The 57671-nt window shown below is 38.0% G+C and carries 58 protein-coding genes (2 of these 58 cut by a window edge); 32 read left to right on the top strand and 26 right to left on the bottom strand.

The features are described 5' to 3' along the window. From PSF09_RS16960 to PSF09_RS16995, 8 genes are all read right to left on the bottom strand, one after another. Positions 1 to 201, bottom strand: the start of a protein-coding gene (locus PSF09_RS16960; protein WP_102140624.1) for a sulfate ABC transporter substrate-binding protein. It extends 813 nt beyond the left edge of the window; 201 of the gene's 1014 nt are visible here — the first part of the coding sequence; its start codon is at positions 199 to 201; its stop codon lies beyond the left edge, outside the window. A gap of 183 nt (positions 202 to 384) precedes the next feature. Beyond that, positions 385 to 1362, bottom strand: a complete 978-nt coding sequence (pfkA, locus tag PSF09_RS16965) for a 6-phosphofructokinase (RefSeq protein ID WP_004265237.1) — start codon at positions 1360 to 1362, stop codon at positions 385 to 387. Between the two features lie 405 nt (positions 1363 to 1767). Next, positions 1768 to 2712 (bottom strand): phosphatidate cytidylyltransferase, encoded by a 945-nt coding sequence (locus PSF09_RS16970; protein ID WP_210839594.1) that lies wholly within the window; start codon positions 2710 to 2712, stop codon positions 1768 to 1770. Then, positions 2709 to 3350 (bottom strand): lysophospholipid acyltransferase family protein, encoded by a 642-nt coding sequence (locus PSF09_RS16975; protein WP_210839592.1) that lies wholly within the window; start codon positions 3348 to 3350, stop codon positions 2709 to 2711. Before PSF09_RS16975 ends, PSF09_RS16970 begins: the two co-directional genes overlap by 4 nt. A 237-nt stretch (positions 3351 to 3587) precedes the next feature. Then, the gene (locus PSF09_RS16980) at positions 3588 to 4340 is read right to left on the bottom strand and encodes a M48 family metallopeptidase (protein ID WP_004907010.1); all 753 of its coding nucleotides are present in this window, start codon (positions 4338 to 4340) and stop codon (positions 3588 to 3590) included. Between the two features lie 226 nt (positions 4341 to 4566). Next, a complete protein-coding gene (locus tag PSF09_RS16985) occupies positions 4567 to 5148 on the bottom strand; it encodes a HutD/Ves family protein (RefSeq protein ID WP_102140620.1) in 582 nt (193 codons plus the stop codon). 81 nt (positions 5149 to 5229) lie between these two features. Beyond that, positions 5230 to 5514, bottom strand: coding sequence for an addiction module antidote protein (locus PSF09_RS16990; protein ID WP_272684203.1), 285 nt, complete (start codon positions 5512 to 5514; stop codon positions 5230 to 5232). 276 nt (positions 5515 to 5790) lie between these two features. Next, positions 5791 to 6375, bottom strand: a complete 585-nt coding sequence (locus PSF09_RS16995) for a Spy/CpxP family protein refolding chaperone (RefSeq protein ID WP_272666328.1) — start codon at positions 6373 to 6375, stop codon at positions 5791 to 5793. A 150-nt stretch (positions 6376 to 6525) separates the two neighbouring features. Between PSF09_RS16995 and cpxR the strand changes: the two genes are divergently transcribed. The 24 genes from cpxR to trmL all read left to right on the top strand — a co-directional run bounded on the left by cpxR (position 6526) and on the right by trmL (position 33182). Further along, entirely contained in the window at positions 6526 to 7224 is a 699-nt protein-coding gene (gene cpxR / locus PSF09_RS17000; RefSeq protein WP_004265224.1) for an envelope stress response regulator transcription factor CpxR, read from the top strand. Beyond that, the gene (gene cpxA, locus PSF09_RS17005; RefSeq protein ID WP_004906999.1) at positions 7221 to 8591 is read left to right on the top strand and encodes an envelope stress sensor histidine kinase CpxA; all 1371 of its coding nucleotides are present in this window, start codon (positions 7221 to 7223) and stop codon (positions 8589 to 8591) included. The genes cpxR and cpxA overlap by 4 nt, the downstream gene beginning before the upstream one ends. A 482-nt stretch (positions 8592 to 9073) precedes the next feature. Further along, complete coding sequence (locus tag PSF09_RS17010; protein WP_272684204.1) at positions 9074 to 10513, top strand: capsule assembly Wzi family protein; 1440 nt, start codon at positions 9074 to 9076, stop codon at positions 10511 to 10513. A gap of 660 nt (positions 10514 to 11173) precedes the next feature. After that, positions 11174 to 12232, top strand: a complete 1059-nt coding sequence (rfbB, locus tag PSF09_RS17015) for a dTDP-glucose 4,6-dehydratase (protein ID WP_272684205.1) — start codon at positions 11174 to 11176, stop codon at positions 12230 to 12232. Between the two features lie 3 nt (positions 12233 to 12235). After that, the gene (rfbA, locus tag PSF09_RS17020) at positions 12236 to 13108 is read left to right on the top strand and encodes a glucose-1-phosphate thymidylyltransferase RfbA (protein WP_272684206.1); all 873 of its coding nucleotides are present in this window, start codon (positions 12236 to 12238) and stop codon (positions 13106 to 13108) included. Continuing rightward, on the top strand, positions 13105 to 13515 hold the full coding sequence (locus PSF09_RS17025; protein WP_272684207.1) for a sugar 3,4-ketoisomerase: 411 nt from the start codon (positions 13105 to 13107) through the stop codon (positions 13513 to 13515). Before rfbA ends, PSF09_RS17025 begins: the two co-directional genes overlap by 4 nt. Next, positions 13502 to 13960, top strand: a complete 459-nt coding sequence (locus PSF09_RS17030; protein WP_272684208.1) for an acyltransferase — start codon at positions 13502 to 13504, stop codon at positions 13958 to 13960. Before PSF09_RS17025 ends, PSF09_RS17030 begins: the two co-directional genes overlap by 14 nt. 14 nt (positions 13961 to 13974) lie before the next feature. After that, the gene (locus tag PSF09_RS17035) at positions 13975 to 15093 is read left to right on the top strand and encodes a DegT/DnrJ/EryC1/StrS family aminotransferase (protein ID WP_272684209.1); all 1119 of its coding nucleotides are present in this window, start codon (positions 13975 to 13977) and stop codon (positions 15091 to 15093) included. Between the two features lie 61 nt (positions 15094 to 15154). Continuing rightward, positions 15155 to 16027, top strand: a complete 873-nt coding sequence (rfbD, locus tag PSF09_RS17040; protein WP_272684210.1) for a dTDP-4-dehydrorhamnose reductase — start codon at positions 15155 to 15157, stop codon at positions 16025 to 16027. After that, on the top strand, positions 16024 to 16572 hold the full coding sequence (rfbC, locus tag PSF09_RS17045) for a dTDP-4-dehydrorhamnose 3,5-epimerase (protein ID WP_272684211.1): 549 nt from the start codon (positions 16024 to 16026) through the stop codon (positions 16570 to 16572). Before rfbD ends, rfbC begins: the two co-directional genes overlap by 4 nt. Before the next feature lie 83 nt (positions 16573 to 16655). Then, on the top strand, positions 16656 to 17555 hold the full coding sequence (locus PSF09_RS17050; RefSeq protein ID WP_272684212.1) for a glycosyltransferase: 900 nt from the start codon (positions 16656 to 16658) through the stop codon (positions 17553 to 17555). Next, complete coding sequence (locus PSF09_RS17055) at positions 17552 to 18721, top strand: O-antigen polymerase (RefSeq protein ID WP_272684213.1); 1170 nt, start codon at positions 17552 to 17554, stop codon at positions 18719 to 18721. Before PSF09_RS17050 ends, PSF09_RS17055 begins: the two co-directional genes overlap by 4 nt. Further along, complete coding sequence (locus tag PSF09_RS17060; RefSeq protein WP_272684214.1) at positions 18711 to 19532, top strand: glycosyltransferase family 2 protein; 822 nt, start codon at positions 18711 to 18713, stop codon at positions 19530 to 19532. Before PSF09_RS17055 ends, PSF09_RS17060 begins: the two co-directional genes overlap by 11 nt. Further along, a complete protein-coding gene (locus PSF09_RS17065) occupies positions 19529 to 20584 on the top strand; it encodes a DUF1972 domain-containing protein (RefSeq protein ID WP_272684215.1) in 1056 nt (351 codons plus the stop codon). Before PSF09_RS17060 ends, PSF09_RS17065 begins: the two co-directional genes overlap by 4 nt. Positions 20585 to 20642: 58 nt before the next feature. Continuing rightward, a complete protein-coding gene (locus PSF09_RS17070; RefSeq protein WP_272684216.1) occupies positions 20643 to 21797 on the top strand; it encodes a polysaccharide export protein in 1155 nt (384 codons plus the stop codon). Positions 21798 to 21802: 5 nt separating this feature from the next. Further along, positions 21803 to 22231, top strand: coding sequence for an arsenate reductase/protein-tyrosine-phosphatase family protein (locus PSF09_RS17075; RefSeq protein WP_272684217.1), 429 nt, complete (start codon positions 21803 to 21805; stop codon positions 22229 to 22231). 35 nt (positions 22232 to 22266) lie between these two features. Continuing rightward, positions 22267 to 24345, top strand: coding sequence for a polysaccharide biosynthesis tyrosine autokinase (locus PSF09_RS17080; protein WP_272684218.1), 2079 nt, complete (start codon positions 22267 to 22269; stop codon positions 24343 to 24345). Between the two features lie 17 nt (positions 24346 to 24362). Next, positions 24363 to 25388, top strand: a complete 1026-nt coding sequence (gene galE / locus PSF09_RS17085; protein WP_272684219.1) for a UDP-glucose 4-epimerase GalE — start codon at positions 24363 to 24365, stop codon at positions 25386 to 25388. A gap of 13 nt (positions 25389 to 25401) precedes the next feature. Beyond that, the gene (locus tag PSF09_RS17090; RefSeq protein ID WP_272684220.1) at positions 25402 to 26709 is read left to right on the top strand and encodes a CDP-glycerol glycerophosphotransferase family protein; all 1308 of its coding nucleotides are present in this window, start codon (positions 25402 to 25404) and stop codon (positions 26707 to 26709) included. A gap of 17 nt (positions 26710 to 26726) precedes the next feature. Continuing rightward, positions 26727 to 29768: a PEP/pyruvate-binding domain-containing protein gene (locus tag PSF09_RS17095; protein WP_272684221.1), complete on the top strand. Its 3042-nt coding sequence runs from the start codon at positions 26727 to 26729 to the stop codon at positions 29766 to 29768. Continuing rightward, on the top strand, positions 29768 to 30373 hold the full coding sequence (locus tag PSF09_RS17100) for a gamma-glutamyl-gamma-aminobutyrate hydrolase family protein (RefSeq protein ID WP_272684222.1): 606 nt from the start codon (positions 29768 to 29770) through the stop codon (positions 30371 to 30373). The genes PSF09_RS17095 and PSF09_RS17100 overlap by 1 nt, the downstream gene beginning before the upstream one ends. A gap of 1 nt (position 30374) precedes the next feature. After that, on the top strand, positions 30375 to 31157 hold the full coding sequence (locus PSF09_RS17105; protein ID WP_272684223.1) for a phosphocholine cytidylyltransferase family protein: 783 nt from the start codon (positions 30375 to 30377) through the stop codon (positions 31155 to 31157). A 1-nt stretch (position 31158) separates the two neighbouring features. Further along, complete coding sequence (locus PSF09_RS17110; protein ID WP_272684224.1) at positions 31159 to 32595, top strand: lipopolysaccharide biosynthesis protein; 1437 nt, start codon at positions 31159 to 31161, stop codon at positions 32593 to 32595. 83 nt (positions 32596 to 32678) lie between these two features. Further along, on the top strand, positions 32679 to 33182 hold the full coding sequence (gene trmL, locus PSF09_RS17115; RefSeq protein ID WP_042846710.1) for a tRNA (uridine(34)/cytosine(34)/5-carboxymethylaminomethyluridine(34)-2'-O)-methyltransferase TrmL: 504 nt from the start codon (positions 32679 to 32681) through the stop codon (positions 33180 to 33182). Between the two features lie 29 nt (positions 33183 to 33211). Here trmL and PSF09_RS17120 read toward each other — a convergent pair whose 3' ends face one another. From PSF09_RS17120 to PSF09_RS17145, 6 genes are all read right to left on the bottom strand, one after another. Continuing rightward, a complete protein-coding gene (locus PSF09_RS17120) occupies positions 33212 to 33574 on the bottom strand; it encodes a type II toxin-antitoxin system PemK/MazF family toxin (RefSeq protein ID WP_096863621.1) in 363 nt (120 codons plus the stop codon). Next, the gene (locus PSF09_RS17125; RefSeq protein ID WP_004906951.1) at positions 33571 to 33816 is read right to left on the bottom strand and encodes an AbrB/MazE/SpoVT family DNA-binding domain-containing protein; all 246 of its coding nucleotides are present in this window, start codon (positions 33814 to 33816) and stop codon (positions 33571 to 33573) included. Before PSF09_RS17125 ends, PSF09_RS17120 begins: the two co-directional genes overlap by 4 nt. Positions 33817 to 33967: 151 nt before the next feature. Then, complete coding sequence (cysE, locus tag PSF09_RS17130; protein WP_004906950.1) at positions 33968 to 34789, bottom strand: serine O-acetyltransferase; 822 nt, start codon at positions 34787 to 34789, stop codon at positions 33968 to 33970. A gap of 23 nt (positions 34790 to 34812) precedes the next feature. Next, positions 34813 to 35841, bottom strand: coding sequence for an NAD(P)H-dependent glycerol-3-phosphate dehydrogenase (gene gpsA / locus PSF09_RS17135; protein WP_004265161.1), 1029 nt, complete (start codon positions 35839 to 35841; stop codon positions 34813 to 34815). Then, entirely contained in the window at positions 35841 to 36317 is a 477-nt protein-coding gene (secB, locus tag PSF09_RS17140) for a protein-export chaperone SecB (RefSeq protein ID WP_004906947.1), read from the bottom strand. Before secB ends, gpsA begins: the two co-directional genes overlap by 1 nt. Positions 36318 to 36436: 119 nt before the next feature. Beyond that, a complete protein-coding gene (locus PSF09_RS17145; protein ID WP_272684225.1) occupies positions 36437 to 36874 on the bottom strand; it encodes a rhodanese-like domain-containing protein in 438 nt (145 codons plus the stop codon). Positions 36875 to 37306: 432 nt separating this feature from the next. Between PSF09_RS17145 and envC the strand changes: the two genes are divergently transcribed. Both envC and PSF09_RS17155 read left to right on the top strand, forming a co-directional pair. Continuing rightward, entirely contained in the window at positions 37307 to 38596 is a 1290-nt protein-coding gene (gene envC / locus PSF09_RS17150) for a murein hydrolase activator EnvC (protein ID WP_272684226.1), read from the top strand. A 30-nt stretch (positions 38597 to 38626) separates the two neighbouring features. Further along, positions 38627 to 39685, top strand: coding sequence for a divergent polysaccharide deacetylase family protein (locus tag PSF09_RS17155; RefSeq protein ID WP_442959954.1), 1059 nt, complete (start codon positions 38627 to 38629; stop codon positions 39683 to 39685). A gap of 61 nt (positions 39686 to 39746) precedes the next feature. On the opposite strand, the gene tdh is transcribed toward PSF09_RS17155, so the two are convergent. Then, on the bottom strand, positions 39747 to 40772 hold the full coding sequence (gene tdh / locus PSF09_RS17160) for an L-threonine 3-dehydrogenase (RefSeq protein WP_272684227.1): 1026 nt from the start codon (positions 40770 to 40772) through the stop codon (positions 39747 to 39749). A gap of 10 nt (positions 40773 to 40782) precedes the next feature. Then, on the bottom strand, positions 40783 to 41979 hold the full coding sequence (locus PSF09_RS17165; protein WP_272684228.1) for a glycine C-acetyltransferase: 1197 nt from the start codon (positions 41977 to 41979) through the stop codon (positions 40783 to 40785). Positions 41980 to 42208: 229 nt separating this feature from the next. On the opposite strand from PSF09_RS17165, the gene rfaD reads away from it, so the two are divergent. Genes rfaD through rfaC form a run of 3 tightly spaced genes read left to right on the top strand, consistent with a single transcriptional unit; the run spans position 42209 to position 45179 of the window. After that, positions 42209 to 43147, top strand: a complete 939-nt coding sequence (rfaD, locus tag PSF09_RS17170) for an ADP-glyceromanno-heptose 6-epimerase (RefSeq protein WP_102140720.1) — start codon at positions 42209 to 42211, stop codon at positions 43145 to 43147. A gap of 23 nt (positions 43148 to 43170) precedes the next feature. Then, positions 43171 to 44217, top strand: coding sequence for an ADP-heptose--LPS heptosyltransferase RfaF (gene rfaF, locus PSF09_RS17175; protein ID WP_272684229.1), 1047 nt, complete (start codon positions 43171 to 43173; stop codon positions 44215 to 44217). Further along, positions 44217 to 45179 (top strand): lipopolysaccharide heptosyltransferase RfaC, encoded by a 963-nt coding sequence (gene rfaC, locus PSF09_RS17180; RefSeq protein WP_272684230.1) that lies wholly within the window; start codon positions 44217 to 44219, stop codon positions 45177 to 45179. The genes rfaF and rfaC overlap by 1 nt, the downstream gene beginning before the upstream one ends. Here the strand turns inward: rfaC and PSF09_RS17185 are convergent. The 3 genes from PSF09_RS17185 to waaA all read right to left on the bottom strand — a co-directional run bounded on the left by PSF09_RS17185 (position 45171) and on the right by waaA (position 49211). Further along, complete coding sequence (locus PSF09_RS17185) at positions 45171 to 46148, bottom strand: glycosyltransferase family 52 (RefSeq protein ID WP_272684231.1); 978 nt, start codon at positions 46146 to 46148, stop codon at positions 45171 to 45173. The genes rfaC and PSF09_RS17185 overlap by 9 nt on opposite strands. A 119-nt stretch (positions 46149 to 46267) precedes the next feature. Beyond that, the gene (locus tag PSF09_RS17190; RefSeq protein ID WP_272684232.1) at positions 46268 to 47731 is read right to left on the bottom strand and encodes a glycosyltransferase family 39 protein; all 1464 of its coding nucleotides are present in this window, start codon (positions 47729 to 47731) and stop codon (positions 46268 to 46270) included. A 199-nt stretch (positions 47732 to 47930) separates the two neighbouring features. Continuing rightward, positions 47931 to 49211 carry a lipid IV(A) 3-deoxy-D-manno-octulosonic acid transferase gene (gene waaA / locus PSF09_RS17195; protein WP_102140551.1) on the bottom strand — a complete coding sequence of 427 codons (1281 nt, stop codon included), beginning with the start codon at positions 49209 to 49211 and terminating at the stop codon, positions 47931 to 47933. Positions 49212 to 49402: 191 nt separating this feature from the next. Between waaA and coaD the strand changes: the two genes are divergently transcribed. Next, complete coding sequence (gene coaD, locus PSF09_RS17200; protein ID WP_004906920.1) at positions 49403 to 49888, top strand: pantetheine-phosphate adenylyltransferase; 486 nt, start codon at positions 49403 to 49405, stop codon at positions 49886 to 49888. Between the two features lie 10 nt (positions 49889 to 49898). On the opposite strand, the gene mutM is transcribed toward coaD, so the two are convergent. Beyond that, complete coding sequence (mutM, locus tag PSF09_RS17205; RefSeq protein WP_102140552.1) at positions 49899 to 50708, bottom strand: bifunctional DNA-formamidopyrimidine glycosylase/DNA-(apurinic or apyrimidinic site) lyase; 810 nt, start codon at positions 50706 to 50708, stop codon at positions 49899 to 49901. Between the two features lie 217 nt (positions 50709 to 50925). Between mutM and PSF09_RS17210 the strand changes: the two genes are divergently transcribed. After that, positions 50926 to 51882, top strand: a complete 957-nt coding sequence (locus PSF09_RS17210; RefSeq protein ID WP_272684233.1) for a glycosyltransferase family 2 protein — start codon at positions 50926 to 50928, stop codon at positions 51880 to 51882. A gap of 4 nt (positions 51883 to 51886) precedes the next feature. Next, a complete protein-coding gene (locus PSF09_RS17215) occupies positions 51887 to 53119 on the top strand; it encodes an O-antigen ligase family protein (protein WP_272684234.1) in 1233 nt (410 codons plus the stop codon). Positions 53120 to 53174: 55 nt separating this feature from the next. On the opposite strand, the gene PSF09_RS17220 is transcribed toward PSF09_RS17215, so the two are convergent. From PSF09_RS17220 to rpmB, 6 genes are all read right to left on the bottom strand, one after another. After that, entirely contained in the window at positions 53175 to 54149 is a 975-nt protein-coding gene (locus PSF09_RS17220; protein WP_272684235.1) for a glycosyltransferase, read from the bottom strand. A gap of 76 nt (positions 54150 to 54225) precedes the next feature. After that, a complete protein-coding gene (gene rfaP / locus PSF09_RS17225) occupies positions 54226 to 55023 on the bottom strand; it encodes a lipopolysaccharide core heptose(I) kinase RfaP (protein ID WP_272684236.1) in 798 nt (265 codons plus the stop codon). Then, positions 55016 to 56140, bottom strand: a complete 1125-nt coding sequence (locus PSF09_RS17230) for a glycosyltransferase family 4 protein (protein ID WP_272684237.1) — start codon at positions 56138 to 56140, stop codon at positions 55016 to 55018. The genes rfaP and PSF09_RS17230 overlap by 8 nt, the downstream gene beginning before the upstream one ends. Before the next feature lies 1 nt (position 56141). Beyond that, entirely contained in the window at positions 56142 to 57206 is a 1065-nt protein-coding gene (gene rfaQ / locus PSF09_RS17235) for a lipopolysaccharide core heptosyltransferase RfaQ (RefSeq protein ID WP_102140557.1), read from the bottom strand. A gap of 198 nt (positions 57207 to 57404) precedes the next feature. Further along, complete coding sequence (gene rpmG / locus PSF09_RS17240; protein ID WP_004265124.1) at positions 57405 to 57572, bottom strand: 50S ribosomal protein L33; 168 nt, start codon at positions 57570 to 57572, stop codon at positions 57405 to 57407. A gap of 11 nt (positions 57573 to 57583) precedes the next feature. Further along, positions 57584 to 57671 carry the 3' portion of a 50S ribosomal protein L28 gene (gene rpmB, locus PSF09_RS17245; protein ID WP_004265123.1) on the bottom strand. It continues 149 nt past the right edge of the window, so only the last 88 of its 237 coding nucleotides appear in the window; its start codon lies off the right edge, out of view; it ends in the stop codon at positions 57584 to 57586.

The following is a 57671-nucleotide window of genomic DNA, read 5'->3' on the forward strand; positions in this document are numbered from 1 at the left end:
AGATTGGCGAACAGTGACGGTATCCCCCGTTTTCTTTTGCCAATAATCACTAAATTCCTGATTATATTGCTGATAAAACTCACGAGTTGGATCATAAGACACATTCAACAATTGAATGTTTTTCGCCCATGTCCCTGTCGCTAACAGCAATAGCAATGCTGTCGTGAATTGTGATTTCTTTACCTGCCATGAACGTGTCATTTGCCTTCCCTCATTAAATTTGCGATAAGGAGAGGCTGACAGATAGCATCAATTACGGGAAATAATTAAAAAGAAAAACTTATAAGAATGAGGAATATATGAACAGAGTATTATCTGGAATACAGGATCAAACCTGCATAGTGGGAAATCACTATGCAGGAAAGATTTGCAATTATAGAGGGATTAGTACAGCTTCTTCGCTGTATCAAACCAATCCTTCTTAAAGACGCGCTTCATATTCATAACCGCATCAATAATATCATGATGGACTAATTTTTCATTTTGAATACCCACACAGCGCCCGCCGTAGCCTTCCAACAGAAGTTGAATGGAATAAGCCCCCATGCGTGATGCTAAAATGCGGTCATAAGCAACCGGAGAACCACCGCGTTGGATATGGCCTAGAACCGTTGCACGGGTTTCGTGGTGTGTTTCCTGCTCAATATATTTCGCTAATTCACCCACATCACAAACGTGTTCGGTAATAGCGACAATCGCATGACGTTTGCCTTTTTCAATACCACGTTTGATTTCTGATAATAGTTCTTCGCGGTCAAAAGCCATTTCCTGCTCAGGTAACACTAAGAACTCACAGCCCCCAGCAATCGCAGCAGATAGCGTTAAATCGCCACAGTAGCGACCCATTACTTCAACAATAGAAATACGTTTATGGGACGTCGAGGTATCGCGAAGGCGGTCAATAGCCTCAACAACCGTTTCAAGTGCAGTGAAATAACCGATGGTATAGTCTGTGCCAGCAACGTCATTATCAATCGTTCCCGGTAATCCAATACATGGGAACCCAGCTTCCGTCAGTGCTTTAGCCCCCAAATAAGAACCATCACCACCAATAACAACTAATGCGTCAATATGATTTTTCTTCAGATTATCGAATGCGACTGCACGCACTTTTTCATCACGGAATTGTGGAAAACGAGCTGAGCCTAAGAAGGTACCACCACGGTTAATCATATCTGACACGCTATACCGGTCTAATTGCTTCATGCGGTTTTCATATAGGCCAAGGTACCCGTCAAAAATACCCATGACTTCTAAACCTTCACCCAATGCCGCGCGAACCACACCGCGGATCGCTGCATTCATGCCTGGCGCGTCACCACCACTCGTTAAAACCCCAATTCTTTTAATCTGCTTGACCATGATGACCTCTGATTAATGAACATAAAATTGCAAATCGATAAAACCGTTACGCTGCTAATCTTTTTAACGCTAATTACGCTGGCTTACCAGTGCTGAATTGATTCACCTAGCAGCATAATACGGCAAAGAGTGAATTATGCATCTGCTTTCCATCAAGCTTTTATGTTTTATTGTGATCCAGTTTACATAATTCTAGCCGAACACCCCAATAGGTAAATCTTTCAATGCAAAAAAAGCCCTAGAGTACCAACTAAAGCGAATTACCCTAGTTGAATCTTAGTTTGAAATAAAAATTAAGTATTGATGATAACACTTAAATTCCTTCGATGCTGTACCTATAAAACAAAAGAAAAGCACCATTTGGTGCTCTTTTAATTAACGAACAAAAACGAAAATAAAATTGGCCTATGTATAGTAATAACGCGTTAAATGGAAAAAAATAGGCGCAGCAAAACACAATGAGTCAATGCGATCCAGCATGCCCCCATGTCCTTCAATAATCGCCCCAAAATCTTTAATGCCACTATCACGCTTAATGGCTGACATACATAACCCTCCCACAAACCCCATAATAGTAATCGCTAATGACATCAGCCCCGCAACCCACCAGCTAAATGGAGTTACCCAGTAAAGGCAAACACCAATAAGTACTGAAGATAATACGCCGCCAATAAAGCCTTCAATGGTCTTGTTTGGGCTCAGCTTAGGCACAATAGGCCGTTTACCCATTAACTTACCAAAAACATACTGCAAAACGTCTGAAATTTGCGTCACAATAATCAAGAAAAGTAATAATTTTACGTTTTCGCCTTCATAACCTTGAATATTCAGCATCAACAACGCGGGTACATGACTCAAACAGAAAACAGCCACCAACATTCCCCACTGAATTTTTGCTGTTCGCTCAAGAAAATGAAAGGTATCTCCCGCTAAAGCAATGCGAGTTGGCAAGAAAAGGAAGACAAAAACAGGCACAAAAATTGAAAATAACCCATACCATTCAATACCAACTAAGACATATTGCAATGGAATAAAAACAAAAAAGCACCAAAATAATGCTTCATGGTCACTGCGCCGTGTTGGCGTTAAGGTAATAAACTCTCTGAGTGCAAAAAACGATATCAGCGCAAATAAGATCACCACACCTATATTGCCAAGCACAACAGCCAGTACACAAATAATGCACATGACCCACCATGCGCGAATACGTGCATTCAAATTATCAATTGTTGGATTGCTTTTTTCACCTGAATAACGGTATGCAAGAATACCACCAACAACACTGGAAAATACCAGTATCCCAAAGACACCTGACAACAATAATACTAATTCCCTGTCCCCAATATTCATGGCATTAGCTCCTCAAGCGCTACTTTTGCTCGCTGCAAAAAAGCGATTTTATTTTCATTTTCCATAAGAGGCTCCAGAGGCTTACCAACGATAGCTGAACAAATCACCGGCACAACAAGCTTTGACCCCTTCGGTAACACACGATTTAAATTTTCCAAATAAACGGGAACCACTTCAACATCAGGGTATTTTTTCGCGAGATGGTAAAGCCCACTTTTAAATTGGCTTAAAGTTTCCCCATCACCACGCGTGCCTTCAGGAAAAAATATTAATGAATGCTTTGCCTCTAATACTGACTCTAAAGGAGCTAATGTATTGTTTTGAGCCGGCTTATCACCTTTTCTATCGACCAATACCGCCCGAAAAACCTTATTAACTAAATAACGTCGAAAGGGTGTTTTGACCCAATAATCTTTAGCAGCAACCGGGTGAACAAAATGACGCATTAACGGCGGTAACCCAGACCAAATAACCAAACCATCAAGATGGCTTGAATGATTGGCATAATAAATACGTGAAGCCATTGAAGGTTGGCACCCTACCCAACGAGTGCGAACACCCGTTAATAAACGGCAGGTTCCCGATAACAGCATGCCCATTCCCTTAGCTAAAAGAGAAATTCTCTGCACTTTTTCCATCTTTTTTCCTTGCTAACGTTTTATCAAACGAAAATTTGCAAAATTACGAAAAGACCTGAATATCGTTTAATTAACAAGATAGAGAGTCGGTTACAGGAGCACAACGGGATAAGTTCTGATTTGCAATATAAGAAAAGTAATATTGAGATAAATAGCAGGAAATACGTGATTGGTGTAGCAATATATCATCATATTACTACACCAAAATAACACTCAACTAACGTCAATAATTAAATATTATTTTTTGTCAGCGGCAATACGGTCACGGATGTTTTGCGCACGTTCGCTTGATGGTGGGTGAGAGTCAAACATGCTTGTCTCGCCGCTACCCATTTTCGCTAATTTTTCAAAACCAGTGACTAAACCGTCAGTTTTAACACCACGTTTTTTTAGTAAGTCATAAGAGAAGTTATCCGCTTCGCTTTCTTGGTGTTGAGAGAACTGTGAGTTAATCAGTTTTTCACCCAGAGCTGCAACTTGTGATGCACTCAGTTGTTCTACAACGCCACCCGCTGATGCTGCGGCAGTACGCGCAGCAACTGCCGCATAAGCAACTTGCATTGCTTTACGTGTATGACCTAATGCAACGTGGCCCATTTCATGACCCAGAACGCCTTCAACTTCGTTATCGTTCATCACATCCATCAGGCCGCTATATACACGCACACAACCATTTGCCATTGCCCATGCGTTGACATCGCTAGTCAGATAAACTTTATAGTTTACTGGAGTACCATCAACTTCGTTACCCAGTGCTTTTGCAATTTTGTCTAAGCGTTTCGCATACTTGCTAGACGCTGGAGCAATTTTGTTTTGCGCATCCATTTCTTTACAAGATTGGTCACTTAATTGTTTAACATCAGAGTCAGTCAGTGTCGCAGCTTGGAATAATTGCATGCCTGAGTTAGTCAACATCCCTTGGTCTAAATTTTTACAACCCGTTAAAATGACAGCAGAAACAGCAACTGCCACAAGCGCTTTCATCTTCATAGAACATTTTTCCTTTAGTATATATAGGTATTATTTTTTAATGACGCTAAAGACTATAAATTCTGCGAAAAATAACAATAGGAATAAAGCCATAATTATCCAATATATGAATTTGATAACGTTTTTATTAAAATTGCAAAATAGACAGAATATTATTCCAATAATAGGTACACATACAGATTGCATGCAAATGGCCATTAGGGCAATGGCCAAAAAATCACTCTAACTACTTAATAAATAACTCAATAACACAAAAATCATTTTCTGTATTCTTTTCAACAATAAATTGCAGAGCTTCTCGATTTTCTTTAATTAATAGAGTGTCAAATGGCTTTAAATAAAAGGAATCTGAATTAATTTTCATACTCAAACGAGGTGTAATATTAAAAATTAAGATCTCACTAGCCCCACTCACCCAAGAATTAATGAACGCAGTATTCACCCATTGTAAGCGAGCCTGATATTTTTCAGGGTTATAGATGACATTAAAATCACGAATTGCACCCTGAACGAGTTCCGCATAAACCTCGCTTTCCCCATTAAAAGCAAAAAATTCTTTTTGCTGTAATGCCACCGCCGGTTTCTTATCTACATGCAAAATAAGTCCTTCCCCTTCCAATACACCAATAATACGTTGCCGATTTTGGAAAAAGGAAAACGAGCCCGCCGTTTTAACATCTGCTATTGACACTCGCCAATCAAAATCATCTAAACCTTCACCATGGCTGCGCGCCAATTCAAGTGTCGACCCTTGGCCATTTTTCCAAGGCATATTGCGATAATCTTGCGTCGTTAATATCTGAGTCATAAGGTGAACCCTACTTTGGTGGATACATTATTTTTATAGTTAGCTTATCTAATGGCTAACCTAATCATAGATAAGCTATTTTTAGATACTCTTAAACTGTAACTTTAATCCGAGAGAATTAACGATTTTTATAATCGTCATAAATGTTGGATTTCCCTGTCCTGATAGTGCCTTATATAAACCTTCACGACTCATTCCAACTTCTTTAGCTAATTGACTCATATTTCTTGTCTTTGCAATATCACCAAGTGCAGCGAGAACTAGACTAGGGTCACCTTCTTCTAGAATTTCGTTTAGATACATTTGTATTTCTTCTTCACTGTTTAAATACTCAGCGATATCAAATTCTTTTAATTTAGTATTCATAGTTCCCCCTCAACTTCACCAAAAAGGAGTTTAGCTTTATGGATATCTTTTATGTTTTTATCTTAGCAATCTTCGTTTAGTTGTCAACTATAGTTAACAAACATGAATAAAAGACTAGTTTAGAAATAAAAAAAAAGCCCCTAAAAGGGGCTATAAAAGACAGGGATGGTGTCTATGGCAAGGAAAAACTTCACTTATTGCTACTTCACTACTTACTATGGAACTCAGGATATAAAATTAACTAACTTGCATTACTACAGGTACTAACAACTAAACTTATTGAAACTGCATCGCTTGAAATTCCGCCATTTTATGCTGATTCATTTCTTGTTGGTGAATGTGTTCAAGCTCTGTTTTCTGTTCTGGCGTTAACAACTGGTACAATTCATGGTGAATTCGAGCCATTTCAACACGTTGTTCCAGTTCTTTTTGCATTCGTTTTTCAAGTTCTTCACGAACCGCTTTGTCATCAAAGTTATCCGCTATAATTAATTTGTGCAGTGCTTCACGTTCTTTAACTAAAGCAGAGTTATCAACATGATAATGACGCTGTGTTGCCATTAAATCACGTAATTGCTGACGCTGTTTTTCATTTAACGTGATACCATTAAACATAAAGGTACTGGCACGTTCTTCACTGCTAAATAACTCATGATGTTGAAAGGGCACAACCGCATTGCCTGTTGGCGTAGTTGGCTCGGACTGCATCTGTAACATCAAAGGTGTTGAACTTTCATTTGCAGCACTTTGTGGCTCTTCTGCAAAAGCAACCGCTGGTCCGAACACAAACGCAGAAGCTAAAACTAACATTGCGGTTTTATGTACTGTATTATGTACTTTGCTATGCGTTGTTCTCAGCATTTGACACCTTGTCTCCGAACTGTGCTCGTGATTCAATGTGAACAAATATACACCTGTGGCTGCAAACTAGCGTCAGAGCATGTAAAAGAACGTAAAGTCATGGAATCGTACAGATTGTTATCGTATTTTGGCAGTTGGAGGACTTAAAAAATGCATAAAATCCTATTAGTTGATGACGACCGTGAACTCACGTCGCTGTTAAAAGAACTGCTGGAAATGGAAGGTTTCAATGTTGTCATCGCCTATGATGGTGAACAGGCATTACAGCAAATTGACTCATCCATTGACCTGTTACTACTTGATGTCATGATGCCGAAAAAAAATGGTATTGAGACATTGAAAGAACTGCGCCAAATCCATCAGACCCCCGTTATCATGTTAACGGCTCGCGGTAGTGAGTTAGATAAGGTTCTGGGCCTAGAACTAGGTGCAGACGACTATCTACCTAAACCGTTCAATGACCGTGAACTGGTAGCACGTATTCGTGCTTTATTACGCCGTTCTAACTGGAGCGAGCAAACTCAAGGCGACAATAGCAATACCCCTGTTTTACAAGTTGATAAACTGCAACTTAACCCAGGTCGTCAAGAAGCCAGCTTTGATGATGAAATTTTGGACTTAACAGGAACAGAATTTACGTTGTTATATCTACTCGCACAGCACCTAGGCCAAGTGGTTTCTCGTGAACACCTTAGCCAAGAAGTACTTGGGAAGCGCTTAACGCCGTTTGACCGTGCTATTGATATGCATATTTCAAACTTACGCCGCAAACTTCCAGAACGCACTGATGGCCAGCCGTGGTTTAAAACTCTACGTGGCCGCGGATACTTAATGGTTTCTGCCACATGATCAACAGCTTAACCGCAAGGATCTTTGCGATCTTTTGGTTTACCCTCGCACTAGTATTAATGCTAGTGCTGATGGTGCCCAAGCTCGACTCTCGGCAAATCACCGTCCTGATGGAAAGTGAACAACGCCAAGGGGAGATGCTTGAGCAGCATATTGAAGCCGAACTCGCACAAGCTCCGATGAATGACCTACTTTGGTGGCGGCGTATTTCTAACGCCATCAAAAAATGGGCACCTCCCGGCCAACGGTTGATTATCGTCACCAGTGAAGGCCGTGTGATTGGTGCAATGCCAAGTGAAATGCAGGTAATACGTAACTTTATTGGGCAGTCCGATAACGCGGATCACCCGAAAAAGAAAAAATATGGACGAGCCGAAATTCTCGGTCCTTTCTCCATTCGTGATGGGGAAGACCACTACCAACTGTATTTAGTTCGCCCAGCAAGCAGCCCACAATCTGACTTTATTAATTTATTGTTTGATAGGCCTTTCTTATTACTGATTGCCACCATGCTGATCAGCGCTCCACTACTATTATGGTTATCTTGGAGTCTCGCCCGCCCTGCCCGTAAATTAAAAATGGCGGCAGACGATGTGGCGAAAGGGAATTTACGGCCACACCCAGAGCTAGAAGCCGGTCCGCAAGAGTTCTTATCTGCGGGAAATAGCTTTAACCAAATGATCAGTGCCCTTGATGGTATGGTTAGCGCACAGCAACGCTTAATCTCTGATATTTCTCATGAATTACGCACTCCATTGACTCGTTTGCAACTGGCAACCGCCTTATTACGCCGTCGCCATGGGGAAAGTAAAGAGCTAGAACGCATCGAAACCGAGACCCATCGCCTAGATAGCATGATTAACGATTTACTGGTGTTATCCCGCAGCCAGCATAAAAACGAAATCTTGCGTGAAAATATCAAAGCCGATGAACTTTGGGGCGATATCTTAGATGATGCTAGCTTTGAAGCTGAGCAAATGAACAAAACGCTCGAAGTCACTTCTCACCCTGGGCCTTGGCCGTTATATTGCAACCCTTCTGCCGTCGGTAGTGCATTTGAAAATATTGTGCGTAACGCATTACGTTATTCGCATACACACATTGCCGTTGATTTCAAAGAAGAAAATAACGGTATTCTCATCACCGTCGATGATGATGGCCCGGGTGTTAGCCCTGCTGACCGCGAGCACATTTTCCGTCCATTCTACCGCACTGATGAAGCTCGAGACCGAGAAACAGGCGGTACTGGTTTAGGTCTTGCAATTGTTGAAACCGCCATAACACAACATAAAGGTTGGGTGAAAGCGGATGATAGCCCATTAGGTGGTTTAAGGTTACAAATCTGGCTACCTGAACACGGCCGATAAATTAACTTTATTCATTACCAATAACCCCTTTCTTTTAATTAAAGAAGGGGGTTATTTTTTTCAATCAAGATATATCTATCGCGATTAAATAGAGAATAATCCTATATTGGCTCTAATAACAACAATTCCTAAATACCCGACCAATATAAAATTCCATTTTAATGCTACTTACTCTCCAAAAAAAGAACAATAAAGAAGGATACTTAAAATTAACCATGTAGTAATCCAACAAAAAGCATATCGTTTTATATCTTAATATGTTACTAACTTCTACACCGACTATATTAATCTGATATTCTGTTTTACTTAGTTAAAGTGTGATAATTGATATTAATAGAAAGCACAGAAGCCCAACTCAATGCAAATTAAGATACTTATAATGTGGGCTGATAATAATCATATTTTAACTTTATTTAATTTACAGGTTTTCCCTTATTAACCTGTTCAATATTAGGCGAACTCAACTTCAAATGGATTTATCAATGAAAAAATTCAAGCTCACTAAGCTAGCCATACTTGCTGTGTTCGGCGCCATAAGTGCACAAAGCGTTGCGGGGGGATTAGTTCTACCCGATAACAACTTACGCAGTGATCTTGCTTGGCTTTCTGAACGTAACGTCATCCAAATTAGCTTATCAACTTGGCCACTATCCCAAGAAGAAATCACGCGTTCTTTAAATAATGCAAATATTACTAATAGCGAACAAGAAGCCATTATTCAGCGCATTAAAAAGAACCTTGACCGTAAGAAAAACAGCGTTCAACTAGAAACTCACCTTGCATCTAGCCACAACTCTATGCCACAGGGCTTTGCCCAAAGTGAATATAGTGATATTCGCTATACCGTTTCAGGTAACTACAGCACTGACGACGTAGACTTAAACCTGACCGCAAATGGCGAACGTGCTTTACGCGTTGAAAATGGTTCTGACTACAACCTCAATGGCTCATATGGTGGTGTCAAAATTTGGAACCAGTGGGTATCCTTTGGTGAAATCCCACAATGGTGGGGACCGGGCCACGATGGTAGCTTAATTCGTACCGATGCGGCTCGCCCTGTTACTGGCTTCTTAATTCAACGTGCTGACCAAAGCCCATTTGAAACTCCATGGCTTTCTTGGATTGGTTCGTGGCAATACCAGCTCACCGCAGGGCAAATCAAACAATACTCTTCCCAGCCAAACACTAAACTGATTGGTTTACGCATGACCATGAACCCAACTGACTTCTTCGAACTCGGTGGTTCCCGCGTGGTCATGTGGGGAGGTGATGGCCGCCCTAATAACTGGAGTTCTTTCTGGAATGCGATGGGCGGTAGGGATAATACTGGTGATGTGAACGATGACCCAGGTAACCAACTCGCTGGTTTAGACTTTAAACTGAAACTTTACCCATTAATCGACCTACCTGTCAGCTTATATGGCCAAATGGTCGGTGAAGACGAAGCCAACCTCTTCCCATCGAAAAATGCCTTTATGGGAGGTATCGAAGGCTATCACACATTATGGGGGCAACCTTTAAATTGGTACATTGAAGGCGCGAATACCCATACTGAGTGGGACAAAGACGGCGTAATGTATCGCCACTTTATCTACAAAAATGGTTATTACCAGCAAGGTGCATCACTAGGCCACGCGATGGGCGGTGACGGGCGCATGCTCACCACCAAAGTGGAATACACTCTCGATGATGACAACCGCGTCAGCTCTCGTTTGATGTACGCGAAGGTGAATAAATCTAACTTTGATGGCAACAAGTTGTTCCCTAAATCAGAAACCATCAAAGGCGTTGATTTAGGTTGGTGGCATAACTTTGACAATGACGTTAGCACTGATGCGAAAGTTTGGGTATCTAAAACTGATTACGAAACACGCAATGATTTAGGTGCTGCCGTTACGGTAAACGTGCCGTTTAAGTGGTAGTTAGCAGATATTAAGCATATTTTATCAAAAACGGGTTATGTTTTTAGCATAATCCGTTTTTTTTTCCTTGGAACATTATTATTCTAGCCAAAAATACACTATTAATATAACGCCATCCGACAGCCAAGTTAATTAATATAATCAATTAAGCATTTTATTAATCTATTCCTACGCGGAATTCGGATAAATATAGAAATATTAGGATCTGGCTTTCATTGAACCCACACTAAAAGCAATGATATACAAGGAATAACTTAACTTAAATATTTAATCGCGTACAAAGCGTAAGAATAGGATTATAACCTAATAATTTAAAATAACTTATTCTATTGGTGATTGTGTTAGGACTATTCTCTAACGCTATCGCAGTGATAGTCAGTAACTAGCTTTAATGGTATTATTAATCGCTTTTTACTTGACCAAATAAATGCTGAGGCATACCCTTTGGCGGTTAAAAAACAATAAGCTTTGCTTATCAATTGAGCAAATTAGCAAAAAATGCAATGTTTTCAATTGATAAGTATGCGTTTACAAATTCAATGGTGCTCTGGGACCCGACAACCCAGTGCGGTAGCTATGGGTGCTTATTAATAATTAACACCTTTAAAGTTAACTATAAACCACTTTTATTTTATTACTTACTTAATAACAAGGTTCTCAGTGAAAATATTCGTGACTGGTGGCGCAGGCTTTATTGGTTCTGCTGTTATTCGCCATATTATTAATAATACTAACGACAATGTTGTTAATATTGATAAATTAACTTACGCAGGAAATTTAGAATCTTTAGCACCGATTTCTGAAAACCCCAATTATATATTTGCTCAAGCCGATATTTGTGATTCTGCAGTCATTAAACAACTCTTTGACCTACACCAACCCGACGTGGTGATGCATTTAGCAGCTGAATCCCATGTTGACCGCTCTATTGATGGCCCAAGTGAATTTATTCAAACGAATATTATCGGTACCTATACTTTATTAGAAGCCGCTCGTCACTATTGGAACCAATTGCCTAGCGATAAAAAATCAGCCTTCCGCTTCCACCATATTTCAACAGATGAAGTTTACGGCGACCTTGAATCAACAACTGACCTATTCACTGAAACCACTTCTTATGCACCGAGCAGCCCATATTCTGCATCTAAAGCATCCAGCGACCATTTAGTCCGCGCATGGCAACGTACTTATGGGTTACCAACCATTGTGACCAACTGTTCTAACAACTACGGTCCTTACCACTACCCTGAAAAGCTGATCCCACTTATTATTTTGAATGCTTTAGAAGGTAAGCCATTACCTGTTTATGGTAATGGGCAGCAAATTAGAGACTGGTTATACGTTGAAGACCATGCAAGAGCGCTCTACAAGGTTGTCACCGAGGGCAAAATTGGTGAAACTTATAATATTGGTGGCCATAACGAAAAAGCCAATATTGATGTGGTTAAAACAATCTGTAGCATCCTCGATGAGTTAGTACCAAATAAACCAAATGATATTAATCACTATGAAGAGTTAATTACTTATGTAACCGACAGACCTGGTCATGACCTTCGTTACGCCATTGACGCTACAAAAATTAAAAATGAGCTGAACTGGGTACCAGAAGAAACATTTGAAACTGGGCTTCGTAAAACAGTGGAATGGTATTTGGTGAATGGTGAGTGGTGTAAATCAGTTCAAAATAATAAATATAACAGAGAAAGATTAGGGGCTTAAAAAGTGAAAGGTATTATTTTAGCGGGCGGTTCAGGTACAAGGTTATATCCAATAACTATGGGCGTTTCGAAGCAGTTACTCCCTATTTATGATAAGCCAATGATTTACTATCCGCTTTCAGTATTAATGTTAGCAGGTATCCGCGAAGTATTAATTATTACTACTCCAGAAGACCAAAGTGGCTTTGAACGTTTATTAGCAGATGGCTCACAATTTGGGATTTCAATCCAATATGCAGTTCAGCCTAAACCTGAAGGATTAGCGCAGGCATTTATTATTGGTGAAGAATTTATAGGCTCTGACAGTGTGTGTTTAGTATTAGGTGATAACATATTTTGGGGACAAGGTTTCTCCCCTAAATTGCAAAACGCAGCAAACACTAAAGATGGTGCCACCGTATTTGGCTATGAAGTACAAGACCCTGAGCGTTTTGGTGTTGTTGAATTTGATGACAAATATAATGCAGTATCTATTGAAGAAAAACCGTTAAAACCGAAATCAAAATATGCGGTAACTGGCTTATATTTCTACGATAACGACGTTATTGAAATTGCGAAAAGTATCCAACCTTCTGAGCGTGGCGAGTTAGAGATTACCACTGTAAACCAAATCTATCTGAAAAATAAAAAGTTGAAAGTGGAATTACTTGGTCGAGGATTTGCGTGGCTTGATACTGGAACTCACGATAGTCTATTAGATGCATCAAGTTTCGTTGAAACTATTGAAAAAAGGCAAGGATTTAAAATTGCTTGCTTAGAAGAAATTGCATTTAAACAGCAATGGCTAACTTCAAAGCAAGTCTTAGAGACTGCGAATAAATGTCGGAAAAATAGCTATGGTGAGTATCTTATTAGTCTAATTGAGAAAAAAAAATGACACTAGCAAATATAATAGAATTTCAAATTCTAGGAGACGATAGAGGTTCATTAATTTCATTAGAGCAGCACAAAAATATTCCATTTAATGTTAAGCGTATTTATTACATTTTTGGAACTAAAGAAGGAGTTTCTCGTGGTTTTCATGCACACAAGAACCTACAACAAGTCGCTATTTGTGTAAAAGGTAGCTGTCGCTTTGTCCTTGATGATGGACATAACAAAGACGAAATTATTCTCGACAATCCAAATATCGGCTTACATATTAATAGCTTTATGTGGCGAGAAATGCATGATTTTTCAGAGGATTGTGTTTTAGTCGTACTAGCAAGCGAGCTTTATGACGAAAGTGATTATATTCGAGATTACAATATTTTTTTAAAAGAATGCAAAAATGTTCATTCATAAATTAAGTGATGTTCAAAGTAAGAAGATAGGTGAAAACACTCGAATTTGGCAATTTAGTGTTATCTTAGAAAATGCAGAATTAGGGACTAACTGTAATATTTGTGCACATACTTTGATTGAGAACGATGTCCTTATTGGAAATAACGTAACAATAAAGTCAGGTGTCTATTTATGGGACGGTCTTCGTATTGAGGATGATGTTTTTATTGGACCATGTGTTACATTTGCAAATGATAAATATCCACGCTCTAAACAATACCCCGACAATTTCCCTCTAACAGTTATAAAAAAGGGGGCATCAATTGGCGCAAATGCTACTATCTTACCAGGTATAACTATAGGTGAGAACGCAATGATTGGCGCAGGAAGCGTAGTGACAAAAAATGTACCAGCTAATGCTCTTGTAGTCGGCAATCCAGCAAAAATAACTCGATATTTAAAGTAATTGTAGGACTCATAATGATTAATTTTCTTGATTTAAAAAAAATAAACAATCAATACCAGCAAGAGTTAAAAGATGCATGTTCACGAGTTATCGATTCTGGCTGGTATATCATGGGAAAAGAATTAGAAAGCTTTGAAACTAATTTCGCTAATTATTGCGGTACAAAATATGCTATTGGCGTTGCTAATGGCTTAGATGCTTTAACTCTTGTATTACGAGCATGGAAAGAGCTAGGTAAAATTAAAGCTGGTGATGAAGTCATTGTCCAAGCGAATACCTATATTGCATCTGTACTTGCCATTACAGAAAATAACTTAATACCTGTATTAGTTGAGCCCGATGAAGATAGCTATAACCTTTCAATTGCAAATATAAAACAAGCTATTACTAGTAAGACAAAAGTGATCTTACCTGTTCATCTATACGGTCAAATTTCTCCAATGCCAGAAATAATGGCACTAGCAAAGCAATATGATCTTTTAGTACTAGAAGATTGTGCTCAATCTCATGGTGCTATAATTGGCAATAAAAAGTGTGGCAATTGGGGGGATGCGGCGGGTTTTAGTTTTTACCCCGGTAAAAATTTGGGCGCACTAGGCGATGCTGGTGCAATTACCACTAATGATGATGAGCTAGCAAATACACTAAAAGCACTGCGCAACTATGGCTCTCACAAAAAGTATGAAAACCTTTACCAAGGTGTTAATAGTAGATTAAGTGAAATCCAAGCGGCTATGCTTGATGTTAAATTAAAATACTTAGATAAAGAAACAGAAGCCCGTCAACAGGTCGCATTGAAATACCTTCAATATATTAATAATCCATTGATCCAATTACCATTAGATATCGAAGAATATAAAAATCATATCCAAAGCCATGTTTGGCATTTATTTGTAATTTCAACTGAACATAGGGATTTATTACAAATACATTTAGAGAAGCAAGGCGTTCAGACGCTCATTCACTATCCAACACCACCACATAAACAACATGCTTATCAACAATATAGCCACTTATCATTACCCATAACAGAAAATATTCACAGAAAAGTTCTTAGTATACCGATAAGCCCAACCCTAACTCCAGTAGAGATAGATGATGTAATTAACGTACTAAACAATTTTATACTTTAGAATTATTTTATTAAATATCTCTTGTAATGATTGTAAATTTTTTCAATAAGGAGCTCATTTTATGAGAGTTCTCGTCACTGGCAGCAAAGGGCAGGTTGGTCATTGTTTAGAAGAGCAATTAACTAATAAAACAGAATTACTTGCACTTGACTCTACCCAACTTGATATAACAGATAAAGCAGCTGTTTTTCGAATTATTTCCGAATTCAAACCTAATATTATAATAAATGCTGCTGCTTATACCGCAGTAGACCGAGCAGAACGAGAGATTAAGCAATCGGAAAATATTAATATTAAAGGCCCAGAATATCTTGCTAAAGCTGCTCATCATATTGGAGCTGCTATTTTACATATTTCAACTGACTATGTTTTTGGTGGTGACAAAGAGCTACCATATACAGAAAATGACATTACAAATCCCAAGAGTGTCTACGGACAAACAAAATTAAATGGTGAAGTGGCAGTTATTAACTCATGCCCTAGACATATAATCCTACGGACTTCATGGGTTTTTTCTCAGCATGGAAATAATTTTGTCAAAACTATGTTGCGGCTTGCTGCTGAACGTACAAACTTATCCATAGTATCCGACCAATATGGTGGGCCGACCGATGCAGCTGATATAGCATCGACATTAATTAATTTAGCAGAGCGTATACATTATAATAATTTTGAGGGATATGGAATTTATCATTATTCAGGTTTTCCTTATGTTAGCTGGTATGAATTTGCTCAATACATTTTTGAGCAAGCTACAAATAAAAAAATCATACTAACAAAACCCTTAGTCAATGCCATAAAAACAACTGATTACCCAACTACAGCTATGCGCCCCCATAATTCACGCTTGGATTTAACAAAAATTCAATTATTAGGTATTAATGCAAGTAATTGGCAATTATCGCTACAACAAATTGAGAAATATAAAAAATGATAGTCTTAGAAACAAATATTCCAGAAGTCAAAATTATAGAACCACAGGTATTTGGTGATGATCGTGGTTTTTTCTTAGAAATCTGGCAACAAGAAAAATTTGAAGAAAAAATTACTAATAAACCTACTGATTTTGTACAAGATAATATATCAAAATCTCGAAAGGGAATCCTTCGAGGACTACACTATCAGACAAAAAATACACAAGGAAAACTAGTTAGTGTAATTTTAGGAGAAGTATTTGATGTGGCAGTAGACATTCGGGCTAATTCTCCAACTTTTGGAAAATGGGTTGGCGTGTATTTGTCAGATAAAAATAAACGTCAACTCTGGGTCCCTGAAGGGTTTGCACACGGCTTTTATGTCACTAGTGATGAAGCTGTATTTCACTATAAATGCACTAATTATTATGATCCGTTGAGTGAGCAGACTATTATGTGGAACGATTCAAACTTATCTATTGAATGGCCACTATGCACAGAACACCCAGTTTTATCGGAAAAAGATAAAAAAGGCATTCTGTTTAATCAAGCAGCTTACTTATGATATAAATGCTAGCTTCACTATCACTGATAATGAAGCTTATTACTACATATACATGTATCTTTTAAAATAATATGATATAACATATGAAATCTTTTTCTATCATCACATTAACATACAATAATTATGAACTCTTAAATACTGCTTTTCAATCTTTATCAACTCAATCATTCCCCCCATCAATACGTGGTCAGCTTATTGTACTTGATGATGCAACCAAAAATTTAAATAAAAATAATATAGTAAATTTAATAGAAAAATATAATCTAGATTCAAAATACGATATTAAAGTTATTATAAATAAAACAAATATTGGTACTGTCAAATCATTTAACAAAGCTATCTCAGAAAGCTACGGTGATATTATACTTCCTTTATCAGCTGATGATATGTTCTATGATAACCTTGTAATTACAGACATACTTAATTACTTCTCAGATCATAATCATGCGAATATAGTTACATGTCTAAGAGCCCCAATAGCTAATAATTTAGAATTGTCCCCTCTCCCCCCTTATAATACATGGAAGCAATTCGAAACGCCTAAAAAACTATATAAACATATTATTTCAAAAGGAAACATAATATCTGGAGCCTCTACATATTACCGAAGAGCTTTTTTACAAAAAAATATGTTTGATGAGTCTTATCGTTACATCGAAGATTTCCCATTTTATTTAAAATCCTTAAAGTCAGGAGAGAAAATATACCTATTTAATAGGTTATCCATTAAATATTCAGTTAATGGAATATCATCAGTTATAAATAAGAAATCAGTTATTTATCATGATTACATTAAAATATGGGAAAATATAATTAATGAAAATAAAAATAAAGGAAAGATATTTCAACGATTTGTCTATTTTAACCATATATTAACTAATGATGAAAAATGCCTCATAAATAACAAAATATTGTATTTCGAACAATCATTATTTAGATATATGTATGATTTATTCAAAAAAATAAAGGCTTTTCTAAGATGAAAACTTTTACATTAGTTATTTTCCTATTTTTATGTTTAATACAGCCGTATATATATGGATTTTCTGTTTTTTATATTATAATTTTATTACCGTTGGTTTTCTTTTGGAAATTGTATAAATTACAAAAGACAGAGTTTTTCCTTATAATTTCAATGATTATTTTGATTGCATTTAATATAATTTTAGGATTATTAAAGTCTGGCGAATTTAACCAAAGATTGATATTTATATTTACTTTAAACATATTGATTTTTTTTCTGTCAAAATTAATTATCATTTATTTTTACGATAAAAAAAACGAACCTTATATTAACAAAACAATTTTTCTGGCTATTTTTATAAATTCAATATTCATTATAATCATTAATTTAGGCATAATTAATAAAGATATTTTTTATTCTATAATTATGACTAATCCACTAGTTTTCGAGTACCCTATACCAAGGTATCCCGGTTTTACTTATGATGCTTTTTCATACATATCAACTTTAACAGCTTTTTGTTTTATTTTCCTATTTCGTAATTACTTTAACTTTAAAAAAATAAACATTCTACAATTATCATTTTTTTCATTAATCACACTTGCAGCCATTGTATTTTCTGGTAGAACTGGAGTTTTACTTGCTTTAATATATTTTTTATTCTTTTTAATACTTTCAAAAAATAAACTTTCTTCTATAAAATTCTCACTAATTGTGATTGTGATTGTAATGCTATCTTTATCGATAGATTGGTATAGTTTTGAATGGATGAAAACTTGGGCATTTGGATTCATTAATAATATATTATCTGGTGACTCAATTAAAAACTCAGATTCATCAGTTACTGGCGTCTTACAATCCTTGTTTTTACCAAAAAACCTGTTATTTGGGGATCAAATAACATTTAGTGATGTTAAGAGTGATTTAGGTTTCGTTCGACTTCTTACATCTAGCGGTATTATCGGATTACTATTAACCATCACTATATTTTATGCTCCTTATTTTTTTGCAGCAATTAAATATAACTCACTCGTACTTTTCATCTTAACAGCATCTCTCCTTTTTCTTAATTTTAAAGATGTATATTTAGTTTCACCTTATGGGCATTTCGTTTTACTGAATATATATTTTTGTTTCTCTATTGCAAATAAAAAACAAAAAAATGGGAGTGGAAATGAAAATTAAAAAAATAGCGATTTTGTTAGCTACATTTAATGGAGAGCGATATTTAAATTCTCAAATTGATTCGCTTTTAAACCAAACTATTGATTCTAATTTTGAAATTGAAATTCACATTAGGGATGATGGTTCCACTGACAATACAATTGATATAATAAAAAAATATGAATTGCAATATAATAATATTTATTTTCTTGATGAAAATGATAATTTAGGTGCAAAATTATCATTTTCTAGATTACTATCTGTGGTTGAAGCAGATTTTTACTTTTTCTGTGACCAAGATGATATTTGGTTTACTGATAAAATAGAAAATGCCTTACTACATCTATCCTACAATGCTAAACCTTCATTATATTTTTCAGATTTAAACTTAGTAAATGATAATGGAAAAGATTTAGGAGTTAGTTTTTGGCAACATCAAGGGATTACCCCAGACTTATTTTCTAAATCAGAAAATTTTCTATATAATAGCTTAGTTACAGGTTGTACTATTGGAATTAATCGACAGTTAAGGGATGAATTTATTTCGCTAGACCTTCCTTGGTATGATATTTTTTATCATGACCAAATGCTATCTATACTAGCTTCAAAGATTGGGAAAATTTATTTTTCTCCATGTTGTTCAATACACTATCGCCAACATACAAACAATGCCGTTGGCAGTCATAAATTTAGTATAAGTAAAAAACTTAAAATTATTTATTTATATTTAAAAAAACTTAACTCACTGAAAATAATTCTTAAATGGTACAACATTCCCCTATCAACGTTTTTAAAAAACAAGTTATTTCTTATTATCAAGAGGCTTATGTGAAAAAAGTTGTCATCGTAGGAACAGTAGGAATACCTGCTTGTTATGGAGGGTTTGAGTCTCTTGTTGAAAACTTAACAAAAAATAGCTCAGAAGAAATCGAATATACTGTCTTTTGCTCAAAACATCATTATAAAGTTCAGTTAAGCCATCATAATAATGCAGAACTAGTATATTTACCGTTAAAAGCGAATGGTATACAAAGTATTTTTTATGACATTTTATCGCTTTTAAAATGCTGGCAAATAAAATCAGATGTTGTTCTCATCCTTGGTGTCTCTGGCTGTTTTTTTCTTCCAATATTCAAATTATTTTCAAATAGTAAGATTGTAACTAATATTGATGGGCTTGAATGGAAGAGAGATAAGTGGGGAAAATGGACACAACGGTTCTTAAAATTATCTGAATCTATTGCAGTGAAGTTCTCTGACGTAATTATTACTGATAATCAAGCGATAAGTGATTATGTTTACAATGAGTACAATATAAAAAGTAATACTATAGCCTATGGTGGCGACCATGCTCTTCGCAATACAAAACTTCCTACCAAATCGTCTGACTACGCTCTAGCTCTCTGTAGAATTGAACCAGAAAATAATATTGCGATGATCCTAAAAGCTTTCAGCAAATCAAAAAAAAACTTAATATTTGTTGGAAATTGGAATTCTAGTGAGTTCGGAAAAAAACTTAAAAGTGAATATAGCAAGTATGGAAATATTAAATTATTAGATCCTATATATAATCTTGACAAGCTATATTTACTAAGAAAACAATGTTCACTCTATATCCACGGTCATTCTGCGGGAGGAACAAATCCTTCATTAGTAGAAATGATGCATTTTGGAGTAACTATTCTAGCCTATGACTGTAACTTCAATAGATACAGTACAGATGATAAAGCATATTATTTTAAATCAGATCAAAACTTAATTGAGCTATTATGTCTTGCTGCAGATAACAAACTTGAAAGTAATGGCTATGTAATGCAAAAAATAGCATTAGAACACTATACTTGGCATAAAATTTCAAAAGATTATGAGAACACTTATTACTGAAAAGATGTTTTCTTAATATTCATATATCATTAGACCAATTCACCTATAGGATGATAACGTGCTTAGAATACGTCTTCCACTTACACTATTAACAATCAGTATATTACTTACAGGCTGCACCGTCACCCCCGGTGCCTATATGTCAACCTCAGGCAAAAATGTGGTTGATACCGGTGACCGTGATATTACTAAATTGGTTGATATCTACCCCATTTCACCAAAATTATTGGATGATATGTACACCGCCCCCACCATTGCTAAACCCAATGCACAGTTAGAAAAGCAACTGACTCACTATGAATACCGTGTGGGTGCAGGTGATGTATTAACGATTACGGTTTGGGACCACCCTGAATTGACTATCCCTGCGGGTTCTTACCGTAGTGCGCAGGACTCCGGTAACTGGGTTCACTCCGACGGCACTATCTATTACCCATATATTGGTAAAGTCAAAGTGATCGGTAAAACCGTTACTGAAATCCGAACTCTGATCAGCAACCGTTTAGCCACCTATATTGAATCCCCACAAGTGGATGTGAGTATTGCCGCGTTCCGCTCACAAAAAATGTATGTCTCTGGCGAAGTAGCTAAGCCGGGTACGCTGCCTATCACTAACGTTCCTTTAACTATCTTAGAAGCCTTTAATAATGCCGGTGGCTTAACCGAAAAAGCCGATTGGGATAACGTCGTTCTTACCCGTAACGGCAAAGAAATTAAAGTGTCATTACAAGATTTAGTTCAGTACGGTGATTTAACCCAAAACTACCTGATGCTACCGGGTGATGTGCTGTATGTGCCACGTAATGATAGCCAAAAAGTGTTTGTAATGGGTGAAGTCGGTCAACCAACGACCTTAACCATTGACCGTGCGGGTATGAGTATTACTGAAGCCTTAAGCAAAGCGAGCGGGATAGACCAAACAACAGCTAATGCAACAGGGGTATTTGTTATCCGCCCAATTAAAAACCAACCAGCAGAAGACAAAGAACTCGAAGCGCTATTACCGAAAAAAATGGCCGCTGTTTATCAGTTAGACCTATCAGATGCGACATCGCTTGTAATGGGTACTGAATTTAAACTACAGCCTTATGACTTAGTGTATGTTACCGCTGCGCCTGTAGTACGTTGGAACCGCTTGATTACCCAACTGTTACCAACTATCGCAACTTATAATCAATTAACCGAAGGTACCAAGCGTATTCACGACTGGTAATCGATATGTTTAATAACATTCTCGTTGTTTGTATGGGAAATATCTGCCGCTCTCCTACGGGGGAGCGTTTATTGCAACAACATTTTCCCGAAAAAACTGTTCATTCGGCGGGTATTATCGCCAAAAATGACATGCCCGCTTATGACAGTGCCATCCGAATTGCCGAGCAACATAGCCTTTCCCTTAAAAACCATCAATCACGTCGATTAACCAGCGAAATATGCCATAAAGCAGACTTAATCCTAGTGATGGAAAACGATCATATTGCTAAAATCCACCAGCAGTTTCCTGAAACTCGCGGTAAGGTGATGTTATTTGGGCAATGGATTAATAAAACCGAAATCCCTGACCCACACAAACGCAGTGATGAAATGTTTGAACATGTTTACCAGTTGATGGAAAAAGCCGCGATTGCTTGGCAAGGCAAAATTTAATTTTATTTATTGGATGACTTAACATTTAACCTATTATGAACACAACAAAAAATAGCTCCCCTGCCTCAGATGAAATCGATCTGCTCGCTCTGTTTAAAGTTTTGAAATCCAACACCATTAAAATTGGGTTTTTTACTGTTATTTTTGCGGCTATCGCCATTGCATACAGTTTATTCGCAACCCCCATATACCAAGCGAATGCGACCTTACAGTATGACAAATTAGGCCAGGTCTCATTACTCGACCAAATGAGTGATGTCATGCCATTTGGTAACAGCAATAACCAAGTCGACTCTGAAATTGAAGTCATCAAGTCCCGCATGGTGTTAGGTAAAACCGTTGCAGACTTGAACTTAGACACTCAAGCAGCCCCTGAAGGTTTTGTCAGTAAGTTACTTGGTGAAGTGGCTCCCGTCCATATTGCCCTATTTCAATTACCTGAAAACTTAGTTGGTGAGCCATTAACCCTGACGTATCTGGGGGATAATAATTATTCCCTCTATGTGGATGGCCAAGTCTTGCAAGGTAAAGTAGGTGAAGTGCTCAAACAAGGGGAAATTAACTTATTAGTTTCCAGTTTCGCGGCTGAAACTGGCGAAGAGTTTTCATTAATTAAAAATGCCCGTTACTCCACCATTGAAGACTTACGTAATACCCTAACCATCGCGGAAGTGGGCAAAGGTACCGGTATTATCAGCTTAGCGATTAAAGGTGCGGATCAAGTTGAGAATGTTAACATTCTCAACAGTGTTATCCAAAACTATGTTAACCAAAATACCGAACGCAAAAAAGAAGTCACTAACAATACGCTCGTATTCTTAGATGGCTACTTACCTACGATTAAAAAGAAATTAGATAACTACGAAAACCAACTCAATGACTTTCGCAAAAAGAATGAATCGATTGACCTCTCTTTAGAAGCCAAAGCCGCTTTAGATACTGCTTTGCAGGTCGAAGAGAAACTCAATGAATTGACCTTCAAAGAAGTGGAAATTCAACAGTTATATACTCGTAACCACCCCGCTTACCAGTCTCTATTAGATAAACGCCAGCAACTGTTACGCGAAAAAGAAAAAATCAGCAAAAATATTCAAAAATTACCCAATACCCAACAAGAAATCGTCCGTTTAACCCGTGATGTTGAAGCAGAACAAGCGATTTACGCACAATTAGTGTCGAAGCAACAAGAACTTAGTGTATTGAACTCCGGTATTACTGCAGATGTACGTATTATTGACTCTGCGGAATCCCAACCAAAACCTGTTGCACCAAAAAAATCACTGATTGTGGTGCTTGCCACTATCCTTGGCTTTATTATCGGCTGCGCGTATGTCATTGCTCGCGAGTTCTTTAATAATAAAATTAAGAGCACGGAAGATATCGATGCATTGGGTGTCAACGTCTACGCCACCATTCCTTTCTCCGCCTATGAGAAAAAACTGATTGAAGCAGGCAATAAGAACCCATTAGCAATAGAAAACCCAGCAGATACTGCAGTTGAAGCTATCCGCTCATTACGAACCAGCGTGTACTTCTCGGTAATGAACCAAGGTAACAATCTGGTTATGGTCACCAGTGCGTCACCTGGAGTCGGGAAAAGTTTTGTTACCTCTAACATGGCAGTGGTACTAGCTAACGCAGGTAAGAAAGTGTTATTAATCGATACCGACTTGCGTAAGGGCCGTTTGCATAAAGCTTTTGGGTTAAACAATAAAGCGGGCTTATCTGAATATCTGTCACAGCAAAACATAGAATCACCCACTATACATGCCAACGTAATTGAAAACCTCGATGTGATTTGCCGTGGTAAAAATGTTACTCACTCCTCTGAGTTATTAATGGGCGAACGCTTTAAGCAGTTGCTGGATAAAGTCAAAAACCAATACGACATTGTGGTGATCGATACTGCACCAATCTTAGCAATTACTGACTCGGCGATTATTGGTAAATATGTCGGTACTTCATTGCTGATTGCTTTCTACGGGGTGAATACCGTGAAAGATGTCGATTTATCACTGAAGCGCTTTAAGCAAAATGATATCGAAATTACGGGTGTGATCTTGAATGGTATTGATGCAAGGTCTGACGATTATAACTACCATTACGAATATTAAGACTCAGGAATATTGAGATGAATAATCAACACGTTCTCGTTACTGGTGGTCTTGGCTACATTGGTAGCCATACCTGTGTACAGATGATCCAGCAAGGGATGCAGCCGGTTATTTTAGATAACTTGCATAATGCTAACCTTGAAGTGCTTAACCGTATTGAAGCTATCACAGGTGTTAAGCCAGTATTTTACCAAGGTGATGTGCGTGATGGCCAAATTTTAGAATCTATTTTTGCTAATCATCAAATTCATTCCGTCATTCACTTTGCTGGGTTAAAAGCTGTTGGTGAGTCAGTACAGAAGCCAATTGAATACTATGATGTTAACGTCAATGGCACGTTGGTATTAGTGGAAAGCATGAAAAAAGCGGGTGTTAAAAGCCTGATTTTTAGTTCATCGGCAACCGTATATGGCGACCCTGAAGAAGTACCATTAACAGAAAATTCCAAAGTCGGTGGAACCACCAACCCATATGGAACCAGTAAGTATATGGTTGAGCGTGTCCTTTCGGATTTATATACTGCGGAAGATGATTGGTCACTGACATTACTACGTTACTTTAACCCTGTTGGTGCACACCCATCTGGAACCATGGGCGAAGACCCGCAGGGTATTCCAAATAACTTGGCACCGTTTGTTTCCCAAGTCGCTGTAGGACGCCGCCCACAAGTCATGGTATTTGGTAATGATTACCCAACACCGGATGGTACTGGTGTGCGTGACTATATTCACGTGATGGATTTAGCAGATGGCCATATTGCCGCACTGAATAAAGTTAGCCAACAAGCAGGATTACATGTTTACAATCTTGGTACAGGAACTGGCACAAGTGTGCTGGAAATTATTACTGCTTTTGAAAAAGCGGCAGGTAAACCAATTAAATATGAGATTGTAGCAAGACGCCCCGGTGATATTGCGGAATGTTGGTCTAGCCCAGACAAAGCATTTAAAGACCTAGGCTGGAAGGCGCAGTATTCTATTCAAGATATGGTGAATGATAGCTGGCGTTGGCAGTCCATGAATCCTAATGGTTACTCTATTTAAGTTACTACCACATATGAAAAAATTACTCAAAAAGTTCCTTCCAAGAACAATTATATTATTACTCCTAAAACTAAATTATATTTTTTTTGAAAAAAAAAAACTAAGGTATTTAATTAAAAAATCAAGCAAATCTCATATTGAATTAACAAAAAAAATACAAGAAAAAGAAAAAATAAAGGTCCTTTTTTTAGTTATTCATGATAGCGTTTGGAAGGTAGACCCTATATTTCAAAAAATGCTTCAAGATTCATATTTTCAACCAGAAATTCTCATCTGTCCTTATACTATTTATAGTGATGACAAAATGTGTGAGGATATGAATAATGCATATACTTATTTTAAAGAGAAAGGGTACCCTGTAATTAAATCTCTAAAAAAAGATAATTCATGGATGACATTGAGCGAACTTAGCCCTGACCTTGTTTTTTTTACTAATCCTCATAACTTAACAAGAAAAGAATATTACCAAGATGTATTTTTAAACTATTTAACATGCTACATTCCATACTACTTCATGGCAACCAATCACGCTGGTGATAATAAAACTTTGTTAAACACCTCATTTTTGAATTGCATGTGGAAAATATATTGGCCACATAAATTTATTTATCAAGAATTTAAGAAGCATTCAATTATTAAAGGTAAAAATAGTTTAGTAAGCGGTTACCCAGCTTCAGAATGTTTTGTAAATAAAGATCTTCAATGTAGTTTATCAGTTTGGAAAAATCATGAAAGAAAGAAAATTATCTATGCACCCCATCATTCGATAGATAGTGACTCAATCTCTACTTTCCTTCATTTTGGATTATTAATTCAAAAGATAGCCAAAAACTATCAGAATGATGTTTGTTGGTCATTTAAACCACACCCATTGCTAAGAGAAAAACTTTATCTACACCGCGACTGGGGAAAAGAAAAAACGGATGAATATTATTCATTTTGGGAGAATGAGTCATATACTCAGTTTGATAATGGAGAGTATGAGCGATTATTCCAACAATCTGATGCAATAATACATGACTCAAGTTCTTTTATCGTAGAGTATACATTTACAGACAAACCAGGACTATATTTATTAAATAATAAGAATAATTTTCATTTCTTAAATAATTTTGGTGAGGAAATAATAAACTGTTATAACCTAGCTAGTAATCAAGAAGAAATCATAATGTTTATCGAAGATATTATTTCAAGAAAAAAAACAAAAAGAAATAACTCTGATTTTTTCAATAAATATTTAGAGAATTATTATATTAACTCTCGTCCATCTGAGATAATACTTTCTAACATAAAATTATTATTAACAAATAAAATGAACTAAAAGGCTTTTTAATACTTATGAAAACCCGTTCAATTATCTTAGGAGCTGGAGCTCCTCACTATGGCGATCAACCTACCCTCCTAGAAAAAATAAATGGAATTAGTGTATTTGATTGGTTACTTGACGCATTAACAAGCAATAGTGATGATATAGACCTCATTTTAGGCTATCAATCTGATGAAATTGCAAGCAAATACCCTAGTATACATATCAAACAAAATAAAAAATGGGAAACGACAGGGAGTATTTATTCTTTATTCCAAGCAAATTTAGATGATGTTGATGAGCTTATTGTCTGTTATGGTGACCTACTATTTCGTGATAAATTAATACGTAAGTTATGTAAGGTAAACTCACCAATTACTATTGCATGGGACAGTCACTGGAAACAGCGCTATATCGACCGTTCTCCTGAAGATATACATGCAAGTGAAAAGATCACTATTAGTGGTTCTACTGTATGTCGACTGGGTTATGATATACCAACAGAATGGGCAAATGGTGAATTTATTGGTGTAGTTCGTTTCTCTGGCGAATCCTTAAATACCCTACGAAGATTGCAAAAAGAAAAGCCTGAGTTCCTAGAAAAGCAAAACCTTGCTTTTTTAGTCGAATACCTTCGTGTTTCGGGGCTATCAGTATCAGGATATGATGTTGCAGGTGAATGGGCTGAAGTTAATCATCCTAGAGATATTGCTCATTTTATTTTGGGTACAAAAGCTGAAACACTAGCAAGATTACGAAAGTTAGTATCTAAAGCAACAATTCAAGATCAAGTTTCATTTACAGTTGCTGATTGGAAAAACAATCCAACAACTGTTATTAACAAAATCAAATCAAAATTTATCAATATTTCTCTAGTAGTGAGGTCTAGTGCTCGTAGCGAAGATGCATTTACCCATTCAAACGCTGGCGCATATACCAGTGTTCTTAATGTCGATATAGACAACGGCTTACAGCCTGCCATTGAAGAAGTTATTTCGTCATACAGTGATATACAAGTAGATGACCAAGTGCTTGTTCAACCTATGTTGCAACAAGTCACTATGAGTGGTGTTGCATTCACCCGTACCCTAGAGAAAGGAGCACCATACTATGTTATCAACTATGAAGAAAGCGGTTCTACCGATGGTATCACAGCAGGTAACACTAAAGACGATAAAACATTATACGTCCGTCGTGATGCAACCCTAGAACAAATTGCAGATAAAAGGTTGACGCCACTTGTTATTGCTTTACGTGAAATTGAATCATTGCTTTCTTATGATGCTCTTGATGTTGAATTTGCAGTCGATATGAATAATGAAGTTCATATCTTACAGGTTCGCCCTATTGCTGTAGAACAAACAAAATCTGATACAGTATCAAATACAGTCCTCACACATTTAGCAAACGCTGAAAATAAGTGGTCTTCTTTACAACAATCACCTCCTCACGTCCTTGGCAACCACACAATATTTGGTGTTATGCCTGATTGGAATCCGGCAGAGATAATTGGCACTCACCCAAGTGAACTTTCACAAAGTTTATATCGTTATTTAATATTAAATGAAACTTGGGCAACTCAGCGTGCTGAATATGGATATCGTGATATTCGACCTCAAGAACTACTTATTAATTTTGCTGGGACTCCTTATATTGATGTTAGAGCAAGTTTCAATACATTTATTCCAGCCACAGTATCAGATTCGTTATCCACTAAACTTGTTAACTTTTACCTGCAGTGGTTAAAAAAACACCCTCACTTACATGATAAAGTTGAATTTGATGTTGTTCCAACGTGCCTTAGCTTAAATTTCACACATTGGGAAAATAGATTATTAAAAGAAGCGAAGCTCTCAATAGAAGAAATAAGTAACCTTCGTGATGGCTTAAAAGCAATTACTCAAAATGCAATCTTGCGGACAGCAAATGACCTTAACAATATTAAAGTTTTAGAGAAAAAATTTACTGCATTACAAAATTATCAATCAAACAATTTATTACATAAAGTTTGGTTATTATTGGAAGATTGTCGCCTTTTAGGTACATTACCATTTGCGCATTTAGCTCGTAGTGGTTTTGTGGCTGTAACTTTACTCAAGGAAGCTGTAACTACTGGGGTATTATCTGAAAAAGCCCAAAGCGAATTTATGTCTAGCCTACGAACTGTTTCCCACCAATTAAGTAATGATGCGCACAATACAGCTGTTGGTACTATGGCATGGGAAAGCTTTGTCAAAAAATATGGTCATTTAAGACCCGGGACATATGATATTACATCTTCAGCATATCATGATGATCCAGAGAAATATCTACGGCCTTTATTAATCACAGCTCATGAAGTTACAGAGACAAAAACAACAGATAACTGGAATACCGAAAAATCAAATTTCTTTGATGCAATCCGTTCAATCGATTTAAATTTTACAGATAGTGAAATTGAGCAATTCTTACGTGATGCAATTGAAGGCCGCGAAGAATCTAAATTTATATTTTCTCGTAACCTATCTAATGCACTAGACCTGTTAGCTATATGGGCAGTAGATAATGGATTTGATCGCGAAGCAGTTTCAAATCTTTCGATTGATAGCTTACTAAAATTGAAAGAAAATACTTTTTTATCAAAAGAACAAATTGATACATTAAAAGATGAAATTATTTTTGCACGTAACTATAGAAAAGTATCTTTAGCGTGTGAGTTACCCGTTTTACTCACTAGTACTAACGATTTTTACTCTTTTTTACTGCAAGCAGACCAACCAAATTATATTGGTTCTAAAGCAGTACAAGCCCCATTGATTAATCTAGATGGCCTATCAATGTCAGAGCAACCAGATGTGAAAAATTGTATCGTTTTGATTCCTCAAGCAGATCCTGGTTATGATTGGCTATTTGGTCAAGGTATTGCAGGGCTAGTTACAATGTATGGTGGAGCAAATTCTCACATGGCTATTCGCTCTGCTGAATTCGATTTACCTGCGGCTATTGGTATTGGAGAACAACTTTACCGACAACTAAGTAAAGGTAAAACCTTGGAACTCGATCCAGTAAATGCTCAATTGCGGGTTTTACACTAATGAAGCGTATTGGTATTACTCAAAGGCTTGAGCATATTCATGGCCGTGACGAAAATAGAGATGCCTTAGATACTCATTGGGCAGAACTTTTATGGTCACTTGGATACATGCCAATCATGCTCAGCAGCCATATCACGGATATCCATTTATACCTCAAGGAATTAGCTTTAGATGCATTTATTCTAAGTGGAGGTAATGACATTGGGTCTGCGATTCCAAGAGATAACCTTGAAGAAGCTGTACTTAACTTCGCGGAGAAAGAAAAGCTTCCTGTACTTGGTGTATGTAGGGGTATGCAGTTTATTAATCATTATCTAGGTGGAAAGCTATCTAAGGTTGATGGACATGTTGCTATTAAGCACTCTCTAAGTGGCCGCTGGGCTCATGAACGAGGTTTTAATGATGTAAATAGCTACCATGATAAAGCGATTTTACCTATGCATTTAAGCACTAAATTGGAAATTTTAGCATCTTCTACAGATGGTATTATAGAAGCGGTAAAGCACCAAAGCCTCCCTTGGCTTGGAATCATGTGGCATCCTGAAAGAGAGATACCTTTTAAACAAAATGACATTAAACTATTAAAAGAATTATTTGGAGAGTAACATGAAAGTTATCATACTAGCTGCAGGCCAAGGAACTCGTTTAAGACCTTATACTAATGATAGACCAAAATGTATGGTTGAATTAGCAGGAAAGCCTTTACTTCATCGTCAGTTAGATACCCTTTATTCTGCTGGTATTCCCTCAAATCAAATTGCGTTAGTCGGTGGATACCTTAAAGATAAACTAAATGCTCCCAATATAAAATTATATACCAATGAAAATTTTAAAAAAACAAATATGGTTGGTACTTTATTCTGTGCGGAAGAATTCATGCAACCTGATGAAGACCTTTTAATTTGTTATGGAGATATCATCTACCAACGCGATGTATTAACAACATTATTGAATACAGATGGAGATATTGCATTAGCTGCAGATAAAGAGTGGAAGCGTTTATGGTCACTCCGAATGGATGAACCCTTAAATGATGCAGAAACATTCAAAATTGAAAATGGAAACGTAGTTGAGTTAGGTAAAAAACCCCAAAGCTATGATGACATTGATGCGCAGTATATGGGATTAATCAAAGTAAGTGCCAATAAAGTCAATGATTTTATAAATTTTTATCGCAATCTAGATACTAGCAAATATTATGATGGAAAAGATTTCGATAACATGTATATGACTAGTCTAATACAATCACTCATTAATTCTGAATGGATAGTAAAACCAGCTTTGGTTAGTAATGGCTGGTTAGAAGTTGATTCAGCAGATGAGCTAGAAAAATATCGAGATATGTATGAATCAGGAGCACTGGCTGATTATATAAAAATAGATAGCTAGTATGGATAATAACACAAAAAATAAGTTACTTTCTGGTATGTTATGGAGTAGTGCAGATAAGCTTATTACTCAAATAGGCTATCTGTTAGTTACACTATTTATAGCTAGAGTAATAGGCCCTGATGCTTTTGGATTAATCGGTATGTTAAGCATATTCATACTATTATCCGAAAGTATAATCAATAATGGATTTTCTCAAGCACTAATACAAAGGAGTCATAACGCCACCGAGAATGATTACTCAACTATATTTTACATCAATATAATTTGGGGAGTATTCATTTATACCATCCTTTTTTTTTCCGCTCCATTAATTGCTGATTTTTATCACAAAGTTGAATTAATAAATATCTCTAGAGTCTTATTTTTAGTTATTATAATTAACTCATTTTCTGTTGTTATTAGAGCGAAATTAATAATAAAAGTTGATTTTAAAAGTCAAGCCATATCTAATGTTATTGCAACTTTATTAGGTTCAATCTTATCTATTTATTTAGTTTTTAACAATTATAGCTACTGGGCTTTTGTTTTTTTGATTTTATCAAAAGCTATATTTACTAATATATTTCTCTATTTTTTTTCAAGGTGGGTTCCTCAATTAATCTTTAGTAAAAAATCCTTTAAAGAATTATTTAGGTTTGGTTCAAATTTAATGATTGCAGGATTTTTTGCTACACTAGTTAACAATTTATACATTGTTTTAATAGGTCGTTATTTTAACGTAAGTAATGTGGGTTATTTTAGTCAAGCAACTAATTTAACTAATTTTTTATCACAATTTATTTCATCCACCTTACAAGGAGTAACTTATCCCATATTAACTTCAATTAAAGAGCAAAGAGATAAATTAATTTCATTATATATACAGCTTCTTTCTGTTACCATGCTAATTTCTTTTCCTATTTTTTCTGGTTTTGCTGCAATCTCAGATACATTTACTGTAGCTTTTTTAGGGGAAGAATGGTTACCTGCAGTTCCAATCATTCAAATACTATGCTTTGCTCGTATGATAACCCCCATAAGTGCTATAAACATGAATATTTTGAATGCTGTTGGTCGTTCTGACCTATTTTTAAAAACAGACTTAAGTAAGCTACCATTAATATTGATATCTATTTTTTTCGCTATCCCTTACGGTATGAAAGGAATGGCAATAGCCATCCTGACAACTACTTTAATTTCATTTTTTATTAATGCATATTACCCAAAAAAATTATTTAATTTCGGGGCGCTAGACCAATTAATTATATCAAAAAAATATATTTTATCTTCAGCAATAATGTATGTTAGTATATTTTTTATTTCTTTGAGTAATCCTTGGCTTGAACTTTTGATAAAAATCACCATTGGTATGATAGTCTATATATTATTATTACTTTTATTTAAAGATAGAATATTAATAACTATTATGAACACAGTTAAAAATAAATTTTCCTAATTTTTGTATCTATCACTACATCTATGATAATTCATATTTAATATGATGTATTACCTAATAAATTAATATGTTAAGTTAAGACTATGCCACACATTGTTTTATTCGAACCAGAAATACCGCCAAATACTGGCAATATCATTCGTCTTTGTGCCAATACTGGCTTTGATTTGCATCTTATTCACCCTCTTGGCTTTACATGGGATGACAAACGCCTACGCCGTGCGGGTTTAGACTATAGCGAATTTGCCGATATCAAGCATCACCATGATTATTATGCTTTTTTAAAAAGTGAAGGGCTGAACCCGGATAATAACCAATCTGAAAGTGGGGCGCGCGTGTTTGCCTTAACCACTAAAGGTAAGCCAAGCCACAGCAATGTCAGCTACCAACAAAATGACTATTTGATGTTTGGCCCTGAAACCCGTGGGTTGCCACCTTATGTGCTAGATAACATGCCTATGGAGCAAAAAATTCGTATTCCTATGTTGGCAGACAGCCGCAGTATGAATTTATCCAACTCTGTGGCAGTGGTTGTGTTTGAAGCATGGAGGCAGTTGGGGTATGCAGGGGCGCTGCTAAAGGACTAGATTATAAAAGGAGCTCAGTTTGAGTTCCTTTAGTTTGAATCAATAAAAAAATGCTCTCCACCAATTAATGGGATCAACCTTGCGAGCACACCATCAAGAACCCCCTCATCAGCAACTACCCCAAACTTCATACTTCTATCTTTCCAAGATAGTGTTTGAATAAGGTTTGCCGCAGCAACACACGGAGTATCAAGATTATTTATCCCTACTTCTGTTATGTGCCCTCTAATGCTTGTGCTAATAGGACAACAAATTACCAAGCCTGATTTTTTATTATATTCCACACTGGATAAAACGAGTGCAGGCCGATATTTTCCTATTTCTTTTCCTTTCGTTGGGTCAAAATCTAACCAAATAATATCATTTCGCCTTGGTATGTAACTTTTACTCATTCACCAATTTCCATATCATTAATTTGAGCAAGTTCATCTGAATGACTATTATATTCATTCATATTGTCAAGCAAATAAGCTTCAGAAAACATCCTTATCTTCTTTTTGGGAGAAAGAACCAAATTACCGTTATTAACAGAAATATCAAGACGTTGACCAACCTCAATACCTAATTGTTTTAAGATAGCTGATGGGATAACAATGCCTTGGCTATTTCCCCATTTTTTTATAGCAACGCTCATTTCTCTTACCCCATACTTATTTTTGAGTATATTAGTTTCTCAATGTATAAACATTGTATAACTTCATTGAGGTTAAAGCAAATTTTCGGTCAATTTATATACAGATGAGGGAAGTCAAAAATGAAAACGATCGAACTAGAACCCTCACAACTCAAATCCCATCCCCATCTTCAAAACCCCAAATACTGCCATTAAAGTTTTGATCCATTTCTAAGGACGGTTTATCGCTGGTTGGTTTACCGACAATGCGTGCGGGAACCCCTGCCACTGTGGTATGCGGTGGGACTGGATGAAGCACAACTGAACCTGCGCCAATTTTTGCGCCACGGCCAATTTCAATATTGCCTAGAATTTTTGCCCCTGCGCCAATCATCACTCCTTCCCTCACTTTGGGGTGGCGATCACCACAAGTTTTCCCGGTACCACCGAGTGTAACGGATTGTAGGATTGATACATCATTTTCCACAATAGCCGTTTCCCCAATCACGATGCCTGTTGCATGGTCAAGCATGATGCCACAACCAATACGGGCGGCTGGGTGGATATCGACCCCAAATGAAACGGAGATTTGATTTTGTAGGTAAACTGCCAGCGCTTGGCGGCCTTCTTTCCACAGCCAATTACCGATGCGATAGGCTTGCAAGGCGTGGAAACCTTTCAAATACAATAATGGAGTGGAATATTTATCAACGGCAGGGTCACGTAGGCGAACCGCGGCTAAGTCCATTGCTGCAGAGAAAATCATGCCTTCGTCATTGCGATAAGCTTCTTCAACAATTTCACGTACTTCAAGCGCTGGCATAATCGGTGAACTCAGTTTATTGGCTAGCATATAGCTGAGCGCACTGCCTAAATTGTCGTGCTTTAACAATGTCGCGTTAAAAAAGCTGGCGAGGAGTGGTTCGCAGTCTGCAAGAGACTTCGCTTCATCTTTAATGAAACCCCAAATTCTATCCAGTTCTTCACGCGACATAATCACTCACCTATCTATTTTTATTAATCATGCAGCTTTGGCATATCGGCAATTTCATCTTTTGTCGCACGCCCCAGTAGTGCTTGCGCCGCCTCTAACACATTTTTATGGCGGTAAAGGATTTGATAAATTTGCTCAGTAATTGGCATTTCAACACCTGCCCGCTCAGCTAGTGCGCGAACTTCCTTGGTATTACGATAGCCTTCAACGACTTGGCCAATCTCTTTTTCTGCATCTTCAACGCTAACGCCATCACCTAGCATCATGCCAAAACGGCGGTTACGGGATTGGTTATCTGTACACGTTAACACAAGGTCACCTAAGCCTGCCATACCCATAAAAGTTGCCGGGTCTGCTCCCAAAGCTGCACCTAAACGGCTCATTTCAGCTAAACCGCGGGTAATCAATGCAGTACGTGCATTGGCACCAAAGCCCATGCCATCAGAAATACCGGCACCAATAGCAATCACGTTTTTCACTGCACCGCCCAATTGTACCCCAACCATATCCGGGTTTTTATAGACGCGAAAACTCTTGCCGCAATGGAATAACTTTTGTAAGTCATCACCAAATTGGCTATCGCTTGCGGCAACAGAAATTGCTGTTGGTAAACCTGCGGCGAGCTCTTTTGCAAACGTTGGGCCGGACAACACAGCCAGAGGAATTTCATTACCTAATACCTCACGTGCCACTTCTTGCAACAAACGGCCAGTATCCCTTTCTAAGCCTTTAGTCGCCCAAATAATACGGGAGTCTGCGCGTAAGTATGGCTGGATTTGTTTTAGTACATCACCAAAAACATGGCTCGGTACCACAATCAAGATATTGGGGCTCGCCTCAACGGCGCGTTTTAAGTCCGTTTCGAGAGATAAACTATCAGGAAAAGAAACGCCAGGCAAAAACGCCTGATTGCTACGATCTTGTTCTAATTGATGAATGTGTTTTGGGTCATGGCCCCATAACACAACCTGATGTGCATTACGTGCAAGCGTAATGGCTAAAGCGGTGCCGTACGAGCCGGCACCGATCACTGTCATTGAAGCAGTATTCATTAAGCGTCCTGTTGAGCTTCTGAGTTCTGCGCTTGTTCACCTTGTTGCTGCTGTAAATAGTTCATGAACAGTGCATCAAAGTTAACTGGCGCTAAGTTCAATTGTGGGAATGTACCACGGCCCACTAAGCTAGTGATCGCTTCACGTGCATATGGGAACAGGATGTTCGGGCAATATGCACCTAAGCAATGTGCCATTTGAGTACCTTCAATACCTTCGATAGAGAAAACACCTGCTTGCTGAACTTCACACAGGAAAGCGGTTTCTTCACCTAAAGTTGCTGTCGTAGTGACGCGTAAAACAACTTCATAAACACCTTCAGACAGCTGAGTTGAAGAAGTATCTAAATCTAATTTGATTTCTGGCTGCCACTCGTGTTGAAAGATGTGTGGTGCGTTAGGTGCTTCAAATGAAACGTCTTTTGCATAAATGCGTTGAATTTGAAAAACCATTTCTGAGTTGTTTTGTTCTGACATAGTTTATGTACCTTTAACTTCCATATGAATTTTCCCTGTCATTCTTTGAGCTACAGGGGTGTTCGCTGCATTGCGCTACCCAAGTCACATACTGATGTATGCTCCTTGGATATCTTCACTTACTTCTTACCACGCGCTAAAGGAAGGTTTTCACCTGCCCAGCCAGAGATCCCTTCTTTCAGGACAAAGACTTTTTCAAAACCGTGTTGTGCCAGCTGTTCAGCAGGTTTACCTGATTCCATACCACTCGCAGAAACGATAATCACTGGTTTCTGTTTGTGTTTTTCTAATTCACCTAAATTATTCTCTTTAATTTCAGACGGTGTTAAGTTAATAGAATCAATAATGTGCCCTTTACGGAAATCATCACGAGAACGTAAATCGACAACAACCGCCTCTTCTTTATTAATCAGTGTAATCGCTTGTGAACGAGCAATCACTTTCGTTTTAGAGAAAAGGCCTTTAAAGGTTATAACAACCACAGCAACTAATAGCGCTATCCAAACCAGACTCAATAACATGTTCCGGCTTACAAATTGCATGATTTCTTGGATCATGGGGGGCAATCACTCCCGTTAGTTAAAAACGAATATCAAAGGGTTCTGAGTATACCTTTGTGTTGAGCTAATTACAGCCAATTCCCGCAAACTAGCTTATTTTTTTGCGCTAAGGCACGCAAAATTAACACCGTTCACTGAAAAATCGCTTTTCAGTTTCGAAGCGGTACGCAAATATTTTATCATAAACGTGCGAAACAGGTCTAAGTCATGCTTCAAATAGGCAATGAATAAGAAAAAAGTATTGAATACTGGCTATACAAAATAAATCAGTGATAATAAAACTGTGTTATTTGACTTAATATAGTTCCGATTCAGGGCAAAAGTCCGAATTTATAAATGTTTTCAATACTATTTGTTAGACAGTGCTGGAAACCATCACTTGCAGATGAAATAATCAGTTATTGCATTTAATTGAGGTGATTTATCACGATGGCCAATACACATCATCGAATGAAAATTTCATTTATTCGTCAGGCTATTAGCGCTCTCTTTGGGTTAGGGTTGCTTGTGCTCGCCCCAACACAAACTGTGTTTGCCAACCAGATCACTGAAAATAAAGGGCAATTACATGATTTACTCAAAAGTATTGCTGAAAAAGAAAAAAGCGTAAAAGAACAACAAGCCAAGCGCTCAGCACTGCTTGAGCAACTTAAACAACAAGAGCAAAGCATTTCCGCCGCTGGGCGCAGCCTGCATGAAACTCAAAATCAGCTAAAACAATTAGATAAAGAAATTGTTTCCCTAAATAGCAATATCAAGCAGCTACAAACCAAAAAACAACAACAAGAAAAATTATTAGCTGACCAACTAGACGCTGCCTTCCGGTTAGGTAAACACCAAGGGTTAACCCTCATGTTCAAAGGTGAAGAAGGCCAACGAGAAGAACGCATTTTGGCCTATTACAGCTATTTAAATCAGGCGCGTGAAAAAAACATTGCTGCTTTAGAAGAAACCACGAAAGAGCTACAAGAACAAAAACAACTCGAACAAAAAAAACAAGCCGAACAAAAAACAACGCTGGCTCGCCAACAACAAGAAAAACGCAAGTTGGATAATGCACGTACTTCGCGGCAAAAAACCTTGAACACCCTTGAAAGTACATTAAAAGAAGATCAAAAAAATCTTGCTGTTCTAAAACAAAACGAAGCAAGATTACGCGACAAAATTGCTCGCGCCGAACGTGAAGCCAAGGCCAGAGCAGAGCGAGAGGCCAAAGAAGCAGCACGTATTCGAGTGCAAGTCGCGGAAAAAGAACGTCAAGCCAAACAGAAAGGCTCAACCTATAAACCGTCAGAGAGCGAACGTTCACTGATGTCCCGTACTGGCGGTTTAGGGCGCCCTGCAGGGCAAGCTATCTGGCCTGTTCGTGGTTCATTACTCCATAACTATGGTGATGTCATTTCCAGTGAGTTACGTTGGAAAGGCATGGTTATCGCCGCTAATGAAGGAACGCAAGTCAAAGCCATCGCCGATGGGCGCGTGTTACTGGCTGACTGGTTACAAGGCTATGGGCTCGTTGTCGTCGTTGAACACGGTAAAGGGGATATGAGCCTGTATGGTTATAACCAAAGTGCCTTAGTGAATGTTGGCCAAGAGGTTAGAGCTGGCCAACCTATCGCCTTAGTGGGTAGCAGTGGCGGCCAAGAACGTCCGGCCCTCTATTTTGAAATTCGCAGACAAGGTAAAACCGTGAACCCTCGTCCATGGTTAGGACGATAAATTTTAAATTCAATTAATTAGGATAACGTTATGTTGAAGCACTTTCCCTTTCGGCCACTCATTCTCTTCTCATTATTAATGATGTGTCTACCGGTGAGTGCTGCAAAATTAGCGATTGTGATTGACGATTTCGGATATCGCGTCAAGGAAGATAACCAAATTTTAGCCTTACCCCCTGCGGTGACTATTGCCATTTTGCCAAGCTCTCCTCATGGCCGTGAAGTCGCAGAAAAAGCGCACCAGCAAGGACGCGATATTCTTATCCACATGCCAATGAAACCATTGAGCAAGCAACCATTAGAGAAAGACACATTAGCCCCATCGATGAGTGCAGAGGAAATTGACCGTATTATTAAAAATGCGATAAGCCGGGTTCCTTATGCAAAAGGTATGAATAACCATATGGGAAGTGAGATGACTTCTAACTTGGCAGGAATGCGCCATGTGATGCACAGCCTGTCTAAATCAAACTTATTTTTCCTCGATAGCGTGACTATTGGCAATACCCAAGCAGGTAATGCCGCCAAGGAATACGGCGTTCCTGCGTTACGTCGCCATATTTTTATTGATAACCACCAATCGGAAGAAGAAACCCGCACTCAGTTGAATAAAGCCGTTGCTTATGCACGTAAACACGGCAGTGCGGTTGCCATTGGCCATCCACACCCCTCTACTGTTCGAGCCTTGCAAAAATACCTTGCCCAACTTCCTGCTGATGTTGAATTAGTTGCCGTTAGTGCCCTATTGAGCCCTCAATCTAAAACTAAACAGCCAACATCATTAAGAATGTTATCTGAAGAAGCGAAAAAGGCACAGCCTCAAGCCGAGCAATCGATACAAGATACAATAAAAACAGCACCAACCGAAGAAGCTGCCATTGGGCAACCTGAAACTGTTAGCCAACCCGAAAATATGATTATTCCACAAGAGCTCGGTATATGTGAGTTTACATTACCGTCATCTGAGCGACAGGGAATTGATTTTATTATGTTTGTTGTTGAGAGTATTTATAACGATAAGGCTTTACAACCTTTGTTAGTTTCGAGCGATAAAGCTCAAAAGCGCCCGCTCTTCAAACAACAGCAGTAAGTCTTTTTCGTTCTCCCTTCTTAGCGCAAAAGCTAAGAAGGGGAATGGATATGATAAAAATTTAATCCCAGTTTAAAATCACTTTACCTGCTTGGCCTGAACGCATGATATCAAAGCCTTTTTGGAATTCATCAATCGGGAATTGATGAGTGATAATTGGTGATAAATCCAAACCAGATTGAATGAGTGTCGCCATTTTGTACCATGTTTCGAACATTTCTCGACCGTAGATCCCTTTAATAAATAACCCTTTAAAGATCACTTGGCTCCAATCCGTTGCCATTGAGGCAGGCGGAATCCCTAATAGTGCGATTCTGCCACCGTGGTTCATGGTGTCTAGCATGGTCTGAAAAGCGGCTGGCGCACCAGAAACTTCTAATGCAACATCAAAACCTTCTTTCATTCCCAATTCGTTCATCACGTCTTTTAAATTTTCACGACTGACGTTCACAGCACGGGAAACTCCCATTTTTTTTGCGAGTTCAAGTCGATAATCATTCACATCCGTGATAACAACATGGCGTGCTCCCACATGTCGGCACACTGCGGCTGCCATGATACCAATAGGCCCTGCTCCTGAAACCAGCACATCTTCCCCCACTAAATCAAAAGAAAGTGCCGTATGAACTGCATTACCAAATGGGTCAAAAATTGCCGCTACTTCATCAGGAATGTTATCCGGTATTTTAAAAGCATTAAATGCGGGGATCACCAAATATTCAGCAAAACACCCTTCTCGGTTAACCCCAACACCAATCGTATTGCGGCAAAGATGGGTACGCCCGCCGCGACAATTCCGACAATGACCACAAGTAATATGCCCTTCCCCTGACACTCGGTCACCAATTTTAAAGCCTTTGACTTCCTGCCCAATTGCAACAATTTCCCCTATATACTCATGACCGACAACCATTGGGACAGGAATAGTCTTTTGTGACCATTCATCCCAGTTATAGATATGTACATCCGTACCACAAATCGCCGTTTTGCGAATTTTGATCATCACATCATTGTGCCCGAGTTCCGGTTTGGGAACATCCGTCATCCATATACCTGGTTCAGCTTTCAGTTTGGACAGTGCTTTCATAAAAGACCTTTTATTTGATTATTTTTAGTTTTCTACCAATGCGGGTGAATGCATCAACAGCGTGTAAAATATCCTCCTCACTATGCGCTGCAGACATCTGAGTGCGAATACGTGCCAGACCTTGCGGCACAACAGGATAGAAAAAGCCCGTGACATAAATACCTTCATCAAGTAGCTCTTCTGCAAAAATTTGGGCGAGTTTAGCTTCACCTAACATGACTGGGATGATGGCGTGGTCTGCTCCAGCCAAGGTGAAACCCGCTGCCGTCATTTTTTCCCTAAATAACACAGCATTACGCCATAACTTCTCACGTAATGAGTGACCTTCTTTCATCATATCGATCACTTTGATAGATGCGGCTACAATTGCAGGAGCGAGTGAGTTCGAAAATAAATAAGGGCGAGAACGCTGACGCAGCCATTCAACGACCTCTTTTTTCGCTGCTGTATAACCACCGGATGCACCGCCAAGGGCTTTACCTAATGTCCCTGTGATAATATCAATACGCCCGATCACATCGCAGTACTCATGGCTACCACGGCCATTTTCCCCAACGAAACCAACCGCATGTGAATCATCCACCATTACCAACGCTTGGTATTCGTCAGCAAGGTCACAAATGGATTTTAAATCCGCGATAACACCATCCATTGAGAACACACCATCTGTGGCAATCAAGATATGGCGAGCTCCTGCGGTTTTCGCTTCCTCTAAACGTGCTTTTAATTCCACCATATTATTATTGCTGTAACGGTAACGTTTAGCCTTGCTTAACCTAACCCCATCAATAATTGACGCATGATTTAATGCATCTGAAATAATGGCATCTTCAGGTCCTAATAAGGTTTCAAACAGCCCACCATTTGCATCAAAACAGGATGAGTAAAGAATCGCATCTTCCATACCCAGAAAATCCGCCAATTTATGCTCTAAAACTTTGTGGCTGTCTTGCGTTCCACAAATAAAGCGTACAGACGCCATCCCAAAACCATGGCTATCCATTCCTTGTTTAGCGGCCTTGATGAGTTCGGGGTGGTTTGCAAGACCAAGATAATTGTTAGCACAGAAATTAATAACTCGCTGGCCACCTGCAATTTCAATGTCAGCATCTTGTGAAGTCGTAATAATGCGTTCGTTTTTAAATAATCCGTCGGCTTCAATTTGTACCAATTGCTCTTGAATCTGCTGATAAAATCTTTCTGACATGATTTCTTCCTGTAAAGTGACTATTAATAGAGTTTAATAATAGTCTCTACACGTGGCGATATTCACAGCATAAATAAATCAAGTTTGTAGCCAAGATCACGATATTTCCCTTGTTCTCATTTAAGTGTCAGCTCAATTCTCTTCTATCAATGCTACCGTCTGCGCCAAGAGATGTTATTATAGTCACCAATTACGATTCTATTTTCTTAACCCATTTGAGGTATACCCAATGATCATAGTCACTGGCGGAGCTGGTTTTATTGGTAGCAATATTATTAAAGCCCTAAATGCAATCGGCCGTACAGATATCCTAGTCGTTGATAATCTGAAAGACGGGACTAAATTCGCTAACCTTGTTGACCTTGATATTGCGGATTATGCAGATAAAGAAGATTTTATTGGCAGTATCATTGCGGGTGACGATTTCGGTGATGTCGATGCGGTATTCCATGAAGGTGCTTGCTCGTCAACCACGGAGTGGGATGGCAAGTATATGATGGACAATAACTATCAGTATTCGAAAGAGTTACTGCACTATTGTTTAGATCGCGAAATCCCATTCTTGTATGCTTCTTCCGCTGCAACCTATGGTGGCCGTAGCGACAACTTTATTGAAGAGCGCCAATTCGAAAAACCATTAAATGTCTATGGTTATTCGAAATTCCAATTTGACCAATATGTGCGTGAAATCCTGCCAGAAACTAACTCACAAGTCTGTGGTTTCCGCTATTTCAATGTCTATGGGCCAAATGAAGACCATAAAGGCAGTATGGCAAGCGTTGCTTATCATTTAAATAAACAAATTAATGAAGGGCAAAGTCCAAAACTGTTCGAGGGGAGCGATACTTTCCGCCGTGACTTTATTTATGTGGGTGATGTGGCCGCGGTAAACTTATGGTTCTGGGAAAATAATGTCTCAGGTATTTTTAACTGCGGAACAGGGCGTGCGGAATCTTTCCAAGCCGTTGCTGATGCAGTCACTGAATTCCACAAAGATAAAAATGTGGCTATCGAATATATTGAATTCCCTGAAAAATTAAAAGGTCGCTACCAAAGCTTCACACAAGCTGACCTCACTAAGCTACGTGCCGCCGGCTATACTGCCCCCTTTAAAACGGTTGCAGAAGGTGTCACCGAATATATGCATTTGCTCAATAAAGACGCATAACGCTTATCTCTGAAGAATCATTTATGAAAATATTGGTGATCGGCCCCTCATGGGTAGGGGATATGATGATGTCACAAAGCCTTTATCGTACGATCAAGGCCTTACATCCCCATGCACAGATTGATGTGATGGCACCACAATGGTGCCGTCCTTTACTCGCCAAAATGCCCGAGGTTAACGAAGCCATTCCTATGCCTCTCGGACATGGTGCTTTGGAAATTGGGGAACGTCGTCGATTAGGTAAGAGTTTGCGGGCAAATGGCTATGATCAAGCTATTGTGTTACCAAATTCCTTAAAGTCTGCATTTGTGCCTTTCTTTGCAAAAATCCCTAAAAGAACGGGGTGGCGTGGAGAAATGCGCTATGGCCTACTCAATGATATTCGTCCACTAAATAAAGAAGCTTTTCCTTTAATGGTGCAGAGATATGTTGCTCTTGCTTATGATAAGCAAACTATTAAATCAGCTTCCGATATTCCGACGCCCATTTTACCGCCTAAACTAGTGACGGTGCCGCAAGAAGTTACTGAAACCCTGCAAACTTTTGGGGTTGATGGTTCTCGCCCTATTATTGGTTTTTGCCCAGGCGCAGAGTTCGGCCCCGCCAAACGTTGGCCTCACTATCACTACGCCTCTCTTGCTCAAACACTGATTAGCCAAAAAGGCTATCAAGTACTACTATTTGGTTCACAAAAAGATCACGAGGCAGGTGAAGCCATCCGTTTAGAGCTGACCGATGATGCGAAATTACATTGCCATAATTTTTCAGGAAAAACATCTTTAGAACAAGCCGTTAATCTAATTGATGCCTGTACTGCAGTTGTCAGTAATGACTCTGGTTTGATGCATGTCGCGGCAGCGCTAGGTAAACCGCTTGTCGCCCTGTATGGCCCAAGTAGCCCTGATTTCACCCCGCCATTATCAGATAAAGCAGAAGTAATCCGCCTAATTACGGGGTATCACAAAGTGCGTAAAGGTGACGGTGAAAGTGGTTATCACCAAAGTTTGATTGATATCCAACCTCAATTAGTTATCGATGCGTTAGCTCGGTTAAATATAGGTATTGAATGATGCGAGTATTATTAGTCAAGACATCTTCAATGGGAGATGTTTTACACTCATTACCTGCACTGACCGATGCACAGCAAGCCATATCGGGTATTCAATTCGATTGGGTCGTTGAGGAAGGCTTCGCGCAAATTCCAACATGGCACAGTGCCGTTAACCAAGTGATCCCTGTGGCCATTCGCCGCTGGCGAAAAAATTGGTTTTCTGCACCGATCAGAGCCGAACGTGCTGAATTTCGTAAGAAATTACAAGCAACACATTATGATGCCGTCATTGATGCACAAGGGTTATTAAAGAGCGCTTTTCTTGTCACCCGCTTAGCGCATGGCGATAAACATGGCTATGACCGCCATAGTATTCGCGAACCATTAGCCAGCTTCTTTTATGACCATCGTTATGCAATCAGCAAACAACAACATGCCGTTGAACGTATTCGCCAGTTATTTGCCAAAAGCCTTGGTTACACTTGCCCAACACAACAAGGCGATTACGCGATTGCTCTACACTTTTTACAGTCAGCAGAAGAGCATCAAAGCCCTTATGTCATTTTTTTGCATTCAACTACCCGTGATGATAAACATTGGCCTGAAGAAAATTGGCGAGAACTTATTGGACTGATGGCTGAAAGTGGTATCAAAATTAAATTGCCCTGGGGAGCACCTCATGAGCAGCAACGAGCAGAACGATTAGCAAAAGGATTTGATTTTGTTGAGGTCTTACCTAAACTCACGTTAGCTGAAGTTGCACAGCAAATTGCAAACGCTAAAGCGGTGGTTTCTGTCGATACTGGGCTTAGCCATTTAACAGCGGCACTTGATAAACCTAATTTTACCCTGTTTGGGCCTACTGACCCCGGCTTGATTGGGGGATATGGGCAAGGGCAGCATGAAATTAGGTCAGTTGATAATTCGATGGCAAGTATTGCTGCTGATAAGGTGTATCAGCAACTCACTGGCTTACTTTGAAAGATCTATTGACGTAAAACCGAATAAATATTGTGACAATTCTAACTCTACCTGTCTGTACTCTTCAGTCATACCTGAAAATTGCAAACTATAGCTTTTGACTGCATTACTTGAGCTGAGAATACACTGAACTGTACTGGAAAACCCGTACAACTCAATTGAATACCCATCTTCAATTAAAGTCATAATTTCATCTTCGGCAGAAAGGTTTGTTGTTATGACTTTTATATCTCGCAATTCAGTTGTTGTATCTCTAGGATGAGGAATATACAAACCGATTCTTCTCTCTCGAATCAACCGATTAAGTTGTTCAACTAACTCTTGCTGTGCGGTATCACTAGCACAAATTTCACTATACACAGTTCCAAGTAATATACCGATAGCACCTTGTTCATTCCCTTTTTTAGACGGTGTCGGGGCAAGCTCAATATACTCAGTATTATCAATAATATTTTGTAAGTTATTAAAAATCGTGTAGTGCTTTACAGACTCTTTTAGAACTCTATCCGTATGGTATTTTCGTCCCGATATTGAGCGTGCTAACCGTTTAGATAAATTAATATTTTTAACCTTTTCTAATCGCTTAGATGAACATAAATTGTATAAACCATCATCAAAAGTTACTAATTGTCTAAACTGTATAGAAGACAAGATATGATGCGCCAAAGGAAGTTCAACACAAGCAAGGTAGACCTGTTGAAAAGTTGCGGATGGTAATAACTGAATAATATTTTTAGTGAGTCGGCTACGCCTTATCGTTTTAAACGGCTTTCTTACGTTGATTTGTTGGTCATTATATAAAATACATCTACATTTTGGCTCAATCAACGTGTTAAGGTAATGCACAACTTTCGGGCTTTCAGTATCACCGATGAACAAAACAACTGCGTGTATAGGGTCATCTATTTTTTCTAAAAGCTTATTAACAATTCTAATATGAAGAATTGTTGTACAAATAAATAAGTACATATCCTATTTTTCACTTTCTAACTTTTCCACACATATTAGCATAGAAAGTAAAAAAGCCATTTCAAAAGAAATGGCCTTTTCCTTCCTATATTCACTACGTTTCTTTGTATATTGTATAACTAGGGTTTTTCCGGCGCAATAAACCCAAAGCACATGGTTTCAGGGGCGGCATCCGGTTCAGAACGATAAATCACATCCTCTTTTTCTATCGTAAATTGTGGCCAGAACTTACGTACCTTGGCAAAGTTTTCATGGGCACAATCATCATATTTCTTGCCCAGCAATAATGCACCATATTGACGAATTTCGGCTTCAGTAATATCACGGTTGTACACATTTGGCGGCATATGTTTTTCCATTGACCAAGGTTGGATCACATGCGGCCTATCTTTCCCATAAATAATAAACCATTGATATTGGTTATCTTCCCCGCCAACATATTTAACTGACGTGCCATATCGCTGGTACCAACGTTGTTCCCCGTCTGCTATCAAGGTTTTTACACCAATAAATTTTTGCCCTGCTCCACGGATATTCGCAGCCTGAACCGTGATATAACCAACCACCACTAAAACACCAAAAATGGCAAAACCAACCAATGACTTCTTAAATGGTTTTCTTGGCATCACGGTTATTGAGCCAACAAATAAAGGCGCACTAATAGCCATAAATGGCTGTAACCATTCTGTGATTCGACCGCCATCGTGAAAAGAGAACCAGCCGTATATCACAACCAGAGGAAAAAGAAGGATAAAGTTAGCCATGCGGTTAGGCAACGCTTTAGGCCACCCTAATTTTCCACCACTGCAATAAACAATAATCGCAGCAATCACTAACGGATAAAACACGCTAAGTGCGGCTTGTGTGGTGTGAAGATTAAACCCAGGGTCGATTTGTGAATCTACCCATTTGAAAGCCGAAAAATCCGTTGCCATCAACCAAAAGAAATTTGGCAATACCAAAGCAAACCACAAAACTATCGCTAGGTAAAAAACAGGATGACGATAGCTTTGGCGAACTTGTTTTACAAATAGGGTCAATAAGAAAACAGACCCAACTAGCGCCAAGGTTGAGTATTTACCCATAGTTGCAAGACCCGCAAATAAGGCAAATGGTAACCACCATGCTGGGTTATCATCAACAGCACGTAAAAAGAAATAAATAACCCAAGGCCATAATGTCACTAAAATATAGTTATCATTATAAGGAATGATATCGAAATTAATGACACCAGATAAATTCAACATTAGCATTGCAAACCAAGCGAAATCACGACGCCCAGTCAAACGAAAAGCTAGCTTCCATACCCCAAGTAAGCCAAATGCAATACCCACAAAATGGCTAAAATACCAATAAAAGCTGTAGGAGATATCAAGATAAATTGCAGGCCACATCATCACGCCAACAAACCATGGGTTTTTAGGTGATCCCCACTCTCCATTCATTCCCCAGTTCACTGCTTCTACTGTGTCATAAGGTACGGTTGGGTCGAAATAAAAACTCGCTAAGATCCAAACAATGGCATAGCTTATGACCCATAAATAAGCATATTTATTTGAAATTGATTGATTAGTGGCTGGCATATAGTCTTAGAAAGATAAGCAAAAGTTCCAACATTCCATTTGGATACTACCCTTATAGTAATAAACCAAATCGAATGACTCTATAATAAACGACGCAGTCTACTATAGTTTAAATGCAATACTAGGATGTGCCATAAAATATTCGCAATTCATTGCTGTAATGTTCAAGTTAATACTCAAAAAAAGACATTACTTAGCTTTATTGCTCTCTCGGAGGTAAATAGGGTTGCAACAGTTTTAATAATCGTTGAAGAGCACCTTGGTTCTCATGAAGAACCTCGGCGGCATGACGCCCATAATATAACCGGTAATCTTCATCAGAAAGTAAACTGGTCACGGCTTGGACCATTGATTCACTGTCTGTCACCGTAATTAAGCCATCTGCTTGAGTTAATTTTCCACAAATATCTTTGAAATTAAATGTGTGAGGCCCCATTAACACGGGTAGCGCATGAGCAGCCGCTTCGAGCGGGTTGTGCCCCCCAGTTTCGACCAAGCTTCCCCCGACAAAAGCAATGTCTGCAATTCCATATAACAGCATCAGTTCACCCATGGTATCACCAATCACCACTTGAACATCTGCGGACGGAATCGTATTCGCACTGCGACGAATAAAGGTTAAACCGGCTTTTTGAGTTAGTTCTTCTGCTTTGGCAAAGCGTTCTGGATGGCGAGGGACTAAAATTAACAATAAATCAGGAAAACGAGATAATAATTTTTGATGTGTTTCTAAGACAATCGCTTCTTCACCCTCGTGAGTACTGGTCGCTATCCAAACGGGGCGATGCGCCGCCCATTGGCGCCGTAAAGTTATTGCCCTAACAGCTAATTCAGGCGTCACAGAGATATCAAACTTCAGGCTCCCCGTGACACTCAATTGCATTCGCCGCAACCCTAATTGAACGAAACGTTCACCATCTTCCTGATGCTGTGCTGCGACCATAGTGACATTACGAAGCATTCGTTTCACAAAGCTACCCAGCTTTTGATACCCTGCAGCAGAACGCTCAGAAAGTCTTGCATTTGCAATAACCAATGGAATTTTACGTTTATGCAATTGGTTAATCATGTTTGGCCATAGCTCAGTTTCCATTATGATCACAAGTTTTGGGTCAACTTGTTTCAGGAAGCGGTGCATTGAGCCAGGAAGGTCATAGGGTAAATAAACGTGGTCAACGTCGTCACCAAATGCAGAAAGCACACGCTCTGAGCCTGTTGGCGTCATCGTGGTTACTGTTATTGGCAAAGACGGATAATGATGGCGAAGTGCGCGGACTAGTGGAACGGCTGCGAGGGTTTCCCCGACAGAAACTGAATGTAATAAAATGCCTTGAGGTTTTACTTTTCCCGCACAAAAGCCGTATCGCTCACCCCAGCGTTTACGATACGCAGGCGCTTTACGGCTGCGCAGCAATAGGCGAACCCATATAAATGGTTGGATAAGATAAAGAAGTACCTGATATAGACGCAGCAATAACATTCGATCTGATTCACTTACCAAAATTGGCGCTATCTTATCATAAAGCGCAAATAAAAGTGTGTAGAATATGCACCTAAAAATAGCAGTAAAATCTCATCTACAGTTGCAACCCTACTAGATAGCCGATACTGTTAACGCTTATTCATGCTATTTTTTCGAATAGATAATACAAACAACGAGATACTATCATCATGATACACAAGGCTATTTACCCTGGTACGTTCGACCCAGTAACATCAGGACATGTTGATATTGTTACCCGAGCAGCAGCAATGTTTGACCATGTCCTGTTGGCTATTGCTAATAGCCAACGAAAAAACCCGATGTTTTCCCTTGATGAACGCGTCGCTCTTGCTAAAGAAGTGACTTCTCACCTTGATAATGTTGAAGTTGTTGGGTTTTCTGAGCTTATGGCTAATTTTGCGCAAAAAAATGGCGCCAATATTCTTATTCGTGGCGTTCGTTCTGTCGCAGATTTTGAATATGAATGGCAACTGGCGAATATGAACCGCCATTTTGTGCCTGACTTGGAAACCGTATTTTTATTACCATCGCAAAGTTTATCCTTTGTTTCTTCTTCATTAATCAAGGATGTTGCACTTCACGATGGTGATATTTCGTCTTTCCTACCCCCAGTGGTTGCTGAGGCAATGCTAAAGAAACTCAATAAAAAATAGCTAGATCTCGCTATTTTTGACATTGCGGACAAAAGAAGGTGCTACGTTGCCCCTGTTTAATGCTTTCTATTGGCGTGCCACACATTGAGCAAGGTTCACCCTTTTTTCCATAGACAAACAATTCTTGGGCAAAGTAGCCCGGTTTACCATCCGACTGTAAAAAATCTTTTAGTGTCGTACCACCTTGTTCAATAGAGCGCTGTAACACCTTTTTGATCTGCAACACTAGTTCAGTAATTTCAGTTAACGTTAAGGTATTTGTAATTTTTTCAGGTGATATTTTTGTCGCAAATAATGCTTCATTAGCATAAATATTACCCACACCAACAACCACTTTGTTATCCATTAACCATGGCTTAATGGCCACTTTTTTCTTTTGCGCTAATTCATAAAGATATTGCGGGTTAAAGGCGTCTGATAATGGCTCAGGCCCTAAGTGTGCAAGTACCGAACTGTTTTCTAAATCATCACACCAGAGCCAAGCGCCAAACCGGCGAGGATCCGTATAGCGCAAAACCTTACCGTCTCGCATGACTAAATCCACATGGTCATGCTTTTCTTCAGGCAATTCTTCGGTCAGAATACGCACACTACCAGACATTCCCAAGTGAACAATAATCCAACCTTTTTGCAATTCAATCAGCAAATATTTGGCTCGGCGTTGGACACTTAAAACCGCTTCATCTGATAAACTTTTAATTTGTTCACTCACCGGCCAACGTAAACGACCGTTACGCACAATGGCGTAAGAGATTGTATTACCGACTAAATGTGGCTCTATCCCACGGCGACTGGTTTCAACTTCGGGTAGTTCTGGCATTATCTATTCCCAGCTATTTATGCTACTCATAATAAATTTATGTTACTAAACCACGGCTATGTTATAAATTCAAATATAATGCAGACTGACTGATAACACATTTGTATCATCACCAATAGGAACAAATGATGAGATACGTATTTACATTTAAGCACCTTTCCATCAATATAATTGATATTTGACCATAGCACTAAGTTTAAAAACTGGCATATTTTTCATGACAAATATTAAGTTATCTATCGTTGTACCCTGCTATAACTCAGAAAAATATATTGAGGCATGTTTGGCCTCTGTATTATCATTTATGGATAACAGCGTTGAATTAATAATTATTAATGATGGTTCAACGGATAGTAGCGAAAATATCATTCATAATATATTACATAAATATGATAATAAGAATATTCACTACATTAAAAGAGAAAATGGCGGGTTATCTAAAGCCAGAAATCACGGTATCTCTGTTGCTTCTGGTGAATATATTGCATTTTTAGATGCAGATGACTATTTTGATGACAATTTTTATCAAAATATATCCCCCATTATCTCACACTCTATTTATGATATTATTGAATTTGATACTGTAAAGTTCGAAGATAGCGAGCCATCTAAAACAAAAATCATTTCAACCACTCACTATTGTGGGGCAACAACAATAAACTGTGTTCAAGACTTATACCCCGTCTTCAAAAATAAAAAATGGTTTGCTTGGTCTAGAATATATAAAAGTGATTTATTTAAACTCATTGGCATACACTATCCTGATAGAGTTCTCTATGAAGATATGGCAACAACCCCAAAGCTTTACCTAAAAAGCAAAAATATTTATAGCATTAACAAAACATTAATTCATTATCGTGTTAATGAAACTAGTATTACCCAAACGTTTAGGCGAAGTGATATTAATAGCCTCATTTATGTAATGGCAGAGCTTTCCTTTATTGCGCTTATTTATGGTGATGAAGTAACGAAAATGTTGAGCAAAACACTGTCCGAAACGTTACACTTACTGAAAAAATCTATATCCAGAAATACAGCAACACCTCTTACTCATGAAGAGATATACCAAATAAAACAAGCAACGTGTATTTTCAAAAAATATTTAAAATTAAAAGATAGACTTCAATTAGCTTTTTTAAAACAATATTGTCAGTTTCGTACCAAAAATAGGTAATGTCGTGAAAAATAACAGTTATGTCGTGTCTCAATTCCCTTTTTTACTGCTTTTTCTAGTCACACTAGGGATGTTTACTAATGATACTCAAGGGGTATTGAATATTTCCGCGGTCATATTACTACTATATACTATCTACACCGCAGTAAAAGATAAAATCAACCCTTGGCATGACATACTCACTATCGTTAAAACTCGGAAAATGTTGTTTCTCTTTGGTGCCTGGGGGTTATTTTGTGCACTATTTTTCACATATGCTGATTTTACATTAGCCGCATTAAAAGCTTTTTTTGATGACTGGCGTTACGTCGTTATTATTTCTTTATTTTTAGTCGTTTTCAAAAGCGAATTGCCAAAATCAAGTAAAACGATTACCTATGCTCTGATCTGTACCCTCGCTTTCACCCTATTTGCTGTCCCAATATTAAAACAGTTTAAAGATAGTGATTTACCTTTATATCTACAGCTTAGATATGGTTTTGCCCACTATATGTCGTTGCTATTTCCATTTACATTCAGTGCATTTTTTCTATTTAAAACGAAATTTTTAAGAACGCTGATGTTATTTTTATCAATCTTAGCATTTTTATTTTTGCTATATACAGGCAGTCGTGGTGGTATACTTGCTGTCGTTATTGAATCTTTTTTTATCCTATTACTATTGTCATCTAATTATAAAAATTTAATTATCAATAGCTTTAGACTGGGTATTTTAGCTATATCAATTATATTGGTATCATACTATACCTTACCCCAAGTTAAGAATAAGATCGATCAAACTATTTACTCTAATAATATCACATCAGGTAGAGATAAAATTATCACTACCCGACTCCCTATTTTCATGAATGAAAATAAAATAAAACTCGTTGGAGTCGGTTATGGTTCTGTAGCATACAGCCAATATTTGCTTGATAATAATGCAGAAAAAAAGATTGGACGTTACTCTGAGAAAAAAAAGATATATGTATATCATAATGATGACCCTTTTTTCTTAAATATCACTTACAATATCGGTTTTATAGGTTTAGCCTTATTCCTAATCGCATTTTTTATTAACATGAAAGATTTATTCAAAGATATTAGGATAGAAAAAAATATACTTAATGTAGGTATATTTGTATCATCTATTGGTTATTTTTTAGTTTACTGTTTGTTTGAGTTTATTTTTATCGATATCTTCATCTTGTATAATATATTAACTGCTATTTTGATTAAAAAAGTATTATCTAGATAGTATGAAGCCTCGTATTCTGAACAATTACGAGGCTTTATCAATACGGTATTACAGATTATTTAATGATTTTTTTCACTAAATATTTTATTGTGGTAATTATAAACCCGATATAGTCGCCATTTTTTCTTAAATGTGATTTTTTACGAGATAATTGTTTATACCCTTCAGGTTTCATTAATGGTACATTTTTCCATGGAGAATGAGCTCTAGCTACTTCAAAAAAAGCATATTCTTGGTAAAAATTAGCCCATTCATGAAATGGTTTAGTTAAACCAACAAAGTGAATAAAGACGACTTCATCTGGAATTTTGGTAATATGTCCTTTACTGGTAATATACCAATCAAGCGAGAACATGAAATTAAAGTTTTCACTAATATTGACAAGCTTATTATTTAGTAAAATATTCAATGCATCTTGATCAGGATGTGTAAAGTCATTTTCACTTACCAATTCAATAACACGATTAGGAATATTATTTTCCGCCATCCGTTTAATTGACATATACAGAAGTCCGGAATTAAAATATTTTTCCATATCCATTGGCAGTGTTTTTTTATCGCTAATAAATTTATCCTTTACTGCATACAAGAAAACATCATTATTAAATTCCAATTCTTTTAAATAAGATAAATTTCCTTTACAAATAATATCTGCATCTAAATAAAGAAGCTTGTCAATTTTTGTCGATAAAAACGAGATAATTACTAATCTAAAATAAATTGCATGACTCCAAGCTTGCGAAGGAAGTGGCAACTTTTTAAACTTTTCGTTATCTATTAAATAAATAGTGATTTTATGTTGGCTATTTGCAACTAGTCCACGAAAAAGATTTTCATCTTTTAAATTATCGACAAAGATATGAAAATGGAAATGAGTATCCTGATTATTAATCATCACCGATGAAATCGACGTTCCTACTCCATAGAGAAATTTATCATCAACACCATACGCTATATGAAAATAGTTTTCTTCACTCACATCATTTTCATTAATCTTAATTTGAGTTCTGATCATTTCGTGGTTTATCATTTTTCGTTTTCCTTTACCAACTTCAATCATCTAAATGATAAGTAATAGTTTTATATTCATGTAACCCACACACTAGTTATAAACGATACTTTTCACTTCTTTTTTCGATTCGTTTAGCCTTGTAGCCCGCTTTATAGATTAAACGTTTTTCCTGTTGCAAAATAACTCGCAGCGATAAACCAAAATAGATTTTCATAAAACGAAGAATATCACGCTGAGTAAGCCCAATATTTAATGATGAGTAATATAAACCAATTAAATCTTTATCGCGCCAACGGGTTGGAACCGAATTTCTGAGTTGTGCTCGGTGCAAATCAATTACTGATATTTTTAACTGTTCTTCATTTCCCGTAAATGGCAAATGCAGTAAAAAATGGCAAATATAACAATCACGATGGTTAATACCCGTTGCGTGCATTTTGCGCACCATCTTCGCAACTCGGCGAATAATCATTTGTTTGGTACTAAAAGTTGGCGGGTTATCTAGCCAATTTGCACAATAATCTTCCAAACTCACCGTCGGAGTCAAATCTTCAGTAATAATAAAGGAGTGGCGACGAAGAGGGTTAATCCCTTTTTGCCCAAAAGCTCGACCATTCATCGTGTCAACTCCCACTTGAGTCAGTTGATGAATAGCATTCCACTCTCTATCGGCTCCTAATACCGGCAACCGAAAAGAAAATAGATTTTTAAGAACTTCCTTTAGTGTCGTCCCATAATGAATTTTTATAAAATAGCTGCGTCCCTCAAGTTCAAAACGCAGAGTTTTACGCGATTCTAACGCACGAAAAACTTCACCTTGTAGCTTATCCGCCTCGATAAATGGATCTTTATTCTTCCACAATTCACTAAAAGGGGGTTTTAACTCAATCATTCGCTTCCCCTAAAATAATATCTGCGGCTTTTTCTGGTAAACTATACAAATCTTCTGTATCGGCAAAATATCGCGCATTACTTGCCCATTGTGCTAATTGAGCCGGATTTTTTAAACTATCTTTTAGAGCCAAGTTCAGAACCGTTTGTTCAAAGGGCTCATTTACCACAATACCGCATTTGGCTTGGCTAATAAATGAAGCATATCCACACACTTCTGTGACAATAATCGGTAAACCCGCGGTAATTGCCTCTAATAACACAATACCTGCCGCTTCTTGATAAGCCGGATGCATTAATATATCGGCTGCAGCCATTAATTCTGCAATATCATTACGTCCACTAAAGAAAGAGACTTGTGAGCCGATTCCTAGCGTCTTCGCTAACTGTTGGTATTTCACTGGTTTATCTTGACCGACTACCATCAATAGCGTGTTTTTCTTAATATCATCGGGCAATGCCGCAATGGCTTTTATGGTCCGATCGACGCCTTTACGTTTGAAGTCAGAACCCACCTGCAATACTAAAAATGCAGATTCAGGTATTTGATTTTTTTCACGATAAACTTTTTTAGCATTCGCAACCTGCTTATCATACTTTCTATCTTGGGCAATACCAGGAGGCAGCATATGAAAACGCACATCTTCAGTCCCATAATGCTCTTTAAAATGACTAATTTGATGTGGCGTTAACATGAGTAATTGTGTCGGTTTTCCCACTGCAAAAACAGCTTTTTCAAATGCGGCATAGTGTTTGTAACGAGGCGTCAGCTTATAAAAAAAGCCTTTTTCTTCAGCGACTTTTTGTGCATAACAGACATCTGCTGCATAATAAATATCCAGCCCTGGCATTTTATTGAAACCAATTACCCGCTCAGCAGGGTGCTGCTTTAAATGTGCCAAAACCCAGTCACAATATTGTGCATTTCGTCCATGATTCGTTTTTGATGTCACCGGCACGATAATAATTTCAAAGCCGCTAGGCTTATCACCATCCCATGATTGGGTATAGACACGTACGTGATGCCCACGTGATTGGCATTCCATTGCAATACGTAGAAAATCCCGCTGTAATCCACCAAACGGAAAGTATTTATATAAGCAAAATGCCAGATTCATGTTAATACCTTGTCATCATAGAACGAATATTCATCGGCAATATTTTTTCTGTTGCTTTAATTACATCGGATGCAGGGACAATAGATAAATACTTTTTACTGCGGTCAAGTTCATCTCGCGGAGGCATAGGTTCATAGTCTCCAGCCCAGAATTGCACACTATTCTCACTCCAAGGCCGCCAAAAAACATGATTTGTCGCACCGAAAAGGCACACAATTGGTGTTTTGACTGCAGCAGCGATGTGCATCGGAGCTGAATCAACACCGATGAATAAAGCGGCATGGGCAATCAGTGCGCCTAATTCTGGAAATGAAGTCTTTCCTGCAAGTTCAGTAACAGGCGTTGTTTGGCAACCATTTGCAATATCACTGATACACTCCAAATCTTCTTTACTCGGCCCCGAAGTTAAAACTACTTGATAACCACGAGACTGCAATGCATCAATGACCGCTGAAAACTTTTCATTATCCCAACACTTAAAAGCTTGGCGTGCTGTTGGTTGAATGACGACATAGCTGCTATGGACACCTAAGCTTAGTAATCTTTCATCAATATTTTTCCAATCCTGCTCTGAATAAGACATCGTTAGATGCGTTTTTAATTCTTTTATTTCTAACGGCTTGAGCACTGATAGGTTATTCAGAACAACGTGTTCGCCTTCAGGTTCTGTCAAATGCGTAAAACTATTACGCCAGTATTTAGAATCTCGATGGGTAAATTGATGGGAAATTTTTGTGTCAGCAGGAATAGCCCGAACTAATACACTCACCATCCACTGATCTGCGAGGTTAACAACTAAATCGTATTTATTTTTACGCAGCTTTAGCAGTAGCTTAATAAAATTACATGCTTTACTTAGGCCACTACTTTTTTTCCCCGCCATGCCGTATAAAGCGTTAATTTCAGTATTTTCAGAGAGAATCGGGATAGTATCCTGATAAAGCAAAACGTCAATTTTAGCATCAGGATATCGGTGTTTTAATGAGCTGATAACGGGTGTTGTCAGCAACATGTCCCCATGAAACCTCATCTTGATCACAAGAATTTTTTTAAACTGTTTTTTCACCAGGCACTCTTAATCAAGTCTATATGTAAAAGACAATAGTCATTCGACAACAAATATCATTATTAATTCAATGAATACTCACTATGTTACTACTTTCATAATCATGGTCATAGCTTCGAATGCGCATATCCGCGACAGCCCAAATTTTAGGTAAAAAAAAACTCAGCCGAAGCTGAGTTTTTAACGCAGAAAGCAAAATTATTTGATTTTTGCTTCTTTGTAGATCACATGCTTACGAACAACTGGATCGAATTTTTTCAGTTCCAGTTTTTCTGGCATTGTGCGCTTGTTCTTCGTAGTGGTATAGAAATGACCTGTACCTTCAGAAGAGACTAGCTTGATTTTCTCGCGAATACCTTTAGCCATTTTTTAGCTCCTTAGTACTTCTCACCACGGGTACGCAGTTCAGCAAGAACAGCATCAATACCCTTTTTATCGATAACACGCATACCTTTAGCAGATACA

Origin of the sequence: Providencia sp. PROV141 (genome assembly GCF_028481645.1) — a bacterium.
Classification (GTDB): domain Bacteria; phylum Pseudomonadota; class Gammaproteobacteria; order Enterobacterales; family Enterobacteriaceae; genus Providencia; species Providencia rettgeri.

Coding starts and splice junctions, on each gene's coding strand:
- pfkA (WP_004265237.1), bottom strand. CDS start 1,362: ATGGTCAAGCAGATTAAAAGAATTGGGGTTTTAACGAGTGGTGGTGAC.
- PSF09_RS16970 (WP_210839594.1), bottom strand. CDS start 2,712: ATGAATATTGGGGACAGGGAATTAGTATTATTGTTGTCAGGTGTCTTT.
- PSF09_RS16975 (WP_210839592.1), bottom strand. CDS start 3,350: ATGGAAAAAGTGCAGAGAATTTCTCTTTTAGCTAAGGGAATGGGCATG.
- PSF09_RS16980 (WP_004907010.1), bottom strand. CDS start 4,340: ATGAAGATGAAAGCGCTTGTGGCAGTTGCTGTTTCTGCTGTCATTTTA.
- PSF09_RS16985 (WP_102140620.1), bottom strand. CDS start 5,148: ATGACTCAGATATTAACGACGCAAGATTATCGCAATATGCCTTGGAAA.
- PSF09_RS16990 (WP_272684203.1), bottom strand. CDS start 5,514: ATGAATACTAAATTAAAAGAATTTGATATCGCTGAGTATTTAAACAGT.
- PSF09_RS16995 (WP_272666328.1), bottom strand. CDS start 6,375: ATGCTGAGAACAACGCATAGCAAAGTACATAATACAGTACATAAAACC.
- cpxR (WP_004265224.1), top strand. CDS start 6,526: ATGCATAAAATCCTATTAGTTGATGACGACCGTGAACTCACGTCGCTG.
- cpxA (WP_004906999.1), top strand. CDS start 7,221: ATGATCAACAGCTTAACCGCAAGGATCTTTGCGATCTTTTGGTTTACC.
- PSF09_RS17010 (WP_272684204.1), top strand. CDS start 9,074: ATGAAAAAATTCAAGCTCACTAAGCTAGCCATACTTGCTGTGTTCGGC.
- PSF09_RS17025 (WP_272684207.1), top strand. CDS start 13,105: ATGACACTAGCAAATATAATAGAATTTCAAATTCTAGGAGACGATAGA.
- PSF09_RS17030 (WP_272684208.1), top strand. CDS start 13,502: ATGTTCATTCATAAATTAAGTGATGTTCAAAGTAAGAAGATAGGTGAA.
- PSF09_RS17035 (WP_272684209.1), top strand. CDS start 13,975: ATGATTAATTTTCTTGATTTAAAAAAAATAAACAATCAATACCAGCAA.
- rfbD (WP_272684210.1), top strand. CDS start 15,155: ATGAGAGTTCTCGTCACTGGCAGCAAAGGGCAGGTTGGTCATTGTTTA.
- rfbC (WP_272684211.1), top strand. CDS start 16,024: ATGATAGTCTTAGAAACAAATATTCCAGAAGTCAAAATTATAGAACCA.
- PSF09_RS17050 (WP_272684212.1), top strand. CDS start 16,656: ATGAAATCTTTTTCTATCATCACATTAACATACAATAATTATGAACTC.
- PSF09_RS17055 (WP_272684213.1), top strand. CDS start 17,552: ATGAAAACTTTTACATTAGTTATTTTCCTATTTTTATGTTTAATACAG.
- PSF09_RS17060 (WP_272684214.1), top strand. CDS start 18,711: ATGAAAATTAAAAAAATAGCGATTTTGTTAGCTACATTTAATGGAGAG.
- PSF09_RS17075 (WP_272684217.1), top strand. CDS start 21,803: ATGTTTAATAACATTCTCGTTGTTTGTATGGGAAATATCTGCCGCTCT.
- PSF09_RS17080 (WP_272684218.1), top strand. CDS start 22,267: ATGAACACAACAAAAAATAGCTCCCCTGCCTCAGATGAAATCGATCTG.
- galE (WP_272684219.1), top strand. CDS start 24,363: ATGAATAATCAACACGTTCTCGTTACTGGTGGTCTTGGCTACATTGGT.
- PSF09_RS17090 (WP_272684220.1), top strand. CDS start 25,402: ATGAAAAAATTACTCAAAAAGTTCCTTCCAAGAACAATTATATTATTA.
- PSF09_RS17095 (WP_272684221.1), top strand. CDS start 26,727: ATGAAAACCCGTTCAATTATCTTAGGAGCTGGAGCTCCTCACTATGGC.
- PSF09_RS17100 (WP_272684222.1), top strand. CDS start 29,768: ATGAAGCGTATTGGTATTACTCAAAGGCTTGAGCATATTCATGGCCGT.
- PSF09_RS17105 (WP_272684223.1), top strand. CDS start 30,375: ATGAAAGTTATCATACTAGCTGCAGGCCAAGGAACTCGTTTAAGACCT.
- PSF09_RS17110 (WP_272684224.1), top strand. CDS start 31,159: ATGGATAATAACACAAAAAATAAGTTACTTTCTGGTATGTTATGGAGT.
- trmL (WP_042846710.1), top strand. CDS start 32,679: ATGCCACACATTGTTTTATTCGAACCAGAAATACCGCCAAATACTGGC.
- PSF09_RS17120 (WP_096863621.1), bottom strand. CDS start 33,574: ATGAGTAAAAGTTACATACCAAGGCGAAATGATATTATTTGGTTAGAT.
- PSF09_RS17125 (WP_004906951.1), bottom strand. CDS start 33,816: ATGAGCGTTGCTATAAAAAAATGGGGAAATAGCCAAGGCATTGTTATC.
- cysE (WP_004906950.1), bottom strand. CDS start 34,789: ATGTCGCGTGAAGAACTGGATAGAATTTGGGGTTTCATTAAAGATGAA.
- gpsA (WP_004265161.1), bottom strand. CDS start 35,841: ATGAATACTGCTTCAATGACAGTGATCGGTGCCGGCTCGTACGGCACC.
- secB (WP_004906947.1), bottom strand. CDS start 36,317: ATGTCAGAACAAAACAACTCAGAAATGGTTTTTCAAATTCAACGCATT.
- PSF09_RS17145 (WP_272684225.1), bottom strand. CDS start 36,874: ATGATCCAAGAAATCATGCAATTTGTAAGCCGGAACATGTTATTGAGT.
- envC (WP_272684226.1), top strand. CDS start 37,307: ATGGCCAATACACATCATCGAATGAAAATTTCATTTATTCGTCAGGCT.
- PSF09_RS17155 (WP_442959954.1), top strand. CDS start 38,627: ATGTTGAAGCACTTTCCCTTTCGGCCACTCATTCTCTTCTCATTATTA.
- tdh (WP_272684227.1), bottom strand. CDS start 40,772: ATGAAAGCACTGTCCAAACTGAAAGCTGAACCAGGTATATGGATGACG.
- PSF09_RS17165 (WP_272684228.1), bottom strand. CDS start 41,979: ATGTCAGAAAGATTTTATCAGCAGATTCAAGAGCAATTGGTACAAATT.
- rfaD (WP_102140720.1), top strand. CDS start 42,209: ATGATCATAGTCACTGGCGGAGCTGGTTTTATTGGTAGCAATATTATT.
- rfaF (WP_272684229.1), top strand. CDS start 43,171: ATGAAAATATTGGTGATCGGCCCCTCATGGGTAGGGGATATGATGATG.
- rfaC (WP_272684230.1), top strand. CDS start 44,217: ATGCGAGTATTATTAGTCAAGACATCTTCAATGGGAGATGTTTTACAC.
- PSF09_RS17185 (WP_272684231.1), bottom strand. CDS start 46,148: ATGTACTTATTTATTTGTACAACAATTCTTCATATTAGAATTGTTAAT.
- PSF09_RS17190 (WP_272684232.1), bottom strand. CDS start 47,731: ATGCCAGCCACTAATCAATCAATTTCAAATAAATATGCTTATTTATGG.
- waaA (WP_102140551.1), bottom strand. CDS start 49,211: ATGTTATTGCTGCGTCTATATCAGGTACTTCTTTATCTTATCCAACCA.
- coaD (WP_004906920.1), top strand. CDS start 49,403: ATGATACACAAGGCTATTTACCCTGGTACGTTCGACCCAGTAACATCA.
- mutM (WP_102140552.1), bottom strand. CDS start 50,708: ATGCCAGAACTACCCGAAGTTGAAACCAGTCGCCGTGGGATAGAGCCA.
- PSF09_RS17210 (WP_272684233.1), top strand. CDS start 50,926: ATGACAAATATTAAGTTATCTATCGTTGTACCCTGCTATAACTCAGAA.
- PSF09_RS17220 (WP_272684235.1), bottom strand. CDS start 54,149: ATGATAAACCACGAAATGATCAGAACTCAAATTAAGATTAATGAAAAT.
- rfaP (WP_272684236.1), bottom strand. CDS start 55,023: ATGATTGAGTTAAAACCCCCTTTTAGTGAATTGTGGAAGAATAAAGAT.
- PSF09_RS17230 (WP_272684237.1), bottom strand. CDS start 56,140: ATGAATCTGGCATTTTGCTTATATAAATACTTTCCGTTTGGTGGATTA.
- rpmG (WP_004265124.1), bottom strand. CDS start 57,572: ATGGCTAAAGGTATTCGCGAGAAAATCAAGCTAGTCTCTTCTGAAGGT.